Consider the following 57,671-nt stretch of genomic DNA (forward strand, 5'->3'; position numbering starts at 1 on the left):
TACCTGGGCTTTGCTGTATATATTCGATGCTTGCTGACGCACGGTTTTTTCTTTGGTGTCGCGCACGGCGCTGATCTCGCGAAAACTCAACCCTTTTAAAAGTAACATGGCGACCTGCTGCTCGCTTTGGCTAAGTTGCCAAGTGTGAAACTGCTGATAGATAAGTTCACTGTACTGGCTACGAGCCGCTTTCATTTGGCTCGATATATGCTCAAGCTCGGTATCGGTGCGAGCTAATTCCAGCTTTAGCTTTTCAATATGCTGAGTACGGCGCTTAATTTCAATAATTAAGAACACAACCCCCACCGCAGAGGCACACACCATTAAGCTTTCTTCAATGATGTGCCAGGTCGGCACCCCTAAAGAGATGTCGGTGATAACATCAAAGAAATTAAGCACCATGATGATGCCAAGTAAGATTGCAATAAAAATATCTTTCATTTTATTTCAATAGGTTAGTTTAAATTATGGGACATGTGTCTAAGCCGAAACACGCCTTTGTCCGATGCCACCTGCGATAAAACCTGCCATAGTTTAGCCTGATTTTGACCAGGTTGTCGCCACTTTGTCTCACCATGAATCTGGTTGCAATCATGGCGCAGGTAGGTTTGGCAAAGGTATTGCCAGCAGGCGTCATTTCAAGTGATGGTACCAAGTGTTGAGCTAGCGCAATTAAAAGCCAGCTTGGCAAGGTTATTATCAAACCAAAGGGTGAGGTATTGGTGTGTGGTAGTAAACGACACCGGTCACCTTAATAACGAGGAGATAGCTGATGAGCAATGAAAAAATAGCGGTGTATGTTTGGAGTAAAAAGATCCGAGTGTTTCATTGGCTTAACGTGATTGCTATAACACTGCTGCTTGTTATTGGCCTTATGATTCTGAATGCTAAGCTGCTTGGTGTCAGCAGTGACGGAAAAGTATTACTGAAGACAGTGCATGTGCTGGTGGGCTATGTGTTTGTGGCCAACCTGTTAGTCAGGCTGTTATTTGGCTTAATTGGTAAAGGGTTTGAGCGCTTTAGTAAAACCTTGCCTTTTTATCCAGGGTTTACCGCCAAGTTACACGCCTTTAAAAAAGACCCTGAGCGGGCGTATCAAGGTCATAATCCTTTGGGCAAACTCATGGTGGGGGCACTGTTTTTATTGCTGACCGTCCAAGCCACATCAGGATTAGTATTGGCGGGGACGGATATTTATTACCCGCCTTTTGGTGATTACTTTGCTCACAGTGTGGCGCTAGATAAAACGCAGGTTGACTTGATTAAGCCCTATTCTAAGGACAATGTTGATCCTGAGGGATATCAAGCAATGCGAGCGTTCCGAAGTCCTTTTATCACTTTGCATGTGTACACTTTCTATGCCTTAATAGTGTTGATCCCCTTGCATATCATTGGCGTGGTGGTCGCGGAGAAACGCCAACGCAGTGCCTTAGTATCGGCAATGATCAATGGCGTTAAGTATTTGCCGAAAGACCATCATCGCCACTAGCTATGCCGGCAATAATGGCTTGGCATTGCGATACGTTCATAAACTTCGGAACCGGGTAGTCGGGATGAGCTTCGTTCAAAGCATGCTGCGCCAGCAGGGGAACGTCTTGCGGCTGTATCTCTGGCAGGGTTCGAACGATTTTAAGCTCAGTTAACAAGGTGTCGATGTGCGCTAGCAAAGCCTCAGCTCGTTGGCGTTGGGGAGCATTGGCTGAGCCAATATGGCAATGATCTGCGATGGCAGCCAAGGAGGGGTGGATAGCATCCCCATACCAATGTAAAACTGGCAACAGCAACACCGCATTGGCTAAGCCATGAGGGGGGCCATACTGGGCACTGAGTTGGTGCGAAATAGCATGGACGTAACCCACCGAAGTACGAGTAAAAGCTTGGCCTGCATAATGTGACGCTAATAACAGCTCCTCTGCCGCGTGTTCATCTTGGCTATCTGTCATTGCTTTGGGTAGGTAAGTAAAGATGGCTTGGCATGCACTGAGCGCAAGAGCGCGACTAAAAGACAAGCAGTTGATGCTCAGCAAGGCTTCAATAGCATGGGTGAGGGCGTCTATTGCGGTGGTGGCTTTAATCTGCGCTGGCATACTGAGAGTCAGTTCTGGTAGCAGTACGGCATGGTGGGGTACTAGACAAAAATCAGTGGCAGCGTATTTTTCAGCAACAGCAGGGTCGTTAACCACAGCAGCGACGGTGGTTTCGGAGCCCGTTCCTGCGGTGGTGGGAATGGCGATATTAGCAGGAAGGCGCTTTAACACTTTAAACAACCCTTTAAGCTGTTTTACGGATTTGTTGGGCTTTACTACTCGTGCGCCTATGAGCTTTGCGCAATCCATCACCGAACCGCCGCCTAAGGCAATAATGGCACGGCAGTGGTGTTGCTGGTATACACTCAGGCCAGACTCGACGTTATCTATGGTTGGGTTTGGCAGCACTTGATTGAAGTAAACGGCGTTAAGGTTGGCGTGTTGCAGTGCTTCATCCACGACTTGGTGCAAGGCTAAACGCATTAATACCTCATCGGTAACCACTAATACCTTATCGCCACGATTAAGCCCTAAGTTGGCAATGGCCACAGCTAAGCCCTTACGGCCGCGATAAAGCTGGGGGTTGGGGATCCCCACCACAATCACAATCATTTTTAAGAGCCAATGGTAAATACGGTAAAGCCAAGTCATAGTCTATATTCTATTATTATAATCAGCAGCAACCTACTTTCCTGCAAAACTCTACTGTAGCCAGCTTTTTGTTGATTTAGCAAACCTTTATTACTGTAATGGACCGAGTTATTGGCAATCCAACACATGTTCTTGCTGCGGTAAGACACGCTGGGCCGCTTGCCTTAGGTGTTTAACATAGTCTTCAGGGGCACTGGGGTGAGCGGTTAAATATAAGGTTTTACTTAATGTTGGCGCCACCAGTACCTTGCGCCAAGAGTGGGTAACACCCATGCTGCTGGCAAGCTGCTCAACAAAGCGTTGCGCACCGAAAATAAAATCAATGCGTTGACGTTGCATAAGCTCGCCAGCTTGACTGAGACTGGAAACGCTCAGTAAGTTGTCATCGGGCTCAAAACCACGCTCAAGCAGAAACTGCTCAGAGGGTTGATTAGCGGCCACTGCCACCGTATGGCGCTTAATTTTATTGAGATGCCAGTCTTGTTCCTCAAGGTCGAGCTCAGGGCGAATAAAAAAAGCAATATGCATTTCACACAAGGGGGTAAGCCAAATATAGCTTTGCTCGCGAGCTTCGGTGCGGGCCAAGGAATAAAGTAAGGCATAGCGAGATTGCTCGGCAAATCGTTGTGCCCGTGACCAAGGTAACATAAAAATTTGGTAGTTGAGCTGGGCTTCCCACATGATCAAGCGCACTATATCGGTGGCGTAGCCAGCAATGGCGCCGTTTTGCTGTTTGGTTTGATAAGGGGGAAAATGCTCAGTGTAAATATCAACTTTGCTAGGCAATGCCGCAAAGGCGCTAAACACCGACAATATCCCTATTACGCACCCCATGAAGTAACGCATAACTCACTCCTAAGGTCGCTTTTATCAGTATAACCCAAATGTTCTGCGTTGGCTTATCGAGATAATCGTACTGGAGTGGCGCACAGTGACCATTAGCCGCTATGGTCGGTCAAGGCTTGATGTGGCAAGCCTTGGCAAGGCTTATTGGTCAGCGCTGTTTATTCCAATACCAGGGCTTGTAGCCCTTGCTCTGAGACCACAACTAAATAGGAGCGATCAAAAGAAGCTTGGCATAAGCTTAGTGGCTCACCCTCCAGTAAAATATCGCTATTGCAATCATCAATCCGGTACCAGCCACTTACCTGACCTTGATTAAAATGGTGGGTGTCACCGTTAATGCTTAGGGTCATGTCTGCGGCAGCTAAAATACGCAAACTAAAGACACTGTCTTGATCATTGCGCTGGCGTTCAACCACGGCAATATCAAGGGTGTTACGGTTATTTTGTTGCACCACAAAGTGGTAGTCCTGGTCATGACTGACTTTAAATTTACGCCGCTCAGATAATCCCAGCTGATTAACCGATTTGGCAAAAAAGCTGATTTCACGATTAACATTGTGCTCATGACTAATACGGCTGGGCTCCATTCCTGCAGCAAGCACTTTTACACGGTACTTGTCATTGGCAACGTTTCTTTCGTCACCATCGATCTCTGTATTGGCCATGTGAAATGCAATTTCATACTGGCTGGCATTCACCAAGTTGTATTGGTTGTTGTTGATGCTGGAGCCAAAGTTGGCGGTCTCAATGTCCTCGGAGGAGCAGGCGGTGAGTATCATTGCCAAGGGCAGGGCTAGGGCGTTACGGTAGGTCATGAAATTCTCCTTAAATCAATCTTACGGTGGTCAGGCATAGCGATAGACCTGCAAATACGGCCACTGCACGGTCTTATTGGTTGCAAGTTAGAATACAAGAGCAAGGTGTTTTTAAATGCACTGATATTGTGTGGATCTGTTTAAAACTGTAAGCACTTTGCAAAGCATCGACCGACTTAAACAAGCTCGGTTTAGCCTTTGGCTTATCTTACTGACGACCGCTGTGCTTTTTACCACGCCGGTGTATTTACTCACACCGCCAAGTCTGAGCCATTTCTGCCTTTTTTATTCCTACCGGTAATGATATTGGCAGCCTTAAAGAGCCCGCGACAGCTAGCCGTGGCATGGCTAAGTACCTTGGTGGTGTGCTATACCGTGCTGCTTAATCTGTAATGGCGGTATTGGGGAGCAGGGTTAACTTTTTAATGTCGCCCTCGACACTTTCCATTTTGGCTATTAATAGGTTACCCAATGGGTCAATATCATAATGCCAGATAAGGTGGCCTGTTTTCTGCAGTGTAGGGGCTTGGTTGCCGCTTAGCGCTAGCCGCCAAATATAATCTTGTTGCGACCAGGTCGACTGCCAATACACTTGGTTGCCACGGATCCTAAGATTACTAAACTGATTGGCTTGCTGTGGTGTCAGTGTGTGGCGGTTTAGTGTCGACTCCGCCGCACTCAGGACTGTGGTTGATTCCAGTAGTTGATTGTCTTGTAATAAAAACCAGGTTTGCCGCTGTGGGTGGTAAAATACTGACTGGGCATTAACGCTTTGACTGCTGATTAAGGCACCCGAGAGACTATATTGATTCAGTGTGTTGCCATCAAAGGCCCAGAGGGTTTGTTCGTCAATCCAGCCCATACTGACAACGGCATGTTCGAGCTGGCTATCAAACTGTTGCAGTGGCCGTTTTCTATTGTAAACCACAAGCTTGCTATCGCGATTTGAAGCGAGGTAATTCAGTGCCGGACTCCACTGTAAGAAATGGACGTACTCGTTGCCTTGATGAAATGACAACTGACTGATTTGGTCGTTGCGGTACAAATACACCTCACACACACCACTGCGCCGAGACATAAAGGCGGTCTCACCGAGTTTGTTGGTTAACGGTAAGTAGTCAATGCTCGAACTAGAAAACAGCGGTAGGTTGTCTCGGTCTTTAATATTCACTTGAAAACTTTCTAGAGCAGCGAAGATGTCGCCATTTTCATCGCTAGAGAAGCTGGTAAACAGTCCCAGCTCTGTGGTTTTCACACTTTGACTACTGCCATCAAGGTAATATCGTTGTAACTGCCCATGTTGGCTGGCCAATACACTTTGGTGGTGAGTGTCGAATGCCACTGAGGTCACCGGTTTTTGCCATTGCAAGGCAATGCTGCCGTCTAATTGCTGTAAACGACTCTGGCGCGACTGGGTTTGCACCAAATAATAGACTTTATTGCCCCAACCACGAATGGCCATTTTCAGCTGCTCACCACGCGCTAGCTGCAATGGCAGTTTTACCAGTTGTTGGCTATTAAGGCGATAAATATACGCTGTGCGGGCTTTATTTGGGCCATACACCAGTATTAGCTCTTCGTCGTTTTGCCACACCGGCTTTACCCCAAGCTCGCAGCGAAATAGGCGAGAGCTATGGTAAAACTGACCGGCTGCGGTCATCACGTGAAGCTGACAGCCATTGCCTTGATATTGCCAAAAGGCCAGTTTATCGGCGCTTGGGCTCCAGCTTGGAGCCGCCACACGAGTATCAAATTGGTGGCTGCGCAATTTATCGCCTTGTTTATTGGCAATGACGAGCTGAGTAAAGTCCTTAACATAAGCTAATAAGTTTTGCCTTTGGTGGGCATCAACATCAAACTCCAACCCCAACTCATGACTTAAGTTGCTGGTTTGGTATTGCAGCATTGGTTTCTCTGCAGGAGCAGTATTGAAATAGGCAATAGCACCAAAACACAGCAGTGCCATCATGGTGGTTGCCAATATCATAAGGCCATTCTTTTTGCTACTGGGTGGCGCTGAGGAGGAGCCGGTTTCCAGTGGTGCGGCTTGTGACTTAAGTGGGGCAATAAACTGATAGCCCTTTTTTGGAATAGTCTTGATGTACAGTGCTGAGCGAGGATTATCCTCAAGGACTTTGCGTAATTTAGTAATTAACTGATATAGGCTATTGGGATCAACAATGGTATCTGGCCAGATCTGCTCGCATAACCAGTACTTATTTAACACTTGCTGCGAGTGGCTTAGTAACAGCAGCAGTAGCCGAGCACTTTGCGGCTCTAGTTTTATTACCTTTCCACAGGTTGAAGTCAAGGTATCCTGATCACTGTCAAACTGCCACTGACCGAAGAAATAGTGTGATTGCTGCACTGCCATAATTGATTCAAGTTTCCCTTTAGTGCGTTTAAGTTAGCTTTTATTCAGATTAAGTCAATGTTTATAAAGGTTAAATCAGGTTTATTCAGAAAAAATTCAGATCTTTTCAGAGTATTTTTTGTTGCAATGGCTGACATCGATACAAAGGAAACAGCAAGATGAAAAATAGTCACATACTCTGGTTGGGTCTCAGCGGTGCGTTAATAAGCCAGGGCGCCCTTGCCAGTAACATTGTCATTGATGGTCAACTTACAGAGCCACAATGGCGCTTAGCAACACAGTTTGAGAACTTTTATCAAGTGGTGCCTGTCACCCTAAATAACGCGAACCATAAGGTTAAGGCTTGGGCTTTTGCCGGTAAAGATGGGGTGTATATTGGCATCAAAAATTTGCAAGCGAAAGGCCAGCGTAAGCGTCAGTTTAATATTCACGACCGCTTTATGCAGGCGGATTTTAATCGCGTGGTGGTGGATTTTTCCGGCGATGGCAGTAGTGCTTATCAGTTCTCGGTCACTCTAGGTGGCGGCTCGCAAGACGCGGTACTGACTTCTAACCTAAAAGTGGATTATGATTGGGATGGTGAGTGGCTGTTTGCTAACCACATTCGCGATGACCATTGGACCACCGAAATGATGATCCCTTGGCACACGGTTTCTTTTCAACCCGGAGATGATGAAGCGTTAGCAGAGCTGGCCATTTCAGTTCAGCTGTATGAATTAAAGAACAACTTTATTTATGCCAACCACCAAGACACTACCGCCGACAGTGACTTTTTCTTAACTATGCCAAGGATCTCAGCAGCCATTGGGCAGCAGTCGCAACTCACTTTTATCCCTTATTTTAGTCAGCAAGCACAATTTGCTCCGGTTTCGACGTCCAGTTCCCAGCAGCAGCATCAGTCTGACGTTGGCTTTGATTTGTTTTATAAGCCTTCGCATCAACAAAAGTTGAGTTTGGCTGTTAACCCTGACTTTGGCCAAGTGGATATTGATGATGTCGATGTTAATTACTCTGCGGTAGAAACATTAAGAACCGATAAGCGGCCATTTTTCACCCAAGATATTAGCCTATTCGAGATACCAGTATTAGAGCACACTAAACTTATCCACACCCGTAGGATTGGGGCTTCCAGTGACGACGGTGAGTTAGCCACTACTCCCATCGATGGCGCGTTACGGTTTGTCCACAAAGGAAAGTCGTTTCAGGCTGGTGGCTTTGCGGTCACAGAAAATAACTTTGCAGCAGACATTGGTAAGCGCTTTTTTGCTGGCAGAGCCAATTATCAAGCAAAGGCTTGGCAGGTAGGCGCACTGACGACCAAAACAGAGCGGCCATTTTTGCAGCGAGACGCCTTAAGTTATGCCCTTGACGGTCAATACCGCAGTAATTCTTGGTCCTTTGCGGGATCTTGGTTAAGAACGGATATAGATACGCCACAGAGACGTCAGCGTGGCAATGCCGTTTCGCTAGACTTAGCTTACCAGCTCTCGGATCAGACTAAGTTCGCGGCACGCTATTTTGATGTTGATGATGGCTTTGATAACCGTGATCTAGGTTATATGCAACGCAACAATTGGCGTGTCGAGGAGCTTTATGGCGAGTATGCCAGTCATGGCCAAGGCGCTTGGGTAACGCGTTTAAAGCAGTCATTAACGTGGCGCCGTGAGCAGAATCAGTCAGGTCTTACCCGGTTTAATAAGCAAGATTACTTAGCCCAGTTACTTTTGTATAACGGTGGTCAGCTGAATCTTCGGCTTGAGCATCATAGTCGCGGTATTGAGGATAATCTAGGCTGGCAAACTCAGGCCTTTGCCACCCCAGAGCGCTGGCAGTCGCGGGTGTTTTATCAAAGCCCATATATTGGCAGTTTTAGCTGGGCTGCCAGTGTGGAGTTTGACCAAGAAGGGCTATCGGGCCAAGCGCAACAATACGCTTTAGATTTAACGTGGATGCCACATTATAACTGGAACTTGAAACTCAGTAATTTTTATCGCGATGGCGATGGCTGGTTAGTGGCAAATCGCCACAACGTTATCAGTGAATATGATCGTCAAGAGTTTGCCAATAAATTGGAAATCAATGGCCGCATTACTGAACGACTTGAGCTGAGTGCCACCTTACAGTGGACCGTATTAGAAGCGCAAAGCCACTCAGTCTATGAGGTCACTGACGGCGGCTTAAACCCTATTGCCGCCGATACCAGCTTTGATGACCGCCGACTTGCCAGTCAGTTGAAGTTACGTTACCGCATGGGCGCTTATTCCGATATTTTCTTAGTATACCAACGAGGTGGCAAAGACATTGTTGCCACTGGACAACAACAAGTAGGAAATCGAGACTGGTTTGGAGGAGCCGTGGATCTCTGGCAGCAGCCGCTGCAAGACTTATTAACTTTTAAAGTACGCTATCAGTTTTAACCCCTGCATCATTTGCAGTCTGCCCAAAAGAAAAAAGGTCAGAGTAATCTGACCTTTATATCCACGCTGATACCATTATGACTTAATACTTGAACAATTTGAGGGATTAAATCTGACGCTAGCTGCGTTAAAAATTTTTTATTTAGAATAACTAAATAGCAAAATTTTTGTCTTGCTATCGACAAGATTTTCTCGCCTCAAAGTAGGCCACTTAATTAAGCACAATGGTATTATGCGCCAGTGACCGTTGGTCAGCTGGCTGCAAAACTGTTATGCCGCATCGGCTTTGCTTGACTCTTTGCTGCGAGCTTTGCCTGCGAGCAACTCTTCTGGGTCAAAGTCATCGACATTAATAACCGCTAAACGCTTAGCTTCAACCGCACTTAATTTCGCGGCTTCTTCATCACTAAGCACACCGGCTTCTAGCCCCATCGCAGCGACTTCATCAAGACGCATAAATGGCAGCTTTTTACCTGTACCACGGCAGACTTTTTCAAACAAAGGCTCCACCTCAAGAATGTCTTTCAGTGTTTGCTCTTGTTTACCAAGTAAGCAAAGCGGCTCATCTTTAAGATAGATATTGGCTGCTAAGCGCTCACGTGAGTCATTTGGTGTTTGTAGCATTTTGGCAATTTTATGCTCTAGCTTATCCGTAGGCTTACGTACTGGACGACCAAATGGGAACAGCAACACTTTTAACAGGCCGCGCAATGCTGCAGATGGCATATTGTTAATTAAGTCAGCCAGTGCACGTTGACATAGATACAAGTGCTCCTGACATGACCACTGCACAAACGGTAAGTCTTCTTTACGGCGACCTTCATCGTTATAGCGCTTCAGCGTTGCAGAAACCAAATACAAGTAGCTTAGTAAGTCACCAAGACGAGCAGAGATACGCTCTTTACGTTTTAGTGAACCACCAAATACCGCCATGCAAATATCTGACATCAGTGCTAATGAAGCACTGTAGCGTGCTGCATTACGATAGAAGACAGCTGTTTCGTCGTTGAATGGCACTTTGGTAAAGCGTGCACCCGTCAGTGCTAGCCACTTAGTTCTGACTAAGTTTGAAATGGTAAAGCCAATATGACCCATCAGCGACTTATCGAAGCTATCCAATGCTTCTTGCTTGTCGGCAATGGAACACGCCTCTAGCTCAGCCAGTACAAATGGGTGACAACGAATTGCACCTTGACCGTAAATAATCATATTACGGGTAAGGATGTTGGCACCTTCTACCGTGATGGCAATTGGTGCACCTTGGTAACCACGACCAACGTAGTTGTTAGGACCTAAACAAATACCTTTACCGCCGTGAATATCCATCGCATGAATGGTGGAAGAGCGCATTTGTTCAGTAAGGTGGTATTTCAAAATGGCAGACACCACCGAAGGTTTTTCACCTAAGTCCACGGCACCGGTAGACATAGTCACTGCAGCGTCTGAGCTGTAGGCATAACCACCCAGCTTAGAAAGCGCTTCTTCAACCCCTTCCATTTTACCAATCGGTAATTTGAACTGACGGCGAATACGGCTGTAGGCACCACTGGCAATGGCCAAAGACTTAATGCCACCGGCAGAGTTCGACGGTAAGGTAATAACACGGCCCACAGACAAACACTCAACCAGCATACGCCAGCCTTGACCCGCCATTTTTTCACCACCAATGATAAAGTCCAGTGGTACGAATACGTTTTCGCCTTGAGTTGGGCCATTTTGGAATGGCACGTTAAGCGGGAAGTGACGGCGGCCAATCTTAACCCCATCGGTGTCGGTAGGGATCAACGCACAGGTAATGCCGAGCTCTTCTTTATCACCTAAAAGGCCATCTGGATCGCGTAGCTTAAACGCCAAGCCAAGTACCGTAGCAACTGGGGCTAGAGTAATGTAGCGCTTGTTCCACGTTAGGTTAATACCTAACACTTCTTCGCCTTGCCACTGACCTTTACACACCACACCAAAATCAGGAATAGAGGACGCATCCGACCCAGCTTCTGGTGAAGTCAACGCAAAACAAGGAATTTCGTCACCATTCGCTAAGCGCGGCAGGTAATGATCTTTTTGTTCTTCAGTACCATAGTGCTGCAGTAATTCGCCTGGGCCTAACGAGTTTGGCACCCCAACGATAGAAGAAAGCAGGGTTGATTTACTGGTTAGCTTTTGCAGCACACACGATTGCGCGTAAGCTGAGAATTCCAGACCACCGTATTGCTTTTTAATGATCATGGCAAAGAACTTATTGTCTTTTAAGTATTGCCATACTTCTTGAGGCAAGTCAGTAAGCTCATGGGTCGCTTCCCAATCATCTAACATCGCACAGACTTCTTCTACTGGGCCATCAAGAAACGCTTGCTCTTCGACACTTAAGCGTGGCTTAGGGAATTGATGAAGCTTATCCCAGTTTGGGTTACCACAGAATAAATCGGCTTCCCACCAAGTGGTACCGGCATCGATGGCTGATTTCTCTGTTTCTGACATGGTTGGCGTTACTTTTTTAAACGCTTTGAATGCCGGCGCAACAATGTATTGCTGACGTATGTTAGTTACAGAAAGAGGAATGGCGATGACCAAAAAGATCAGCCAAGAGATAATGCCAAAAGCACCGGCGAAGGTGCCTACCAGCATGGTTGCGGCTGCAATACCAAGAGCAGTATTCCAGCTAGCGCGATGGTAGCTGGCTGCGCTGAGCAGAGCTATCAAAGCGAGGATGAATATTAGTGTCATGTTTTTCTTCCTTATAAGAGGTCTGACCACCTGGTTAGACTAGCTTGTTGACGCTGTTATTTCAAGCATCTTAATGCGTTTGAAGTAAATAATTTGCATTGTTTTATGACATAAAATTTACCTTTAAGCAGAGGTCAGAAATGTGCACAACGGCTTACTTATAATAAGTCTGGCTTATTAAGTCGGATCATATTCGTTGCTACTGACTAAATAACCAACAGAAGTTACCTATTAGTGTAGCTGGCAACTGGCTTTTTGAGTAACCAGGTCTTTAAGCAAAACGCGCAATAATCGACTCAGCGTCAAACTAAATTGCCACATTTTATGTGGCAAACCGCTTGCAAATAATGGCGCTGTTTCTATGCTTGAAAGTGTGTTTGAAAGACATAATACCAATCTGCCTTCGTTACTTGCCCAGACAGGCCAAGTAACCAAGTGAGTTGGTATAAGCGGTCTAGGCAAGGAGTGTCTGTATTACCGTATTCAGTTATGCTGGCTTACTGCCTAAGGCCACCGTTTAAGTTGCCTCAGTTTAAGGAGAAACAAGATGCAGCTAAGTATGATCTATGGTGTAATTTTTATTGCTTTTGTAGCCATGGTGGCGTGTTTTTATGCGTTGCCTGAGGCTGTGGTTATCAACCTCTTTTCCGGTCTAGTGGCGGCGGTATTGGGTTATCGTGCCTTTACCCGCACAGCGCTTCTTCTTTGTGCTATTAATGTCTTGGCGATGATGTTTTGTCCTTTGATGGATGCCAGTGGGTGGCTCAGTCTTAAAGGCGCTGCGGTGTTTGTTGCTTGTGTGATGTTTTTTGGTATCGCCTTTGGCTGTGAAAAATCTGCCAGTAGCAAACGCTTTTATTATTAGTCCTCTGCTTTGCCATGATAAACTTTATTTAGGTGAAGTGTTTAGGAACTAATATGCGTATTTTAGCAGATCAAAATATGCCTCTAGTGGAGGCATTTTTTGCCGACATGGGGGAAGTGGAGCGGTTTGATGGCCGTGCAATTAACGCTGCGGATGTGGCTGGAGCAGATGTCTTGCTTACCCGCTCAGTCACTCAGGTGAACTCAACCCTGCTCAGCCAAGCCAAGCAGTTGAAGTTTGTGGGTACCGCCACCATTGGCATGGATCATTTTGATACTGAATTTCTCCAGCAACAGGAGATTGCGTATAGTAACGCCCCAGGTTGCAATGCGATTGCCGTAGCAGAATACGTAATTAGTGGCCTGTTGGCGTACGCCCAACAAACCAATACTTGCTTACGCGGTAAAACCATCGCCATTGTTGGGGTTGGCAATATTGGCTCTCGATTACGCGATAAAGTAAGCGCATTGGGGCTGAACGTTGTGCTGTGTGACCCTGTGCGTCATAAAAATGGTAGCTTGGATAACCATGTCGAGTTAGATGAGGCTTTGGCACAAGCGGATATTGTCTCTTTTCATGTGCCATTGGTGAAAAACGGCGATTGCAAAACCATTCATCTATTAAATGCCGAGCGTATTGCCGCGCTGAAGCCGGGCATGGTGATCATCAATGCCAGTCGCGGTGATGTGATTGACAATAACGCGCTATTACAGGCGATGGAGTCTGGGCAACAACTCGAGCTTATTCTCGATGTGTGGGAAAACGAACCACATATTTTAGAGCCGCTACTGCAATACACCCGCTTTGCCTCGGTGCATATTGCCGGCCACACTCTAGAAGGCAAGGCACGTGGCACCCAGATGCTCTATGAAGCGCTGTGTAATACCCTAGGACTGGCCGCGCACAAGTCGATCACGGACTTTTTACCTAAACCCAGTATTAGCCGCTGCCAGCTAGAACAAACCGCCAACGAGCAAGACATCACAAATCTAGTGCACATGGTTTACGATATTCGCCGCGATGATGGCATTATGAAAGCCAATTTGGCTCAAGATGGCTTCGATAAGCTTCGTAAAACGTATCCAGTGCGACGAGAATTTAGTACCATAACGATCAACAGTGACTCACCGATTAGCCAAGCATTGGCTGACTTAGGATTTTCTAAGTAACAAGGTTGGCAGAGTCAAGAAAGTAACCAAGAATGGGGAAACAGAATGTCGCAAAAGTTTAATGTGGCGGTGCTCGGCGCAACGGGTTTAGTTGGCAAGCAAATTATTGAGTTATTAGCTGAACGAAAGTTCCCGGTCGATAACCTTTATCCATTAGCAAGTAGCCGCAGTGCCGGTGAAGAAATTGACTATATGGGTGAAAAAGTAACGGTACTCGATGTGGCAGAGTTTGACTTTGCTAATGCCCACATTGGCCTGTTTTCTGCGGGCGGTTCGGTGTCTGAAAAGTACGCGCCAATTGCTGCTGAAGCTGGTTGTGTGGTGATTGATAACACTTCCCACTTTAGATACGACTTTGACGTGCCGTTAGTGGTGCCTGAAGTGAATGAGTCAAGCTTGGCTGATTTTAGAAACCGTAACATTATTGCCAACCCAAACTGCTCTACGATTCAAATGATGGTGGCGCTTAAGCCGATTTATGATGCCTATGGCATTGACCGCATCAATGTTTCTACTTATCAAGCGGTATCGGGTGCCGGTAAAGAAGCGGTGGATGAGCTGGCTAAGCAAACCGCAAATTTAATGAACGCCAGACCGATGGAAAATGACATTTTTGCTAAGCAGATCGCCTTCAATGTGATCCCGCAAATCGATGCCTTTCAAGACAATGGCTATACCAAAGAAGAAATGAAAATGGTGTGGGAAACGCAAAAAATCTTAGGTGATTCGAGCGTGATGGTTAACCCAACCGCGGTTAGAGTGCCGGTGTTCTTTGGTCATGCGGAAGCCATTCACCTAGAAACACGGATGCCATTTGATTTAGAGCACGTCAAGCAGCTGCTTGCAGATGCCCCTGGGGTTGAGCTGATTGCGGATGACACTGACTTTCCAACGCCGGTAACGGACGCCAGCGGTAACGATACCGTTTATGTGGGGCGCGTAAGACAAGATATCTCACACCCTATGGGACTGAATCTTTGGGTGGTGTCGGATAACACTAGAAAAGGCGCAGCAACCAATAGCGTGCAAATTGCAGAAGCATTAATTGCGCAATATTTATAACGTTCGCGACCATTAAAACCACAAAACGGCAAATTTCTGCCAAGAACTTTGCCGTTTTGTCAATTACTTGACTCGACAATGACTTATCTCGTTTTACCCTCTCAGCATAAAGCATTATAACAATCTTAACTTTCAATACGTTGCAATGGATATTCCGGCATATCTGGTTTATAGTTTGCATTTGGAATAGAGCTTGCTTCAGAGCCATAATAATAAATGTCGTTTAACGAGTGTTGAACATATGAGTAAAGGATCGGCATGCGCGGTTTAGCCTTATTTAGTATCTTTGTCTTTGCATTGGTTGCCACACCACTTCACTCTGAAGAGGGGACGGTGTTAAAGGGCCCGAAAGGGGTTGATTATGGCGCGCAGGGTCGCTCTATCGGTCCAATAAAACCAACCGACACCTTATGGCGCATTGCCCAAAAAGTTCGCCCCGATGGCTCATCCGTTACTATTTACCAGGTGATGAAGGCGCTGTACGATAAAAACCCCACCGCCTTTTTAGACAAAAACCTAAACCACATGCGCGATGGCGCTTATCTACAAATTCCGACGCTGGCAGAAATTCGTAGCGTTAACCCTGAGCTGGCTAAACAAAAATCCGATCAAGACGACAAGTTATGGGAGATGAAACGCAACGGCCAACTCCAAACCAGTGATATAAATGCCGCAGAAAAGCGTGTCACTCAGGCTCGTAAAGTGGATGTTGAGCAAGCCCGTGAAGATTTAACCAACCAGTTACGCTCGCTCAAAATGGAGCAAGACATGCGTTTGCTGGACTTGCAGAAACAGTTTAAGTCATCCGTACGCAATGTCGAAGAGATCCTATCCGAAAACACGAAACTGAAGCAGCAACTGGGGGATATTACCAACGAGTTGCAGTCTGTGCGTACGCAGCTTGGCCGAGACAGTGAAATACAACAACAACTGAAGTCTGTCATTGACCTACAAAATGAAATGATTGCCCAGCAGCAGGCGGCTAAAGCCGAGGCAGAGCAAGAAGGCAGCTTATCCGCGTTTTTCACATCCCCGCTTGGAATTGCACTGCTGGCAACCTTACCCGCCTTGCTGGCCATCGCTGGCCTAGTGATGTTTTTACGGAGAAAAAACACCGCCAAAGCAGATAGCGATGATGACGACGACTTCTTACCGCAATCACCTGCAGCCCCTGCTGCCGCCGCTGCCACTGCAGGTGCAGCCGCTGCAACTGAGCCTGATCCGCTGGATATCAGCGATGGCAACGATGAAGATCCGCTTGGTGGCAGCGTCCAGCTGGATGACGACATCTTGCCTGAGGACGATGACATCACCTTTGATTCATTGGATGACGATTTTGAAGAAGGCAATGACTCGCTGGATCAAGATGAGCTCGACAGCCTGCTCAACGAAGACATCTCGTTTGATGATGACAACGACGATGACGACTTTATGCAACAAAACTTCGACGATGATTCAAGCGATGAAGTGGCATTGGATGTTGATAGCGAAGAAAAAGATGATGGCGATATACTCAGCGATGACGATCTCGATGATTTATTTAATGAATCGCAGGATGAAGAGATTGATGTTAGCGACGATGCCCTCGCTGCGTTAAGTGAAGAGTTAGCCGACGAGCAAGAAGGGGGGGATGATACTGCCTCCAATGATGATATCGATGATATTCTCGAAGGTAACCTCGATGATGAGCCAGAATTTGACGGCAATTTCGATAGCGAAAATCTAGTTGATGCCGATGACATTGATTCTTTGCTAGATGAAGCTCAAGACGATACGCCTGAGCTGGAAGAACAAAGCGATGAGCTTGCAGGCGATGACATTGATGCGCTGCTCGATGAAGCCCAAGACGATACGCCGGAGCAGGAAGAAGAAAGTGATGAGCTGGCAGGCGATGACATTGATGCGCTGCTCGATGAAGCCCAAGACGATACGCCGGAGCTGGAAGAAGAAAGTGATGAGCTGGCAGGCGACGATATTGATGCGCTGCTCGATGAAGCCCAAGACGACACGCCGGAGCTGGAAGACGAAAGTGATGAGCTGGCAGGCGACGACATTGATGCGCTGCTCGATGAAGCCCAAGACGATACGCCGGAGCTGGAAGAAGAAAGTGATGAGCTGGCAGGCGACGACATTGATGCGCTGCTCGATGAAGCCCAAGACGATACGCCGGAGCTGGAAGACGAAAGCGATGAGCTGGCAGGCGACGACATTGATGCGCTGCTCGATGAAGCCCAAGACGACACGCCGGAGCTGGAAGAAGAAAGTGATGAGCTGGCAGGCGACGACATTGATGAGCTGCTCGATGAAGCCCAAGACGATACGCCGGAGCTGGAAGAACAAAGCGATGAGCTGGCAGGCGATGACATTGATGCGCTGCTAGATGAAGAAGCGGATCCTGAGTCTGAGACGCCAAAAGAGAGTGACGACCTAGCAGGGGATGACCTTGATGACTTGCTAGAGGAAGAAACGGATGCTGAGTCTGAGTCACAAGAAGAGAGTGACGACCTAGCAGGGGATGACCTTGATGACTTGCTTGAAGAAGAAACGGATGCTGAGTCTGAGACGCCAGAAAAAAGTGACGACCTAGCAGGGGATGACCTTGATGACTTGCTAGAGGAAGAAACCGATGCCGCGCCTGAGTCTGAGTCACAAGAAGAGAGTGACGATCTAGCAGGGGATGACATTGACGATTTGCTAGAGGAAGAAACGGATGCCACGCCTGAGTCTGAGTCACAAGAAGAGAGTGACGACCTAGCAGGGGATGACCTTGATGACTTGCTAGAGGAAGAAACGGATGCTGAGCCTGAGTCACCAGAAGAAAGTGACGACCTTGCAGGCGACGACATTGATGATTTGCTTGAAGAAGAAACGGATGCTGAGCCTGAGTCTGAGTTACAAGAAGAGAGTGACGACCTAGCAGGGGATGACCTTGATGACTTGCTAGAGGAAGAAACCGATGCCGCGCCTGAGTCTGAGTCACAAGAAGAGAGTGACGATCTAGCAGGGGATGACATTGACGACTTGCTAGAGGAAGAAACGGATGCTGAGCCTGAGTCACCAGAAGAAAGTGACGACCTTGCAGGCGACGACATTGATGATTTGCTTGAAGAAGAAACGGATGCTGAGCCTGAGTCACCAGAAGAAAGTGACGACCTAGCAGGCGACGACATTGATGATCTGCTTGAAGAAGAAACCGAAGCGGAACCTGAGCAAGACAGTGACGAGTCTGCTGAAAATGAGAGCCCTGCAGAGCAAGATAGTGAGCCAGAGCCATCGTCTCTAGACAGTGACCATTTGTCGGGCATGTTGGAAGACGAAGAGCAGTTCAATGATGAAAACGTTCAAGCCGATGAAACTGAAGAATTTGAAGACCCAGATCTTAAAAGCGTGGATGAACTGCTGGCAGAACTTCAGGCTGAGGAAGAGCTAGAGTCTTCGGATTTAGAGGACGATTTTGCTGAAGAGGAAGTCGAAATTGAGCTAGGCGACGATCCTCTCAGTGAAGACATTGATCTACTTGAAGAAGAACAACTTCCTGAAGAAGACGATATCGAACCCAGTGCCGAACTGGATAGCTATCCTGAGTTAGACATTAGTGATGAGGATAATCTAGACAGTGAAGCCAGTGGTACGGAAAAAGCGTTATCAGACGCACTCGCCAGTGACAACGACTTTGATATTGAAGGCGATTTCGATGACGAACTGGGAGACTTAGAGCTTGAAGACGAGCTAGATGATGATCTCACTGAGTTTACGGAAGAAGACGCCGCCGACGACACCGAAGCGACTCTAGAGGAACCAACAGCCGAGGAAGAGCCAACCCTTGACGACGAGGCTGAGCTTGGCGATGACTTCCCTGAATTCACAGAAGAAGACGCTGCTGACGACAGCGAAGCGACTCTAGAGGAACCGACAGCCGAGCAAGAACCAACCCTTGATGACGGGGCTGAATTCGGCGAAGACATCCCAGAATTCACAGAAGACGCCGCTGACGACAGCGAAGCGACTGCAGCAGAGCCGACAGCCGAGGAAGAACCAACCCTTGACGACGAGGCTGAGCTCGGCGATGACTTCCCAGAATTCACAGAAGAAGACGCCGCCGACGAAAGCGAAGCGACTCTAGAGGAACCAGCTGCAGAGGAAGAACCAAGCCTTGATGACGAGGTTGAGCTCGGCGATGACTTCCCAGAATTTACCGAAGAAGACGCCGCTGCTGACGAAGACGAGGCGACTGTAGCAGAGCCGGCTGCAGAGGAAGAACCAACTCTTGATGACGAGGCAGAGCTCGGCGATGACTTCCCAGAATTTACCGAAGAAGACGCCGCAACTGACGAAGACGAAGCGACTCTAGAGGAACCAGCTGCAGAGGAAGAACCAAGCCTTGATGACGAGGTTGAGCTCGGCGATGACTTCCCAGAATTTACCGAAGAAGACGCCGCTGCTGACGAAGACGAGGCGACTGTAGCAGAGCCGGCTGCAGAGGAAGAACCAACTCTTGATGACGAGGCAGAGCTCGGCGATGACTTCCCAGAATTCACAGAAGAAGACGCTGCTGACGACAGCGAAGTAGCTCCAGAAGAGCCGACTGCAGAGGAAGAGCCAAGCCTCGACGATGAGGCTGAGCTTGAAGTAGACGAACTGGCTGATTCCATTGCAGAAGATAATGAGCTTCTTGATGCTGAGCAAGCACCCGATGATGTGCCGGAGGTGGATGAAGCCGAAGTCGAACGTGAGTTTATGGCCGAGTTTAGCAAAGAAGACTTTGATTCTTTGCTGAGCGAGTTGGAGGAGCCTGAAGACTTTGAGCAGCCAGAAGCCCAAGATTTCGAGGTTGACTTTGATAGCTTATTGCAAGACGAAGTGGCTGAGCCTGATGAGGGAGCTGCGGATAGCGATGCTGCGACCGCAGACGAAGACTTCTTAGAAATTGAAGAGTTACTCGAACAAAGCGATGACGAGGAACCGGAAGTTGAACCTTACACTGGCGCTAATATGGATGTCGGTTTGGGGGATTTTGATGAACTGTTGGCGGGTGAAAACACCACCGATGTTGATCTCGAAGATGAAGGCTTTGCCGCCAAGCTCGACCTAGCCAAAGCTTACATGGAAATTCAAGACTATGATGCGGCCATGAGTACCCTTAATGATGTGATTGATAACGGCCCCGACTCGGTGCAAGCAGAAGCACAATCGCTGAAAGAAAAGCTCAGTACTTCTTAGTACGTCGTAATCGCAAACAGCTAAAAGCAGTGATCTCATCCTAGATCACTGCTTTTTTATTGGTATAAATCAAAGAGTATTCTGTCGCTTGCCGTGAACGATTGGCGGCAGCAATGCGGATTATCTCAGCTTGTGCTTTTATTCACGCAGGCAATCGCATAAAATGGCGCTTTTACTCAGGGTGCGACAGAACAATTATGCGAGTAGCGTTAGGCATTGAATATAATGGTGCAAATTACAGTGGTTGGCAAAGACAAAGCCACGTTAGCAGTGTGCAAGAAAAAATAGAGCGCGCTCTGTCGAATATTTGTAATCACCACGTTGATATTACCTGTGCTGGTCGCACCGATGCCGGGGTTCACGCTACCGGACAAATTATTCATTTTGATACTCATGCCGAGCGCGATATGAGTGCGTTTACGCTAGGCATGAACTCGCAGCTACCAGATGACATTGCTGTGCGTTTTGCCAAACAAGTGGACCCTGAATTTCATGCGCGCTTTTCTGCAACGGCGAGGCGCTATCGCTACGTCATTTATAATCATCCATATCGGCCTGGTATTTTACGTAGTGGCGTAACCCATTTCCATCATGAATTAGACGTAGAGCGCATGAAAGCAGCCTGTCCGGTGATGATTGGAGAGCAAGACTTTACCTCATTCCGTGCGGTTCACTGCCAATCGAACACGCCATTTCGCAACATATTGCACCTCGAGGTAGAGCGCATTGGCAAATACATTGTGATTGATATTAAAGCCAATGCCTTTTTGCATCATATGGTACGCAATATCACCGGGTGTTTGTTGGACATTGGTATGGGCAAACAAGAGCCAGGCTGGATGGCGGAGTTACTGGCCGCCAAAGACCGCACACTGGCTAGTGCCACCGCTAAGCCCAACGGCTTGTACTTGGTGGATGTTGATTATCCTGAGCAGTGGCAAATTGATAAAATGCCATTAGGGCCATTATTTTTACCCGATGAGTTATTTTAACAGGTCATACAAAAGCCTTAGGCGTTACTCTTAAGACCAGTTTTTTATATCGTAGATAACTAAATCATGATTTAATTGGGAAAAGTTGTCTGTCTTTGCTGACGGAACAGAATAAAGCACGATAGAGAGTTGCAAATGAGTTGGTTAGAAAAGATCTTACCTAAAACCACTAAGTCTTCTGGTAAGAAAGAGATCCCAGAAGGGGTTTGGGCAAAGTGTACAGATTGTGATTCAATCCTATACAAGGCAGAGTTAGAAAAGTCACTGAACGTCTGCCCTAAGTGTGATCATCATATGCGTATTACGGCGCGCAAGCGCTTAGAAAGCTTTTTAGATGATGCCGATCGCCAAGAGCTGGGTGTAGAACACGAGCCGCAAGATGTGCTGAAGTTTAAAGATTCGAAAAAATACTCGGATCGTATCGCTCAGGCGCAAAAGTCAAGCGGTGAAAAAGACGCACTAGTAGCCATGAAAGGCCGTGTGAAAGGCATTCCAGTTGCTGCTGTGGCGTTTGAATTTTCCTTTATGGGTGGCTCAATGGCCTCGGTAGTGGGTGCCCGTTTTGTTGATGCTGTAAATGAGTGTTTAGAGCACGACATGCCACTGGTTTGTTTCTCGGCTTCTGGTGGTGCGCGCATGCAAGAAGCCTTGATGTCGTTAATGCAGATGGCAAAAACCAGTGCTGCATTGGCAAAAATGAGTGAACGTGGCTTGCCATTTATCTCAGTACTGACCGACCCAACCATGGGTGGGGTATCGGCGTCACTAGCGATGCTTGGTGACATCAACGTTGCAGAGCCAAAAGCACTGATTGGTTTTGCAGGCCCGCGCGTTATTGAGCAAACGGTACGTGAAACCTTACCAGAAGGTTTCCAACGCAGTGAGTTCTTGTTAGAGCACGGCGCCATTGACATGATTGTCGACCGCCGCGAAATGCGCGATACCTTAGCGCGTATTTTGGCTAAGTTTATGGACTTGCCATCCACCGAACAAGAGCATAGAGTAGCGTAAAATTTTTTAATTGAGCTACTCATCCTATGACAGTTAAACAGCCTAGCCAATCATCGAGCCTTGATGATTGGCTTTGTTATTTAGAAGCCATTCATCCTGCGGCCATTGAAATGGGCCTTGAGCGTGTTGCTGCGGTGGCCAAACAAGCCGGCTTGCTTGATGATTTTAGTAAAATCATTCTCGTTGGTGGCACCAATGGTAAGGGCACCACTGCCCGTTGCCTTGAAGCATTATTATTAGCACAAGGTTATAGCGTAGGCACCTATGCATCGCCTCACCTTATCCGTTATAACGAGCGAGTGCGCGTCGATGGCGCAGAGCTTGATGATAACTACCATATTGATGCTTTTAAATTTCTCGATGACGCCAGAAAAGACACCGAACTGACCTATTTTGAGTTTGGTACCCTTGGCGCGTTACATATTTTTAAACGCTGCCAGGTTGATTTTGTGCTGCTTGAGGTGGGACTTGGCGGACGTTATGACGCCACTAACATCGTCACCCCCTATGCTTCCGTGATCACCACCATCGATCTCGACCATAAAGAGTACTTAGGCGATACCCGCGAATTGGTAGGCTACGACAAAGCCGGTATCTTTAGAGCGAATACTCCCGCGATTGTCGGAGACTTAGCCATACCACATACGGTCACCGACTATGGCGAGGAAATTGGCGCCGATATGGTGCTGTCTAAACGTGACTTTCATTTTAGTGCCACAGATGAGCACTTCCGCTGGCAATATCAAGACCATGACTGGCAATTACTGAAGCCTACGATCCCAGCGCAAAACGCCGCCACTGCGCTAACTGTGTTGGCAAAGCTTAGGCTGTTACCAAGCAAAGAGGTGGTAATAGAAAAACTGGCCCAGCTGCAAGTAGAAGGGCGGTTTCAACAATTAAGTGATGAGCCGTTAGTGTACACCGATGTTGCACACAACCCTGAGTCGGCCCGCTATTTGGCAACTAAGTTGCAACAACTGCAGCAAAAAGGCTTTAAAGTTCATGCCTTAGTCGCTATGCTTGCGGATAAGGACAAGGCCAGCGTATTGGATGCCGTTTCCCCTTATATTGATAAGTGGAGTCTTGCCTCGCTGTCGGGCCCACGGGGAGAGCGTGCCGAACACTTATTACCTTTGCTTGATACCAAGCAGCCTGTGGCACAATACAGTGACGTTGAGACCGCACTAGAGAGTGAACTTGCGCAGTTAAGTAACGACCAAGCATTGATTGTATTTGGCTCATTTTTTACGGTGGCAGCAGCCATCCAATACTGGCAAAATAAATAACCGCAACAGCAACCACTCTTAATTAGGGCGGTTGCTATCATTATTAGTAGAGAGTAACGCAGTGAACTCAGTATTTATTAATCGACTTGTTGGAACCAGTATCGTGGTGGTGGCAGCGGTGATATTTATTCCAAATATCCTCGACGGTGAAAAGGTCCATTATAAAGAAGGGTTTCAAGCTATTCCTGAGCGTCCTGAGTTCAAAACCATCGATTTGCAAAGCAAAGTGGATGCTAAAGCCGAAGCCGCTCCTGAGTTGCCGCAACCGGTTATTGAAGAGGCAACGCCAGATGACGATAAGCTTGCAGCGACCACGACTGAAAATGCTGAGGGCTCTGAGACAGATACCGCCCAGTCAGAATCGGTGAGCAGTAATGACACGGTGGAAGTGGCCAAGCTGACTCGTCCTGCGGACTCTAATTTCAGCCAAATGGCGTATGTGGTTCAATTGGGAAGCTTTTCTCATAAATCGAACGTTGCGGCACTGACCAAAAAACTCAAAGACAACGGTTTTAAAACCTTTACCAAGCCAATACAAACCGCCAATGGCACCCTCACCAAAGTGTTTGTTGGGCCAGATTTAAATAAAGCCGAACTGGAAGCTAAGTTACCAGCACTAAAGAAGTTAACTAAGTTGCAAGGGCGTTTAACCCAGTTTGAAGTGACAAAATGATCTGGCATTTAGCCGCCAAACCTTTTAGAATGCGCCCCACATTAACGACTTATTGGTTACTATGATCTGGGTTGATTACGCCATTGCTGGTATTATTGGTTTGTCGACACTCTTTGGCTTACTGCGTGGTTTTGTCAAAGAAGCGATGTCTCTCGTCGTATGGATCGGCGCCTTTTTTATCTCCAGTATCTTCTACCAATATCTTGCAACCTTCCTTACATTCATTTCAGAACCCCTTTTAAGAAATGCAGCCGCAATAGCCATACTCTTTATTGCGACCTTGATGTTAGGTGGGCTTGTTAATTATGTCCTGAGCGAGCTGGTTCAACGAACTGGGCTCTCAGGCACCGATAGGATCTTTGGCATTGTCTTCGGTGGACTTCGAGGTGTGTTGGTCGTGAGCGCCTTACTCTTTTTCCTTGATGCCTTTACCAGTGCCCCGAGCACGCAGTGGTGGAAGTCATCAAATTTAATACCTGAATTTGGCTTTGTGATAGAATGGTTTTTTTCCTACCTAGAACATAACTCCAGCTTTTTAAATTCAGTAAACCGTTAATCGGCGAGGAAATTTTTAATGTGTGGTATCGTTGGGATAGTCGGAACTTCTCCTGTAAATCAGGCGATTTATGACGGCTTAACTGTTTTGCAACACCGCGGTCAAGATGCGGCGGGTATCATTACCATTGACAACAATACGTTTAGCCTAAGAAAGGCCAATGGTTTGGTGAAGGATGTATTCCACACCAGACACATGAAGCGGTTGCAAGGTAACATTGGTATTGGTCACGTGCGTTATCCGACAGCAGGCTCATCGAGCTCGGCTGAAGCGCAACCTTTTTACGTTAACTCCCCATTTGGTATTGCTCTGGCACACAATGGTAACTTGACCAATGCCGAGCACCTAAAAGAGCGCCTGTTCTCACAAGCTCGCCGCCACGTGAACACCACTTCTGACTCAGAAATTTTATTGAATATTCTAGCGCACGAGCTGGGCAAAACCGATAAGATGAAGTTAGACGCTGAAGACATGTTCCGTGCGGTAACCGACGTAATTGCAATGGTGTCTGGTGGCTACGCCAGTATTGCGATGATCATTGGCCACGGCATTTTAGCGTTTCGTGACCCACACGGTATTCGTCCTTTGGTGTTCGGTAAAAAAGAAACTGAACGTGGCACTGAGTACATGTTTGCCTCGGAAAGCGTGGCACTAGCGATTGATGGCTTCGAATTTGTCCGTGACGTTGCCCCTGGCGAAGCCATTTACGTCACCGAAGATGGCCAATTTTACTCACAAGTATGCGCTGAAAAAACCATGTTGGCGCCATGTATCTTTGAGTTTGTGTACTTTGCTCGTCCAGACTCCAACATCGATAACATGTCGGTGTACGCAACCCGCGTAAACATGGGGACTAAGTTAGGTGAGAAAATCGCCCGCGAATGGTCAGACAAAGACATCGATGTAGTGATCCCAATTCCTGAAACGTCCTGTGATATTGCCCTAGAAATCGCTTCAGTACTGGGTTTACCGTACCGCCAAGGTTTTGTAAAGAACCGCTACATTGGCCGTACCTTCATCATGCCAGGGCAAGAGATGCGTAAAAAGTCAGTGCGTCGTAAGCTTAACGCCATTGACCGTGAGTTTGCGGGTAAAAACGTACTGTTAGTGGACGACTCCATTGTACGTGGTACCACGTCGGCACAAATCGTTGAAATGGCCCGTGAAGCCGGCGCTAAAAACGTCTACTTCGCCTCAGCGGCGCCAGAAGTGCGCTTCCCCAATGTTTATGGTATTGATATGCCGTCGGCGTCTGAGCTGATCGCCCATGGTCGTGAAGTGGAAGACATTAACGCCAGTATTGGCTCAGATGGTTTAATTTACCAATCGATCACCGACTTAGTGGCAGCAGTGGGTCAAGAAAACCCTGAGATCAAGTGCTTTGAGACCTCGGTATTCGATGGCCAATACATTACTGGCGATGTTGATCAAGAATACTTGAACTACGTTGATGAGCTGCGTAATGACTCGGCGAAATCAACCCGTGAACAAGCCATGTCTTCAAGCCTAGAGCTACATAATCAAGAAACGGAAAACGCCGACAACGATTAACGTTTGAGTGCGTTGTAGATGTAAAAAACCCAAGCTTGGCTTGGGTTTTTTGTTATTGCGACCCGGGTAGAGTGCCTAAATAGTGGCTGACGATTTCCTGGTACTGCTTACCTTGCTTGAAGCGCCTTAACTCGCGGTTAAAGTCATTACGTAGCTGTTTATCTTTAAACGCCACACTGGCATCCACAGGAGCAATTAACGGGTGCTCTTGAAAGCGCTCCAATGAACGCTTTTTGTCGTGTTGGCGATAAAAGTAATAAAAGATGTACTTATCTAACACGGCAAAATCAAATCTATCCATGCTCAGCATGCGTGGAATGATCGCCATTCGCGGCGACTCAACGTAGTCAGCCTGCTCTGCCATTGCCGCAAATTCTTCGCCAAAATAGCCAGGTGCTCCTTGAAAGGTGATCACGGCGTAATCACTTAAGTCGCTAATGGTTTGAGGTGCTAGCTGCGCCTTTTTGAGCGAAAACACCATAGGCTTATAGGAAACAATAGGCTCGCTAATGTAAAAGTTATCTTCATCTTGTGACTGAAAAATCGGCGCCATTAAATCCACTGCTGCCGTTTTTACCAATACTTCAGCGCGGCCCAGTGGCACAAATACCAGTTTTACCTCGTGACCCATGCGTTTTAGCACCGCCTTTACCACGTCCAAATCGATGCCGCTATAGGTGGGGTGGTTTATGGTATGGGGCGGGCCTTCGCTACTGACCAAAGTCAGCTGCTGGGCATGGGATACTTGTGTCCACAGGAGTAAGCTGGCAACTAAGCTGAACTTTAATAAATGGGTTAGGGTTTTCAGTAACATGTTTGTGGTGAATAACCGGTTTCCTTGTTGTTGTGTGATTAGCATACAATGACTGTGGGAAAATGCCTAATTGGACTTTTTCGTGACGGGTTTCGGTGTTCGTCCATAAAGGTCAATGGACTCATCGATGCTTGAGTATAGTGAGTAAGAGAAAGGGCAATCTCAGCATCACACTCACTATAAAAAGGCAGCTTTAGTGTATTGGATTTGGTTGTCCTCGTGACGGGTTTCGGCGCCCGTCCATGGGCGTCGACTGACTTTTCTTTGCTTGCCCAAAGAAAAGTAAGCAAAAGAAAGGGCGCTCCCAGCATCACACTAATACCAGTTTGCTTAATTAAAGGGGCGATTCTGAGGCAAGTAAATCTAGTCAATAACAAGGCAAAAATTTTGCAATTTGGTGGTGCCAAATAAAAAACTTTTAACGCAGTTAGTGGCAGATTTACTCCCTCAGAATTGAGCATGTATTAAGCCAAGCTGGTATCGTCCTCAAGTCAGCAGCCAATTTTAACGTTACCAGCATGTAAGGGCCGTCCATGGCCCTGACATGCTTTTCCGCGCTTCCCTGCGCGAAATAAGTTAATTGGCTGCTGACTTGAGGGTGTGATGAGGGAGGAGGGCGTCGCTGCTGGCTGTTGCTTTATTTCTGATAGAGCTGAAAATGCTGTCCTTGTGACGGTTTTTAGCGCTAGCCCATGTGGCCGACTGACTTATCGATGTTTATCCGAAGCAAAGACGCTCAAGATCACTAGCCATACCTCTCGCTTTAATCATTTTTTTTGTCTCGAATATCTATGGTCTCGCTTTCTCCAGCTGACTAATACTTGAGCACTGAGAGGCTTGATGGTAAATTACTGTTATTATTGAGAATAAACTGCTTTGGTGTGAAACTATCCAGTATTTCATACATAGAGATATTTCTGCGTTCACGCCAATACACTGTTAGGCATTTAATGCTATTCCAATCCCGTGCAATTATGTTAATATCAGCTAAACTAACCATTATGGTTACATGGAGAGTGTGTGGCTGAATACGATTTAGGACAGGTAAAGGCAGCAGCTCAAAATCTAGATATTGAATATAGAGGGCGAAAAGTTAGTAGAGATATAGCTAACTTAGGATATGGCATACAAGATGTTTCTGCATGTATATGTCAACTCAGTTCAAGTGACTTTCGTAAAACTCATTCTTATGAAAGTCAACCACCAGATGATGAGTATATTTGCCGCTATAAGAAAGATCCTGAGGAAGATGAATATGACGAATTATACGTTAAGTTCTGTCTTCTCGAAGGTTATTTAGTTATTGATTTAGCTTCTTTCCATTTACCTCAGTATTAGCTTGAGGAGAGTTGATATGACCAATTGCAAATTATGTAAATCTGAAAATATAGTTCAATTAGATGATGTGGAAACTATCACCTATAAAGGTACGGATTTATCTGTATCAATGGAGTATTCCATCTGTAATGATTGTGGAAGAGAATTTGTGTCGAAACAACAAATTTTGAACAATGATTATCGAGTTAGGGATGCTAAAAAAAGTGTAGATGGTCTTTTGACCTCTTCAGAAATTTATCATGCAAGAACTTCATTAGGATTAACTCAAGAACAAGCTTCTCTTGTTTTTGGTGGTGGGAAAAATGCTTTCTCAAAATATGAAAGAGCTGAAGTTTCACAAAGCGCAGCCATGGATAAGTTAATCCGTGTTTGCTTAAAGCATCAATCTGTTTTAAACGAACTATTAGAAGAAGCTGGAATTAAAACGACTTCAATTCAATTAAGCTATGAAAATAATGTAATTCCTTATCCAAAACATAAGGCTGCTAATCAACCTATGTTTAGAACGGTAAAATCTGTAGAAGTATCAAAGGACGTCTCTTATGGATAAAGAATTAATTAGTCAGGCAATTAAATCACTTGAATTAATTGATATACATTTGTATTCCACTTCTATTACTCGCTTTGAAGAGATCAGCGCTGATAGTTACCCTGATGAAATGGCTCAACAAAACAAAATATCCATTAAAGCTGAGTTTCTCGAAAAAGCTGATGAATCAGATGATTCAAAATTAATCCACGCCAAGGTTGAGTTTGGTTTAAGGTTCATTGAAGAAGAGGAAGGAAGTGAAATTAAAACTCTTGCCGAAATAGAGGCGTGTTTTATTGCGAAATACCATCAATTAGCCGACATATCAGAAGAAGCAATTAGTGAGTTTATGCAATTTAATGTAGTTCATAATGTATGGCCATTTTGGCGTGAACATGCATTCAGATCTGCAGCACAAGCGAAGCTACCAACCCCAATGATCTCTCTATTTAAACCGGCATCTGAATAAATGCCTAACAAGTTGCTAAATAAGGAAAATTACTACGGTCACGCTTTTTGCAAAAACACGCAAAAATAGCACCCTTGTAATTTCCTATTAGCAAAGCGTTAGAATCCAAAAGGAAGTTACATGGCAACCCCAAAAGTATTCGTTAGCTCTACCTGTTTCGATCTGGGTGAAATACGAGAGCAACTAAGACGCTTTATTCAATCATTCGGATTTGAAGCTGTACTCAGTGAGAATGGAGATGTGTTCTATCACCCGGAATTACATACTCATGAATCATGTATACACGAGATATCGAATTGTCAGCTTTTTATTCTAGTAATTGGAGGGCGATTTGGGGGCGAGTACGTTGCGGATAGAAAAAAATCCATTACTAATGCTGAGTACTTGGCAGCAAGGGAAAGTGGAATTCCGGTTTTTACATATGTAAGAAAAGGTGTTCTTTCAAATCATCATATTTATCAACAAAATAAGAAAAAAGAATTTGCTTCTGACATTGAGTATCCTGCTATCGAGAAACAAGAGTATGCCTTGAATATTTTCTCTTTTATAGATGACGTTCGAAGGTCACCAACCAACAATGCCTTTGAGGGTTTTGAAAGTTTTTCAGAAATAGAAAGCCATTTGAGGAAGCAATGGGCGGGTATGTTCTTTGATTTGCTGAAGTCGAGAGAAGTGAAATCACAAATTGACGCGACAAATCATCTAATTGAAGGGCTGAGTTCTTCTGGCAAAAAGCTAGAAAACTTAGTTAAAAGCCTCTATCTATCTTCAAATGAACCCGAGGCACAAAAAGAAATTGATTCAATTGACACGTACAGTGACGTATTGAAGTTTTTCGACAGGTCGATTAGACCTCACTGGACTTTAAAAGAACCATATCCGTTAGACACGACCAAAATGGATGTGGAGAGAATGGCCGCAGTCCCAGTTGAAGATCACACCTGGTATTCGTACCTTGTCGCATTAGGATTGTTTGAATATGACTTTTTTCCTGACGATGCAGACGAGAAAGAGGCTTTAAGTTTCTGCGCTGGGACTCATAGCCATCGAACATTTTCTCAATCGCTAGAAAACAAGGAGCTACAAAATCTATTTGAGAGCGGTATAAAAAAATCTACACAGGAACAAAGGTTGTCTGCTTTAAAAGAAATAGATGAAAAGTATGGGGAAATTGAATTCTAACAAGCGGCTTAAATTCGCTCCGTTTCACTCCGCCGGACGCTCACTACGTTCGCGCCGTTTAGCCGAGCGGTATAAATTCCATGGTCAATTTAAGCACATTGCTCCTTGCCTACCTTATTTAAGCCATAATTATTTGCTCTGAGTAACTTCAGCCGCACTCTTTTCTTAAAAACAGACATACTTCTATAAACAACTGTATGTCTGATAAACAACTGTATGTCTGATAAACAACTGTATGTCTGTTGGTTTGAGGTTACAGTTTCACTTTTCCTTTAATTATCCACCACAATGCCACTGGGCTTGATAGTTGCGCCAGTAACCGATGGATTTGCTATTGAGCGGTTGGCGAATTTGCAGCTTGCTGGCGGTGGCGCAGGCATGGGGCGTGTTGTAAAACTCCAAGCTGTTTTCTTGCCATGGCAGGTCACAAAAATCGTATAGGGCTTTCACTTCGGGGGCTTTGCGGCTCACCAGTTGTTCGTAGTGCTGTAATTTGACCTGTGCTGGGTATTTGTTGGCAAAGTGGGGGGCGAGCATGGCGTAGTCGTCGTAAAAGGCTTTGATATTGTCCAGTGAGAACGCGTAATGATGAAATGGGCTTTGCACTTGGTACGCTTGGCGGTAGTTGGCGATACAGCAGTCTTCTTTACCACGCAGCATTAAGATGATTTTGGCGCTCGGGAAGCAGGCTAAAATAAAGTCGATGTAGTAAAAGTTAAATGGCTGTTTATCGCAGCCTCGCGCATGCTGCCCTTTAAGTGATTGATATCTTTGAGCGTAACGCTCATAAAGGCCGTTGAGCGGCGCTTTTGCGGCGGCGGCCATAATACCTGGGCTTAGCACGGCTGGGTCTTGATTGCCGGCAATATGCTTGACGGCCAATGGCAAGTCATTGAGTTCTCCAAGCGAAGCCACCTCAGGGCTTTGTTGCAGTAGTTTATCCACCAAGGTGGTGCCAGAGCGCGGCATACCCATAACAAAAATCGGCGCTTGCTCCGAGTGTGCTAACTGGTTTAGCTCGGGCGCTTGAGTAATTAACGAGTGGCAAAAGGCTCGGTGCTTATCTGCCGCAAAGTGAATGTTGCTAGCGACGGCGTTTTTGCTTTGTTTGAAGCATTGAAAAGCCTGCTGGTACTGCTTTAACTTTTCATACTGTAATGCCATGGCATGGTACACAAGCTGTTGCTCGGTAGCCGGTCTTGGGGTGTCGAGTAGCGCTTGTAATTGCTCTATATGATCACCGGCTGCACTGGCGGGGCTTTGTTCGGCGAACATTAAATGCGCTTTAACATGATCGGGCGCCACGCTTAAAGCTTGCTGTAACAGGTGTTCGGCTTGTTCAGGTTGCGCCATAACGGTGTGACTAATGGCACCATTGAGCAAAATGTCTGGGTTGTTGTTAGCAAGTGCTGTGGCGCGAGTATAGAGCTCATGGGCCTGTGGGTAGTTGCCTAAGCGAGTATGTAAATTGCCTAAGGTATCGAGCACCACTGCATCATCAAGATCATTGTATTGCAGCTGCTCTAGGGTTTGCTGGCACTCATCCAGCGCGCCAAGCTGATAGTAACATTTGGCCAGCTCTGTAAGGTATAAAGGCAGAGGTGCCAAGGCGGCGGCTTTTTGCAGTATTTGCCGTGCTTTTGCCAGATCACCAGCTGTTTTATTAATTTCAGCCAGCAAATACCAACTGTGGTGATCGTCGCCATTGCGCTGCAAGTTTTCCACCACAAGCTGATGAGCTTGGCTTATCTGCTGCTTTTGTAACAGCTGCTGTACGTGTTGTGTGTATGAATTCATAAAATAAAGGGCAGTTTACACTGCCCTGAGGATATCAAAGTTCAAAGTTGTAGGTAAACTTTACGCCCACAGTTCGTGGGGTGGTGATGTAATGACCGTATACGCGTTGCAGTTCTGGTAAGTTTCGGTTCTTATCTTCAAAGCGCGCCATTCCGGCCCACGACTTATCACGGCGGGTCGAAGTAAAGGCGTACTTATCAAATAAGTTATTAACATAGAAAGTGGCAGACCACATATCGCCAGCGACTTTCGCAGATAGGTTACTGAGGGCATAGCCTGGTAAAATCTCGCCATCGGCTTTTAAGCCTACTTTGGTGTAAACATCACTTTGTGCCGTTAAACCATAGTTGATATTCAGTAGCTTATCGCCAAACACTTCGGTTTCATAACTCACTCCCATGGAGGCTTGGTGCTCTGGAGCGCCAGGGAGGCGGTCGCCATCGCTGCCATCATAGTAAGGCTGCATCAAGGCAATTTCAGCAGCGCTGTAGTCTTCTGCTTTAAAGACATCAAATAGCGCTGGCGCGTCTTCAGTTAGTTCCGCTTTGGCGTAAGAGTAAGTGGCGTAAAGGGTCCAGTTATCATTGATAATGGCACGTGTAGATAACTCAACCCCTTGTGAGCGCGCCGTACCAGCATTGGCGGTAATGATCTCTTGGCCATTTACTGTGGTGGCTTGAATTTGCGCGTCCTGCCAATCGACGTTAAAAATAGCGGCATTGAAGTGCAACTTGTTTTTAAACCACGTTGATTTCAGGCCCAGCTCATAGTTGGTGGTGGTGTCTGGTTCATAAGCCAACTCATTGGGTAGTGCACAGACAATTTGTTGCTCAGGCAGTTGCTCCGGACAAGATTCAAGGCCGTTACTGCCACCAATACGGAACCCTTCGCTGACGGTAAAGTAGCTAACGATGCCATTGTCGAAGGTGTAGCTGGCATTAAACTTAAATAGGCTGCCATTGTCACTGGCTGACGTGGCCTCCAGTGGTACATCGTCAACCGATGAGTAAAGGATATCGCTCCAGACATCGTAAAGCGGGATAGCCGAGCCTGATTGCGACTCAATGTCGTACTCATAAAAACGCGCACCGAAGGTCACGTTAAACTGCTCTGTAAAGGCATAACCCACCTCACCAAATAACGCTTTTTCAGTGGTTTCTGACTCGGAAAGGGCGATGTATTCTAGATCGGGCTCAATATTGGGAATATCACTGCCATAGTCGAAATTATCAAACCCAGGTGCGTATTCGCGGTCATCCGATTTGGTCTCGAATTTATTGTAGTAGCCACCCACAATCCAATTCCAAGGGCCTGAGTGAGTAGATACTAAGCGCAGCTCTTGGGTGAAGCTATCTTGATCGCTGGTGTCTTTGGTGTAGCCCACAAACGCTGGGAAGTTGGCGTACCCACTCCAAATATCATAAAGCAAATCAGTTTGGTCTCGTTGACCTACTTGGTCGTAGCTAGACCAACCCGAGGCAGAAACTAGCTCGGCAAAGTCCAAGTCGGCTTTCAGCTCTAGGCTTAACAAGGTATCTTCTTGCTCGTTTGGCTCTTCCACTCGGTAAGCCGATTCGTATTTGCCAATTTGATCATGCAATGGGTTTTGTTCACTGATGCTACCGTACTGGGTGATCGAGTTACCGCCATGCTCTTGCTTTTGATAAAAGTAGTTTAACGTCCCTTCAAACGCAGAAGTTGGGGCCCAGCGCAGTGATATTCTTGCTGTGGTGATGTCTTCATCGTTGGCGTCTTTCACCTGTTTTAAATTGCTCGATACTTGCTCCGAGTCGCTCCAATCGGGATCGGGTAAAGACACGCCAGGTTCGCGCACCACATAGTTATAATCTAAGTATCCAGGGTTGCTGTAATGATTAATGCTGGCGCGTACGGCCAATTCATCTTGGATCAACGGAGTGTTAAACACCAATCCAGCCTCACCGCCAGTGCCATCGCTTTCTGAAAGAGTAAATACGTCACCGGTAATTTGCCCTTCAGTAATATCAAGTACTGGCTGCTTTAACATGTAGCGGATAGCACCGCCAAGTGTACCGGCACCGTACAGCGTGCCTTGTGGGCCAATAAGTACTTCAACGCGCTGAATGTCGGTTAAGCGTAAATTGATGTTAAGAGGGATCTCACCGAGGTAAGTCGCAACCGTGCCACTATCTGAGGCGCGCTCTGAGGAGTTGGTGTTAAGACCGCGCACAATAATGGGCGAACCTTCACGGCCGCCTTGATCGGTAATAGTAAGACCTGGCACCCAGCGTGCAACGTCTTCGAGCTGAGCAATGTTCTGATCTTTCATGACATCGGCGTCCATAGCGGTAATGTTCAATGGCGCCTCTTGCGCCGAGCCGCTTCGACGGGTCGCGGTTACTTCAATCACTTCAATTGATTTTTCTGCCTTTGGCGCCGACTCGGCATAGGCACTGATTGGACTGATTAAAAACGTGCTGGCGATAGCGCTTGCCAACAGACTAGGTTTAAATCGAGACATTATTATTATTCCCATTTTGATGATAAAGCAAAGCTAGAGTAGTAATACAAAAGCATGTTAGGAATTGATTAACAAGAGGTTGAAATCGGGACGGAAATGTTTATGCGGCTAATGCGTTTAACTATCCGGTTAAAACCCAAAGTAAGTGAATGCTCTTGCAAAAAAAAATTATAAAAAAGTGTTGGTTATTTAAAAGTCTTGGGGATTTTGTACTCTATTGCATAAAAAATTCACTTTGAGGTGTGTGAATAAACATCGTTTTGCTGTTTTAAACAGCTGGATTGTTAAGTTTGTTAATTTCATAACTGGGTCTCACCGTGATCACTACGCTGGTCATAGAAAAGCAAAAAGTATGCTTTTGCTAGTTTTGTTTACAAATTCAAATTACCTGCTTATTAGTTGCAGTTAATTGCTCAAGTTAAGACCTAAAAATGAGTACATAAAAAGGTAAATTGGCTAATGCGCTTATTTTTAAACCCGTTCCGCAGTTTGCTTTGTTGACTTTTTATGCGTAAAAAGAGCTTTATTATCTATATATATTCACTAGAGGTGAATATATATTCCTGTTTGGCGGGATTCTACCTTAAGTTTTTCTTGGTGTGTAGTCGTGAGTGAAGAAAATGTCGATTTTAAGCGGTTTATCAGTGAAGTCGGGTAGTACTGAGCTTTTATGGTGTATAGATGTAGCCTCAGCACTTGCCTGTGAGGCTAGGTTATAGAGAGCATGCCATTTAACATGCTCAACGCTTGGGGAGAAATTGCGAGCTTATGTGGCGAATGTTGCTCACTAAGCAGGTTTAATCATAGCTTGATATAGCATGCCCATTTCAAAGGCGATACCACCTTGTGGCTGCCAGCCGGCTTCAAGGTAATTATTAACAGCTTTTTCTAAAGCGTTTGGGGTTTCTCCATAAAGTAGTTTGTATTGCATATACTTCCTTAGTTCTTATCATTAAATAAATGCGACGCTCATTAGCGCGTATAAGATCAGCTAATCCACTGAAAGTTTTAGGCTTCTCATTATCGAAAAACGATACTATCAAGAGGCTTCGGCAGTAGACTAAGGTAAAAAATACCAGATTTCTATATTTTTGTAAGTAAGTTGTTCTACGTAAAATTGAGCAAGTATTAATGCGGGTTAGTATTTCGCAGAGCGAAAAAGATACAACGGTTACTCCTATCGTCATAACCCTGACTAAGTAATGGAGATGAAAAAGCACAAAGTAGAAAAGAAATTGTTTAGCCTTTCAAAGCGTATCGTTTTTATTCGAATAGGGCTTATGTAAACGCAGTAGCGGCAAACTATATATTAACCCCAGCGGCAGGTTACTCATCGTTGGTCCAGTAAAACATTAGCAGTGTAAGGAGTAGACTTTCGGTTTGACATTACCTTGCTATAGCTTGTTGTTAAGCATAGGGCTGCGAATCTTCTTGCAAGCGCTCCAGACCATCAATTAAATCAAATAGCTCAGGCTCAATATCGCTAATGGGCCTATTTTGCTTTAAGGCAGTTTCAATGATCTCGGCTAACTTTTTCAATGTTGGCACGCCAGTATAGCAACAGGCACCATGGAATTTATGGATCACCTTGAGCAGTGTTTGCACATCGCTTTGTTCATGGGCGGTTTCAATTTGCTCTAAGGTTTCTGCAGCGCTGGTAAGCAGCATATTCAACATTTCTAGCGCTAAATCGGGTTTATTTCCGGCACGTTGTAGCGCCAGCGGCCAGTCGAGCATATGGCTTTCGAATGGTGGCACGCTGTGCTGTGTTTTAGCATTGCTTTTGTGCCGGGCAATGGGGGAAGACTCACTGTGATCGCAAATAATTTGCTTGAGCATATCTTCGTCGATGGGCTTGGTCATATAATTACTAAAACCATCTTTTAATAATTGCTCTTTCTCCCCGGCCAGAGCATGAGCCGTCACGGCGATAATAGGGGTATCTTCGTTAAGTGACGACTCGCGAATACTTTTACAGGCGCTGATCCCGTCCATGATCGGCATTTGAATATCCATAAAAATTAAGTCGTAATTTCGCGACTTACATAAGCCCACGGCTTGGGCACCATTGTGGGCTGTATCAATGGCCTCTACTTGCTCATCGAGCAAAGTACAAATCAGTTTCAGGTTGGCGTCATTATCATCGGTCACCAATACCTTAAGGGGCAGGCTGGTGGCTTCTACTTCATTAGCACTCATGTCTGGGTGATCAAGACGGTAAGGAGCCGCCAGCATTTCACACAACTTGCGGTGGTTAAGTGGTTTACTTAAGCAAGCATCAGCACCACTGCCAATTAATGCTTCGCGCATGTTATGTGACACCGTATTGACCATTAAATAGAGGTAATCAGCACTGCTGCGTGCCTGCTTAATGTAGCTTTTTACGGTTTGCATTTGGTCGACACTGGCCATCGAGCCAATTAAACAAATATCATAATTAAAATCCTTGCTTAGCGCGCTGAAAAACTCCTCTTCACTTAAACAACGGCTAACTTGCATATCCCACTGCTGTAACTGCGCGAGCACGGCAAAATGGGTGTGCTCTTGTGGCTCAAAATACAGTACGCGTTTGTTTTCCAGTGGTTTGATGGGCAAATCATCGTTGTATAAACGGTTAGGTAAGGCAAATACCGCGTTAAACGAAAAGCAGGTGCCGTTGCCCGGCGCTGAGTTGAGTGTGATACGCCCTTGCATGGCTTCAACAATGTGCTTGGTGATTATCAGACCCAGGCCTGTGCCGCCAAATTTGCGGGTAATGCTGGTATCGGCTTGAGCAAATGGGGTGAACAAGGTGTCTTGTTTGTCTTGGGCAATACCCACCCCAGTATCACTGATAGACACCAACAATGACGATTGGGTTTCGTCCACTAGGCGGTGATTGATGTCGACCTTGACGGAACCTTTTTCGGTAAATTTAATCGCGTTACTAATGAGGTTGGTAAGTACTTGCTTAAAACGCGTGGGGTCACCAATCAAGTTATCTGGTACATGAGGGTTAACCGAGATAGAAAACTCCAGCTGCTTATCATGGGCGGTAGGCGCCAGTAGGGTCATCACCTCATTGACGGCATCACGCAGCTCAAACTGAATGTTTTCCAGTTCCATGGCGCCGGCCTCTAACTTCGAGAAATCAAGAATATCACTGATAATCGTCAATAAGCTGTTGGCCGACAGCTCAATGGTATCGAGGTAGTCTTTTTGGTGCTTGTTCAATGGGGTTTTGTAGAGCTGTCGGGTAAAGCCAATAACGCCATTAAGAGGCGTTCGCAGCTCATGACTCATTTTAGCCAAGAAATCCGATTTTACGCGGTTGGCGTCTTGTGCTTCTTTTTTAGCAATGTTGAGCTGAATATTTTGGGTTTCGTACTGCTCTAAGGTTTCACGGTAATCGCTGGTGGCCTGATCAATGTGTTTTTGCATTTCATCTTTTTGGCTCGCCATTTTTTTGCCAATCACAATTAATCCCTGACGCAGTAGCTCAAACTCGCCATGCATGGGTTCACTGATGGCGGTATCTTGTTTGCCTTCGTTGAGCTTGTCGGTGGCGAGGATTAATCGCGCAATGGGTTTGGTAAGCATGCGCGAGAGGCGCATGGCCAAGAAAATGCTTAAAACAAAGGCGCAGAAGATCACAATGGCACTAAAAATAAGCGCTCGCTGTTGTGAGATAAGCGCTTGGTCTTTACTTATTTCAACCACTAACACCGCTAACGTTTCTGGCTCTGCACTGTGCCAGTCGCTTTTTTCTGCTAAATGGTTTTTAACTGGTGTATAAAAGACAAACGTGTCTTTTAAGCTCGCCACTTGCGTAGCATGCAGCTCGGCAACCTCGCCAAAATAATGCAATTTATCAAATTGATTATGGAAGTTACTGGTGAGCAATAGCTGATTTTCGGTGTCGAAAAGGGCAATACTTCTTACTAAAGGCGCATGTTTATTATGCGCTTGGCTTAAAATGCGATGTAAATGGGCTTTGTCCTGTTTCTCAATGGGGTATTCTGCTGACATTGCCAATGATTCCGCAATTCGATTTCCTTGGCTGACGAGAATTTCCTCAAGCTCTACGTAACGATTTATAGTAAAATAACCGCCTAGTAGCAAACCAACCAGCAAGGTTGGTAATAATGTCAGTAATAAAATACTGTCGCGCAGGTTTAATTTCGTCATAAAGTTAAAAAGTGCAGAAAAATCTGTCACTAAGATTATCTTTTACTCGCGTGATAAGCAAACATATGGGGAGTCCAATGGCACAGATTTTTCGTGCTAAGCGCGCCACGAAGCCAGCTAAACACCTTGAGCTCACAATCGATTCGATGGATCACCAAGGCCGCGGTGTAGGCCGGGTCAATGGCAAAGTCTGTTTTGTCACTGGCGCATTGACCTCGGAGCGCGTTAAGGCTGAGGTGACGCAGGCTAAAGCGAAGTTAATGGAGGCGCGTTTAACCAAGGTGGTGCAAGCGGCTCCCGAGCGCGTTGAGCCATTTTGTCAACACTACCAACAGTGTGGTGGTTGTGGCTTACAACACCAAGAGGTGGCGGCGCAACTTAACAGCAAACAATTGGCGGTCAGTAAATTATTTCAGCGCTTCGCTGGCATTGAGTCGTTACCATGGCAAGAGCCCATCACCTCACCGCCTAAGCATTATCGTCGCAGTGCTCGGATTGCCTGTATTTACGATAAACAGAGCAAGCAAGTGAAATTGGGTTTTCGTGCCAAACAATCAAAACACATTGTTGCCATTGACCACTGCCCGGTATTAGTTGCTCCGTTTGATAGCTTGTTCGAAGTACTACAGCAATTGGCGGCCAATGAGCGCGAATTTAGCGCCATCAGCCACATTCAACTATGCCAAGCAGACAACCATAATTATGTGCTGTTTCGTCATACCAAAACACTGTCAGCTTCGTTTATTGCCGTTTTGCAGCAACAGCTAGTCGATTACCAGCTATTGTTTGATAACGGCTCAGATGCGCCCGAGTATGCCGTATTACCGCAATATCGCTTGCCTGAATTTGAACTAAGCTTAGAGTTCAAACTCTCTAACTTTATTCAGGTGAACCCGGGCGTGAATAACGCCATGTTGTCACAAAGCCTTGACTGGTTAGCGCTTGGCGAACACGACAAGGTGTTAGACCTCTTTTGTGGGGTGGGCAACTTCTCTTTGGTGCTGGCAAAACAGGCAAACAGCGTGGTCGGGGTCGAAGGGGAAGCGCAATCGGTTGCAATGGCTCAGCAAAATGCGCACACTAATCAAATCGACAATGCTAGCTTTCATTGCTTTGATTTAACTCAGTCGCTCAGTGACGCGCCATGGTTTGCTCCTGACTTAGACGTACTGGTGCTCGACCCATCCAGACCAGGGGCATTAGAGGTTTTACAGCAGCTGCCATTAACGCAGTTTAAGCGCATCTTGTATGTTTCTTGCGATCCTGTCACCTTAGCCAGAGACAGCCGCATCATTGCTGAGGCTGGGTTTACATTGGATAAAATTGGCTTGATGAATATGTTTGTTCATACCGGCCATATTGAAACCATGGCATTGTTTGTAAGGCAATAAACACACGGCATTGCACAGGACAGAATCCCGAAGGAGGTATTACAACATGGTTGCTACTAGGCAGTCGCATCAGACCACATTACCCATGGAGTTTGATGCGCGGTTAGCGATTTTAAACTTGTCTCAAGACCAGCGTGAATGGTTACAGCGAGCCTATACCCTGTGTCCTGCTGAGGATTCTACTGAACATCTCAACCAAGCGATTGAGATGGTTGAGATTTTGGCCGAGCTTAATTTTGACAGTGAGTCTCTGGCAACGGCCTTTCTCACTCCTTATTTTGTTGCTGAATTATTGAGTATGGAGCAAGTGGAAGCTGAGCTTGGCAACAATATTGCTTTGTTGTTGCAAGGGGTGGAAAAGATGGAAACCATCAGCACCTTGGCCCATCAGGGCTCTGGCAAAGTGCAAGTCGACAACGTGCGGCGCATGCTGCTGGCCATGGTCGAAGATGTCCGGGCGGTGGTGATTAAGCTGGCCGAGCAAATTTGCCACTTACGTGCGGTAAAAAAAGCCTCAGAAGAGGAGCGGGTGGTAGCGGCCAAAGCCGCTGCGAATATTTTTGCTCCACTTGCCAACCGGTTAGGGATCGGGCAACTGAAGTGGGAACTGGAAGATCTGTCATTTCGTTATTTGCACCCAGACACCTATAAATCCATTGCCAAAAAGCTCGCTGATAAGCGTCTAGACCGCGAAGCCTACATGGAAAATATGGTTAACTTGGTATCGCAAAAACTAGCCGATGCTGGGATCAATGCACAAGTGTATGGCCGTCCCAAGCATATTTTCAGTATTTACAAAAAGATGGTGCAAAAGCGCTACGAATTTGAACAGCTCTTTGATATTCGTGCCATGCGCGTGGTGGTGGATGAAATTCAAGATTGTTATGCCGCCCTTGGCATCGTCCACACCAGCTGGCGCCACCTGAACAAGGAGTTTGATGACTACATTGCTACACCAAAGCAAAACGGCTATCAGTCTATCCATACGGTGGTGTTTGGGCCCGAAGGTAAAACGGTAGAGATCCAGATCCGCACCGAAGCCATGCATCAAGATGCCGAGCTTGGGGTGGCAGCACACTGGATGTACAAAGAAGGCGCTTTACCTGGCCGGAACTCGGGGTATGAACAAAAGATCAGCTGGCTGCGCAAACTGTTGCAGTGGCAAGAAGAAGTGGTTGATGGCAGTGAAATCGCTGACGAATTAAAGAACCAAGTGGTGGAAGACCGCGTTTATGTGTTTACCCCGAAAGGCGATATTTTTGATTTGCCCATGGGCTCCACACCACTGGACTTTGCCTATTATATTCACTCCAATGTTGGCCATCGCTGCATTGGCGCTAAGGTGTTTGGCAAAATTGTGCCCTTCACCTACAACCTGCGCACTGGCGATCAAGTGGAAATATTAACCCAGAAAAATGCCTCGCCGAGCCGAGATTGGTTAAACCCGTCATTGGGGTATATTCACTCATCCCGTGCGCGCAGCAAAATACACCATTGGTTTAAACAACAAGACCGCGACAAAAACCTCCAAGCTGGTAAAGAGATCTTGGATGGCCATATTCAAAAACTGGATATTACTTACAAAGATCTTGAACCGGCCATTGCGCGTTTTAATTTTAAAGAATTGGACGACTTGATGGTGGCCATTGGCGCAGGCGATGTCCGTATTAATCAGTTTTTGAACTATGTTCAAGATAAGCCAGAAGAAACGCCTAAGCTTAAAATTGCCACGCCAAAACGAAACCGTGCAGATAAAAACGCGGTCATCGTGGATGGTGTTGGCAGTCTAATGAGCCATATGGCAAAGTGCTGTCAGCCAGTGCCTGGCGATGACATTTGTGGTTACATCACCCAGGGTCGAGGAATTGCGGTGCACCGCGCCGACTGTGACGCTTTTGCTCACATTACAGAAAAGCACCCTGAGCGTGAAATCGCGGTGAGTTGGTCTGACGATGTTAAAGCCTCTTATGCCATCACCTTAAAGATTGAAGCCCATGATCGTCAAGGGCTTATCCGCGACATTAGCTCGGTGTTGGCCAATGAAAAGGTCAATGTTCTCAACATGAATGTGCAAACCCAAGATGATAAAAACGTGGCGGTGTTTACCATGAAAGTGGAGGTGGATGACTTATCGGCCATGAACCGGCTAGTGACTAAGCTGATGCAAATTGATGGGGTGTTTGATGCCAAACGACAATAATGCAGAGCGTCAAGGGGTTACGCAGCTGTTGGCGATTATGGCACAACTGCGCGACCCAGAGCGTGGCTGTGATTGGGATAAAAAGCAGACCTTTCAGTCGATTGTGCCTCATACTCTAGAAGAAGCCCACGAAGTGGCAGACACCATAGAAAAGCAGGATTACAACCACTTAAAAGAAGAGCTTGGCGATTTGCTGTTTCAGGTGGTGTTTTATGCCCAGCTGGGCAAAGAGCAGGGGCTGTTTGACTTTGACGACATTGTCGCCACATTAAATGACAAGTTGGTCCGCCGCCATCCTCATGTATTCGAGCAGCAACAACAGCTTAGTGAAGCTGAGCTTGAAGCGCAGTGGCAAGCCATTAAGGCACAGGAGAAACGCGGTCAAGCCGCTGCTGGCTTTGCCGCAAACATACCTAAGTCATTGCCGGCATTATCGAAAGCCTATAAGACCCAAAAAGAAGCCGCGAAACTGGGTTTTGATTGGCCCAGTTATCACGGAGCCTTGGCAAAGGTGCAGGAGGAAGTGACAGAAGTAACTGAGGCCTTGGCTGAAGACCCTCACTCTGAGCACAGTGCCGAAGAGGTGGGGGATTTGCTGTTTGCCACGGTGAACGTCGCGCGGCATATTAAACGCGACCCAGAGCAATTGTTGCGCCAAGCCAACGACAAATTTAAGGGCCGTTTTGTTGAGATTGCCGCCATACTAAGTGAATCATCACTCACTCTAGAAGAGGCATCGTTAGAACAAATGGATGCCGCGTGGGAAGAGGTTAAGCGACGACAGCGGGCATAACTGCCAACGTCTGGTGAACAGGGTAGGATGAAATTGACGCGGATAATCGGTCACGGTGGCTATTTTTATCTGGAATGGCACGCTGTGCTTTGCTATACTATCGCCCCGTCTTGATTCTTATTTAAATTCCAATTTTCCTGATATTTCTAGGGTTCGCATGAGTACAAAATTTATCTTCGTAACGGGCGGAGTCGTATCCTCCTTGGGTAAAGGTATTGCAGCTGCTTCTTTAGCCGCTATTTTAGAAGCACGTGGCTTAAAGGTAACCATTTTAAAGCTGGATCCTTACATCAATGTTGACCCTGGGACCATGAGCCCTATCCAGCACGGTGAAGTATTTGTTACCGAAGACGGCGCAGAAACCGATCTAGACTTAGGTCACTATGAGCGCTTTATTCGTACCAAAATGACCAAGCGTAACAACTTTACGCAAGGTCGAGTGTTTGAAGATGTATTACGCAAAGAGCGTAAGGGCGAGTACTTAGGCGCGACCATTCAGGTGATCCCGCATATTACCAACGACATTAAGCGCCGCGTACTAGATGGTGCGGAAGGTCATGATGTGGCCATCGTTGAAATCGGCGGCACTGTCGGTGATATCGAATCGCAACCTTTCCTAGAAGCCATTCGTCAGTTAGGTACAGAGCTTGGCCGTGAAGCCGCCTTGTTTATGCACTTAACGCTAGTGCCATTCTTAGGCCCAGCCGGTGAAGTGAAAACCAAGCCAACGCAACACTCAGTAAAAGAGTTGCGCTCAATTGGTATTCAGCCTGACATTTTGATTTGCCGCTCTGATCGCAAATTACCAGCCAACGAGCGCGCTAAAATTGCGTTGTTCACCAACGTAGAAGAAAAAGCAGTTATTTCGCTGCAAGACGTTGACAGTATCTACAAGATCCCAGCGCTACTGAAATCACAAGAATTAGACAACATTATTTGTCGTCGTTTCTACTTAGAGTGTCCAGAAGCGGACTTGTCTGAGTGGGAGCAGGTATTATATCAAGAGTCGAACCCTACTGGTGAAGTGACTATTGGTATGGTTGGTAAATACATTGAATTGCCAGACGCGTACAAGTCAGTCAACGAGGCGTTAAAGCATGCCGGCCTTAAAAACCGTGTAACGGTGAACATTGAGTACGTTGACTCGCAAGATATTGAAAGCAAGGGCACGGAATTATTAGAGCACCTTGATGCTATCTTAGTGCCAGGTGGCTTTGGTAACCGTGGTGTTGAAGGTAAAATTCTAGCGGCCAAATATGCTCGTGAAAACAAGATCCCTTACCTAGGTATTTGTTTAGGCATGCAGGTAGCACTCATTGAATACGCTCGTAATGTGGCTGGCTTAACTGATGCTAACTCAACCGAGTTTGACTTAGAAAGTCCAAACCCAGTAGTAGGCTTAATTACCGAGTGGTTGGATGCTGACGGCAAAATTGAAGTGCGTGATCATGACTCTGACCTGGGTGGCACTATGCGTTTAGGCGCACAACTTTGCCATCTGAAAGAAGGCTCAAAAGTACGTGAAGTGTACGGCAGTGCCGAAATTGTTGAGCGTCACCGTCACCGTTATGAAGTGAATAACAACTTTGTTCCAGAGCTAGAGAAAGCAGGACTGGCTTTCACTGGTTTATCTGAAGATAAGAAGTTGGTTGAAATCATTGAAAACAAAGATCATCCTTGGTTTATTGCAGCTCAGTTCCACCCTGAGTTCACTTCAACACCAAGAGATGGACATCCGCTATTTGAAGGCTTTGTAGCAGCGGCTTACAGCCACCAAAAAGCGTCTTCATAAGCGAAAAAGCCGTGCTCTTGCACGGCTTTTTTGTGGCTTATTATACCAAGTCGCTTAATTAAGTGGTCTATTTGAGGTAAGAAAATTCTGTCGATAACAAGGCAAAAATTTTGCTATTTAGTTGTTCTAAATGAGAAATTTTTAACGCAGTTAGCGTCGAATTAGCTCCCTCAAATTGAACAAGTATTAATGCGGATTGGTATTAGGCCATTTAGCAATAGGCATTCACTCTCGGGTTAAGCCAGTGTTTATTGCTAAGTTGAGTACTGACCAAGTTAATAAGGCAGTGTGACGTGTAAATTCTTCACTTTGCCAGATGCCTAAGATAGGGCAAACTTTAGCGCAATTGTAAAACGCAATTGCTATTAAATCGTTTCGCCTGCAACAACGCAGCGCAATACACACCACTTTGGGAATAAGAGGAATCAAGATGTCAAAAATCGTTAAAGTGATTGGCCGTGAAGTTATGGACTCACGCGGTAACCCAACTGTAGAAGCGGATGTTCACCTAGAGTCAGGTGCATGGGGCCGCGCATGTGCGCCATCAGGTGCCTCTACGGGAACCCGTGAAGCGCTTGAGTTACGTGATGGTGATAAGTCTCGTTACTTAGGAAAAGGTGTTTTAACTGCGGTAAACTTCATTAATAACGAAATCGCGGCAGCACTTGAAGGCCAAAACGCACTTGAGCAGCGTGCGGTAGATAATGTCATGCTAGACCTTGATGGCACAGAAAACAAAGAAAAACTAGGTGCCAATGCCATTTTAGCCGTGTCTCTTGCTACGGCAAAAGCTGCTGCACAAGACAAAGGCGTTGCTTTGTATGAGCACATTGCAGACATCAATGGCACTGCGGGTAACTACTCTATGCCAGTACCCATGATGAATATCCTAAATGGTGGTGAGCACGCGGATAACAACGTCGATATTCAAGAGTTCATGGTACAGCCTGTGGGCGCGTCAAGCTTCCGCGAAGCCCTGCGCATGGGCGCAGAAATTTTCCACAGCTTGAAAAAAGTACTTAAAGCACGTGGCCTAAATACTGCTGTAGGTGATGAAGGTGGTTTTGCCCCTGATCTTAAATCAAATGAAGAAGCCCTAGAGGTGATCGTTGAAGCGGTTTCTGCAGCAGGGTATGAAATGAATAAAGACGTGACGCTCGCGCTTGACTGTGCTGCGTCTGAATTCTACGTGGATGGCAAATACGACCTCAAAGGTGAAGGTAAAGCATTTGATTCTGAAGGTTTTGCAGGCTTCCTTGCTGACCTAGCTGCGCGCTACCCAATCGTCTCTATTGAAGACGGCTTAGACGAAAGTGACTGGGACGGCTGGAAGATCTTAACCGATAAAATTGGTGACAAAGTACAGTTAGTAGGTGACGACTTGTTTGTGACCAACACCAAGATCTTAACTCGTGGTATCGAAGAAAAAATCGGCAACTCTATCTTAATTAAGTTTAACCAGATCGGTTCTTTGTCTGAGACATTAGATGCCATCAAGATGGCGCAAGACGCAGGTTTTACAGCCGTTATCTCACACCGTTCAGGTGAAACGGAAGACGCCACCATTGCGGATCTTGCTGTAGGTACTGCAGCTGGCCAGATCAAAACCGGCTCACTGTGCCGCTCTGACCGTGTGGCTAAGTACAACCAGCTACTGCGCATCGAAGAAGCACTGGGTGAAAAGGCTGTGTACAAAGGTCGTAGCGAAATTAAAGGTCAGTAATGACCATTTGTTGAGAAATATGAACAGCCAGTGTTAACGCACTGGCTTTTTTTTGCCTGCAATTTTCGCGATCCTCACAGCGATAATCTACACTTTGATATTCTAATACACAGCATTTATTAACAAGGAAACGTGAGTAACATCATTATGGATAATGTCAATGCAATGGCCATTGTCGAGGCCTTAGCACGCGGCGTAGACCCTATTACTGGCGAAGTCATGGCACCAGACTCACCCTACAACCACCCCGAAATCATTGGTTAGTGGCAGACCTTTAGTGAGAAAACTCTTGAGCTAAAATAGCTTGGGTAAAGTTGGTTTTGAGATAAAAGCCCCGTGGCAGGGTTTGGATAATCTTACCATTGGGGCCAATGGCATCGGTGAGAGCTTTGCTATTGGCCGCTTTTGGTCGAATTTGCATCACTTCGCCGAGATGCCCGCTGATGCTCTCAACCTGGCCTGTGGCGATCAGCTCTATTTGCTCTTCCCAATCGCGTTGTAACATCTGCGCTTGCAATGGCGAGGGCTGCCACAAAAAGCCTTGACCAATGGTTCTATCGATAACGGCTATCTCGCGCTCTGCCAGAATAGGCAGCCAGAGTACATGGGCGAGCTTTTTTTTAACGCTGGAGTCTTGCCAGCGCAGGCCCGTCAGGCCCGTGAGGGGCACCACTGAGACATAAGTGGTTTCAAGGGGTTTGCCTTGATAACTGATTGGCAAGGTTTTTAGCTCGACACCAATATGCTCAAAGTCAGGGACGGGTTTTGAGCCTGCGCTTGCTCCAAGGGCCACCTCAAGCAGTTGTCCTACCCAGCCTTTTTCCTTTTGTAAGTGCTCCGGCGTCTTAAAAGCCAACTCGCTTGCCAATTCGCCTAACGTTAAGCCAGCAATACGATTAACCCGTTGCATTAACTCGCTGATGGTTTTGGGTGGCGATGGCGGTAACAAGGCAAGCTCCTATGGCGATATTGAGTTAAGTGGCCATTATAAGGCATAAATTAGTCTGGTGTAAGGTGGTTGATTTGTGCGCATTTTGTGTTTGGTCTCAAGTTATTACTTACTAACCGTTACTGGGTTTTTCTTATCTGGTTGAAATTAAAGAGCTTATTTCTTTTTTTGATGGCGTTATATCGGGCTGGAAATTATTGCCCTTTGGATAAATACAAGACTATAAACATAATTACCCACAGAATCTGTGGAGAAATTGGCTTTTATTTTCTCCCATTGTGGATTTGTTCGTAAAATATACGCATATTTCTAACTTTATGCACAAGCTGTGAGTAAGTTGCGGATAGCCGACGAATATTTGGGCATAGAATGGAATTAAATTTGCCGTGTCGCTGGAGTTGTGGAACAATCATTAAAAATCGACTTACAAATGAGGCACTAAGGTGATTGATGCCGAAGGGTTTCGTGCCAATGTCGGAATAGTGATTTGTAATAATCAGGGGCAGGTATTTTGGGCCCGTCGTTACGGACAACACTCTTGGCAATTTCCTCAAGGCGGAATAGATCAAGGGGAAACACCTGAGCAGACGATGTATCGTGAACTTCATGAAGAAGTGGGTCTTAGGCCAGAAGATGTTGAAATTGTAGCAAGTTCCAAGCATTGGTTGCGTTATAAACTACCAAAAAGGTTGATCCGACGTGATTCCAGTCCCGTCTGTATTGGCCAAAAACAAAAATGGTTTTTGTTGAAACTTAGGTGTAAAGATGAAGATGTAGATTTATTACATACCCACCACCCTGAGTTTGATGATTGGCGTTGGGTGAGTTATTGGTATCCCGTGCGCCAAGTAGTGTCGTTTAAACGCGATGTTTATCGCCGCGTGATGAAAGAGTTTGCGCCATTTGCCATGCCATTTGGTAAGCGTGAACATCATCAAGGTCAGCGGGAGCATTGGCGCAATAGACGATAATACCAATCCACTTAATTAAGCGAATTGGTATAACTTCAAGGAGCAGCATGTGTTAGCAACGTTAAGAGCAATCGCCGAATCGGTGGCGCAGCAAAGTGATTTGCAAAGTGCGCTAGATTGCTTTGTCACTATGGTGAAAGACGCGATGCACACCGAGTGCTGCTCAGTTTACTTTGCGGACTACAGCCAAGATAACTTTATACTAATGGCCACCAATGGCCTCAACCGCGATGCCATTGGTCAGTTTCGCATCGGTTTTACGGAAGGCCTGGTGGGCTTGGTGGCCCAGCGCGAAGAGCCAATCAACATTGCCCATGCCCAATCCCACCCCAGATTTAAACTATCCCCAGAAGTGAATGAAGAAGGGTTTAACGCGTTTTTATCAGTGCCCGTAGTGCATCAGCGTAAAGTGCTTGGTGTTATTGTGGTACAGCAAAAGGTGGCGCGCGTTTTCAGTCATGACGAAGAATCGTTCTTAATTACCTTATCAGCGCAATTGGCATCGCAGTTGGCCAATACCGAAATACAAACGTTATTACAAGAAGATGCTAGCAGCCATCGCACCTCGGTATTAAAGGGGGTGGCCAGTGCCCCGGGGATTGCGCTGGGGCAGGGCTATGTGGTGCTGCCTAATATCAGTTTTGCCAGTATTGAGCCCGAGCGTTCCGAGCAAACGCAACAGCAGTTGCAGTTATTCCATCAAGCCGTGGCTGCCACGCGACAAGAGTTTCATATTTTAGCCAAAACCCTCAGTGATGATATACCTAAAGAAGCCATTGCGGTATTTGAGGTTTACCAGCAGTTACTCGATGCCAAAAGCTTAGGGCAACAGGTGGAAAGTGAAATTAAACAGGGGTGGAATGCCAAAACCGCGTTAAAGCGAGTGATTGATAACCTAGTGGCACAGTTCAATGCCATGAACGACCCTTATATCAAAGAGCGTGCTGTGGATGTCAATGACATCGGTTTGCGCGTTCTGCATCATTTAGTATCGACTGAGCAAGCGGTAAAACAGTACCCTGAAGACACCATTTTAATTGCCCATACATTAACCCCGACCATGTTAGCCCAAGTGCCCAAAGACAAATTAAAAGGGGTGGTGAGCGTGCATGGCTCGGCAAACTCCCATGCTTCTATTTTAACTCGAGCGATGGGCGTCCCGGCGATTTGGGGCATTGAAAATATTCCCTTGTTACAGTTTGATGGCAAAGAAGTCATTTTAGACGCCTACGCCGGACGCTTATATATTTCTCCCTCGCAAGTGCTGGTGAATGAATACATTGAAATTAAACACAAAGACAATATTCTTCATGATAAATTTGAAGCCGAGCACGACCTGCCACCAGTAACGCTTGATGGTGAACGGATAAAACTGCTGCTCAATGCCGGCCTTGATTTATCCACTGAGACCATCGGCGCGAAATATTTTGATGGTGTGGGATTATATCGTACTGAATCTTGGTTTATGCAAAAAGGCCAATTTCCTACTCAAGCCGAGCAAGAGCAATGGTATCGCGAAGTGCTAACTCGCTACCACCCTGAGCCGGTGATCATGCGTACCTTAGACATCGGTGGCGATAAGGTGCTGGATTATTTTGATATCAAAGAAGAGAATCCGTTTTTAGGCTGGCGAGGGATCCGGGTGTCGTTAGATCATCCTGAGCTGTTTCTCGACCAGGTTAAAGCCATGATCAAAGCCAATGCGGGGTTGGGGAATCTGCGCGTTATGCTGCCCATGGTCGGTCACAGTGAAGAAATCGATGAAGCGTTGGCCTTGGTTGATCAAGCCTGCTTTGAGCTGCAAGATGAGTGGGCAGACCCTTTTTACACCATAGACCGTCCAGAGGTTGGGGTAATGCTAGAAGTGCCATCCAGCGTGTACTTGCTGCCTGAGTGGTCTAAGAAAGTCGATTTTTGCTCGGTGGGCAGTAACGATTTAACGCAATACCTGCTGGCGGTGGATAGAACCAACGCCCAAGTTGCCGACTTATTCGATCCTTACCACCCCAGTGTACTTAGAGTGTTAAACGACATTGCGCGGCAATGTGAAAAGCATGAGCTTCCCTTTAGCCTCTGTGGTGAGCTCGGTGGTGAGCCTGAAGGGGCAATTCTACTAATTGCCATGGGCTATCGCCGCTTAAGTATGAATATTTCTTCGCTAAATAAAGTCAAGTGGGTGCTGAGGCGGCTACGAGTGACGGACATGGAAGCCTTACTTGAACAGTGTTTAGCTCAACCGTCCACAAAGCAAGTACGAAGGGTGATAAAAGAGTTTATGATAGCGCATCAATTCGGTGAGCTGCTTTACACCAGTCATCAAGCAAAGGGTGCGTCTTAGCGACATTTGCGCTACCATAGCGGCGCTATAAAAAGAAGAGCTTGTGATGGAAACCATTTTACTCATCGTTGTACTTTGCGCGTTATTAGGTTGCGCGGTTGGCTTTTTGGCTGGCTTATTGGGCATAGGTGGTGGACTGTTAATTGTCCCTATTTTGTCGGTTATTTTAACGCAGTTTGAAATCATCCCACCAGAAAAGGTGGTGATCGTCGCAGTGGCCACCTCGTTGGCTTCAATCATCTTTACGTCCACGTCCTCGGCAAAAGCCCACCATAAAAACAGTAATGTGCCTTGGCAAGTAGCGCCTTGGGTGATGCTTGGCGTTGCTGTTGGTGCCCTTGGCAGTGGGTTTGCGGCAGTCTTGTTACCGGAAAAACTTGTGCGCCTCATCTTTGTGATTAGTGTCATTGGCATAGCGCTTAAAATGGCATGGAGCTCACGTCGCCCGCCTAAAACCACTCGAGTAATGCCATCTGGACCTGTGCTTGCCATCTTAACCTCAGTGACAGGGGCATTATCGGCGATGATTGGCATTGGTGGTGGGGCGCTGATAGTGCCTTTATTAACCTTTTTCTCATTAGATATGAAAAAAGCCATTGGCTGCGCTTCGGCAAGCGGAATTATCATCGCCATTTTTGGCTCGATTGGCTATATTGCTTCAGGCAGTCGCCACGTTGATATTGAGCATGGTTTTTTAGGTTTTGTTTACCTACCAGCGCTGGTAGGGATTGTGGCAACTTCATGGTTTATGGCGCCAGTTGGTGCAAAAGCAACGCACCATTTGCCGGTTGCAACGATAAAAAAAGTATTTGCCGCGCTATTGGTCGTGATTGCCGGCAACATGTTAATTAATTAAGGAAAGGCTATGGCTTTGCAGTTTCCACAGATAGATCCTGTGATTTTTTCTATCGGGCCACTGAGCGTGCGTTGGTACGGCTTGATGTATTTAATTGGCTTTGTGTTTGCCATGTGGTGGGCAGGTAAAGAAGCGAAAAAAACCAACTCAGGTTGGAATAAAGACCAAGTCGGCGATTTGGTGTTCTACTGCATGCTAGGGGTTATCCTTGGCGGCCGTATTGGTTACGTGTTGTTTTATCAATTTTCCCACTTCTTAGAAAATCCACTTTACCTATTTAGAGTGGATCAGGGCGGTATGTCTTTCCATGGTGGTGCGTTAGGGGTGATTGCTGCCATTGTGTTTTATGCCCTAAAAAATAAGCGTTCGATTTTAGCGGTAGGCGATTTTGTTGTCCCTATGGTGCCGGTTGGTTTATTTGCCGGACGCATTGGCAACTTTATTAATGGTGAGTTATGGGGCCGAGTGACGGACGTGCCGTGGGCCTTTGTCTTTCCAAGTGGTGGCCCGTTGCCGCGTCACCCATCACAGCTTTACGAAGCGTTTTTTGAAGGCCTAGTGCTATTTATTATGCTGGTGTGGTTCCGCAACAAGCCTCGTCCAGCTGGCAGTGTGGCTGGGCTATTTTTGGCAGGCTACGGTGTTTTCCGCTTTGCTATTGAGTACTTCCGTGAGCCGGATGCCCATATTGGCTTGTATGGTGGCGTTATTTCCCAAGGCCAGATTTTATCCCTGCCGATGGTGATTGCCGGAATTATGTTGATGGTGTGGGCCTACAAACGCGAAGCGACTCAGGGCAATGCAGGGCAAGTTAAGAATTAAAGAGTAACGATTATGAAGCAATATTTAGAGTTAATGCGCTATGTGCGAGATCATGGCACGAAAAAAGAAGACCGCACAGGCACCGGGACGATTAGCGTGTTTGGCTACCAAATGCGCTTTAATCTGCAACAAGGTTTCCCGCTGGTCACCACCAAAAAATGCCACTTACGCTCAATTATTCATGAGCTGCTGTGGTTTTTAAAAGGTGACACTAATATCCAGTACTTAAAAGACAATGGCGTGAGTATTTGGGATGGTTGGGCCACGGAAGAAGGCGATTTAGGGCCAGTATATGGCAGTCAGTGGCGCTCTTGGGAAGGACCAAACGGTGAAGTCATTGATCAAATCAAAGACGTGGTGGAGCAAATTAAAACCAATCCTGACTCACGGCGTTTAATTGTCAGTGCTTGGAACCCAGCATTACTGCCAGATACCCAGTATTCACCCAAAGAAAATGCCGCCATGGGCAAGCAAGCCTTGCCGCCGTGCCATACTTTGTTTCAGTTTTATGTGTTAGATGGCAAGCTTTCTTGTCAGTTGTATCAACGCAGTGCTGATATTTTCCTTGGGGTGCCATTTAACATTGCCAGCTACGCACTATTGACTATGATGATTGCGCAGGTGTGTGATTTAGAGCTAGGTGACTTTGTGCATACTTTTGGTGATGCTCACCTTTATCTTAACCACATGGAGCAGGTTGAGGAGCAGCTATCACGAGAGCCCTTTGCTAAGCCGACCATGAAGATTAATCCTGAGGTAAAAGACATCTTTGGCTTTACCTTTGACGACTTCGAGTTAGTGGACTATCAGTGTCACCCACATATTAAAGCGCCAGTGGCGATTTAATTTGCTGTAATTAAATTGGCAAATAACACATTTCTACAAATTTATTAAAGGCCAACTTAAGTTGGCCTCATAACATTGCCGTCACAACCAACCGCTGGGTGTTAGCTTTATTGGCGCTGATTATCAATAGAGTAACTACTCACCACCTGACTGTTTTTATATCAAAGTATAATTGTCACCCTGACAGCGTCACTAACACATTGAGAATAATAGAATAATTTCATCGCAAATAATTTGAAATTCAATGCGCCGTGTGTAAAATATTGAATAAATTAGGGATTAAGATTATTACAGTGAGTGTTTATCCGAGCTTTTTGTGCCATTGTGTTGAGTTTGCTTTTAGCTGCCTGTAGTGGTACACCAAAACAACCCGTGTTGAGTCAAAAGCAACTAACCGACTTAGAGAAGTTAAGCGAGTTAGAACAAGACTTAACGCAACTATTGGCTTTACTAGAACAGCAAGTGGATGTTAAAGATATCCATCAATTGCCTCAGCAAAATAAAAAAGTACGCGTTCATAAAGCCTTTAATAGAGAAAACGAAATTGTCTCAGGTTTGCAGGTAAAGCTGTTTCCCATGACAACCAGCTTAGCGTCTCAGCGGCGCTTCGATAAGCATAAAAAGCTTTTAAATGCGCTCAAGCGCAGATTCCCTAGTGTTTTCACTGACTCTTATATTCAAATACAAGAGGTTAGAAATATTCAGTGGGTAGTTTTGAATGGACTCAACTCAGTTAAAGAAGCGGCAATATACTGTCAGTTTTTCTCCATTCAAAGCGTTGATTGTAAAAAACTTTTACTAAAAAAGACTTAAAGTTTCAGGCGCCGAGGCCGATAACTTAATTGTCAATACTAAATGGTATTTTTCGACGGTATATTTATAAAGGAACTTCAATGAAATTATTTTTAAAACCTCTCCTGGCTACTTCCGTACTTGCAGCAATGTTAACTTCTCCCGCTGTTGATGCTAAAGACGCGCAATTTAAAGCAATGGTGAAAGTAAAAAATCTGTTCTCAGTAACCAGTTCTGCTCCACTTGATTTTGGCATGATTAGAGCACAAAGCCACGATACAGATACAGCCTCCCTTGTGGTTTCACCAGATCCAGAAGCTGGGCCTCAAGCACCAACCAATCCAACTGGTGGTACCGCTACTATTAACGTTATAACAGCTGGGTCGCCTGCGAGCTTTGATGTTTCTGAGGCTGCACCCAATCAAGAACTGACGATAACTAATCCAACCAACGTAGACGTGAAACCAATTGCAGGCAGTGGTCCAAGCTTTACGTTAAGTGATTTTTCCTATCATGTAACCAGCGGTGGAACCGTAGGGAGAGTGACTGACAACAAGTTTAAGGTGGACAATGAAGGCAATGCCAGCTTCAATATGGGGGCTACCTTATCGACCAACGCCGCTACAGAAAACTATGAAGATGGTGAATATGAAGCGGATTTAGAAATCACTCTAGATTATTAATTGGCTCTATGCGAAATCTAACTTGGCTGCTGCTTCTGCCTGCTATGGTATCAGCGGCCAATATTGTGATCGACCCAGAGTTAAGCTTTGGTACTATCGCGATTTCGGATTATTACCAAAACGGTTCGCTTATTGTCAGTCAGTCCACAGGAGTAAAAGCCTCTGGTAGCATATTGGTTGTTTCTCCAGGGCACCCGGCCGAGGTATATTTATCTGATTTTCCTGCGTCTACTCAGTTGGCAATTGACTTCGTGTCTGCGCCCGTAGAGTTTCGTGGTGACAATGGCATTGCTCAGCAGGCTCTGTGGCTAAGGCAACTTGAGCACCCTGACACCATATATACAGACAGTGTAGGAAGTGCCGCTTTTAAGGTAGGTGGCACCTTGTACTTCGAAGGCCAAGGAAGCACTATCACGGATGGAACTAATACCGTCACAATTTCAATCAACATAAACTATTAACAATGAAAATTATTGCCGTTTGTTTGCTACTGCTTGTTTGTTTCCAAAGTCACGCCAGTCTACTTATTACGCCAACACGAATTGCGTTTGATGATAGGCAGCGGGTCACCAAAGTAACCTTGATAAATAATAGTGATGAAAGCAAAACCTATCGAATGTCATTTCAGGAAAAGCTAGCGTTAAAAACGGGTGGATACAGTAACTTTGCTAACCCAAAAAGCAACCTCATGGCTGCAAGCTCTTATCTTAGAATGTCACCCAAGCAGGTAATCTTAGGGCCTGGGGAGCGGCAAGTGGTCAAGCTGGCATTACGAAAAAGAGCAAACATGGCTGAAGGTGAGTATCGTTCACACTTACTGTTTAGCGCTCTACCTTCGGCAAGTAAAAAGCAAGCTTCAGCAAGCTCAGAGGGTGGGATAAAGATCAACCTTATTATGAGTTATTCCATTCCAGTGCTGTTTCGAGTGGGCTCTGAGAAGCCGACAGTGTCACTGGAAAACGTTGACCTTGTTAACACCGAGCAAGGTGGCCAGCGTATCGAGTTGGTGTTAAACCGACTAGGCAAGTATAGTAGCTTTGGCCGCTTAGAAGCGTTTTGGCAAGCTGATGGGTCTGTTACAGCACAACTTGTCAGTACGTTGAGTAAGTTTTCAGTGTACCCAGAACTTAATCAGCGAGCTGTGGCTTTGGATATTCCTAAACACCTTGCGATAGAACCTCCTGGTACGCTGACCATCAAATACCTCGGCGATGAAGAGTATCAAGGTCAGACTTTTATAAATGACACGGTAAAACTATCTAAATAGTGGACGCGAAACGAACTATTATTTTGGCGCTGATCATATTGCTCTGTGCCATGCCAAGTGAAGCAACATCACAACCGTCGCTGCAAGAGCTCTTGCAGCGTATTCAAAGAGTAAAAGAAAAACTGCAAATGCGCCATTCTGGTCCTCAACAACAGCGGATCAGAGTGGGAACAGAGTTATTTCTATCCGCATATAAGGATCGTTTGTATCTTGGCGAAATAATAGCCTTAAGTGCTGAAAGAGGCGTTAAAGTAGAGCTCAAAAGCTTATTTTCAGCGCTGGGGTTTGCTATTCATCAGCAAGCAGAACATCGCTATGAGGGTTGGTTTTTTAAGCCTGAAAATACCTTCTCACTTGATCTAGCAACAAAAACTGTTGAGGTGAAAGGCATAGAAGCCACACTTACTTCAGATGAATTGCAAATAAAAGGTGATGAAGCGTATATCTCTGATGTCTTGGTGAACACCTTATTTGATGTGCGACTACTGAGTAATACACAAGACCTATCGGTTAATGTTGTAAGCAAAACTCCCTTAGCTATAGAAAAGCAACAACAACGTCAAGCAAGAGAAGTGATTAACTCACAACGACAGTCAGAAGCAACTTTGCCCTGGAAGCCGAGTCCATATAAAACGTTAGGCCGTCCGGTATTAGATGCTCAGCTTCGTGTTTCAGCTGACAACCATGATAATGATGTTTCCTATTCTGTTCTGGGTACTCAAGATGTACTTAACTGGCAAGCTAGTTACTTTCTTTCTGGCCGCAAAGAAGCGCTACTTGAGCACACCAAAATCACCTTAGATCAAGCCTATCCGGATGGTAAAAAGTTACCTTTTGGCACCGTCACACAGGTTTCATTAGGAGACGTTCAAGCTACACAAGTCGGTGCCAATGTATTTGCACAGCAAGGCCGTGGTGTCAGGATCACCGACAAACCGCTTACCCGCCCCAGTAATCAGCAACGGATATTGATTTCAGGCCCCGTACAAGTGGGCTGGGATGTCGAGTTATATCGTAATGGCTTGTTAATCGCGCAACAAAACAACATTGAAGTAGGGCGGTATGAGTTTGAAAACATTGATCTATTATATGGAGAGAATGTTTTTGAGCTGGTCATGTACGGAGGTCAAGGTCAGGTTGTCAAAGAGACAAAAACTTACTACGCGCAAAAAAATGCGATAAGAAAAGGCCAAGGGTTCTATGAGGTATCTGT

The 57,671-nt window shown here is 46.1% G+C and carries 45 protein-coding genes (1 of these 45 running past the window's edge); 33 read left to right on the forward strand and 12 right to left on the reverse strand.

From position 1 onward, the window contains the following. On the reverse strand, positions 1 to 441 hold a 441-nt coding region (locus tag R3P39_RS03330; protein WP_336565618.1), incomplete at its 3' end, for a helix-turn-helix transcriptional regulator. A gap of 331 nt (positions 442 to 772) precedes the next feature. Between R3P39_RS03330 and R3P39_RS03335 the strand changes: the two genes are divergently transcribed. Continuing rightward, positions 773 to 1,489 carry a cytochrome b/b6 domain-containing protein gene (locus R3P39_RS03335; protein ID WP_336565620.1) on the forward strand — a complete coding sequence of 239 codons (717 nt, stop codon included), beginning with the start codon at positions 773 to 775 and terminating at the stop codon, positions 1,487 to 1,489. Here the strand turns inward: R3P39_RS03335 and R3P39_RS03340 are convergent. The 3 genes from R3P39_RS03340 to R3P39_RS03350 all read right to left on the reverse strand — a co-directional run bounded on the left by R3P39_RS03340 (position 1,455) and on the right by R3P39_RS03350 (position 4,339). Then, positions 1,455 to 2,678 carry an iron-containing alcohol dehydrogenase gene (locus R3P39_RS03340; protein ID WP_336565621.1) on the reverse strand — a complete coding sequence of 408 codons (1,224 nt, stop codon included), beginning with the start codon at positions 2,676 to 2,678 and terminating at the stop codon, positions 1,455 to 1,457. The two genes, R3P39_RS03335 and R3P39_RS03340, sit on opposite strands and share 35 nt — an antisense overlap. Positions 2,679 to 2,786: 108 nt before the next feature. Continuing rightward, positions 2,787 to 3,524, reverse strand: a complete 738-nt coding sequence (locus R3P39_RS03345; protein WP_336565622.1) for a transporter substrate-binding domain-containing protein — start codon at positions 3,522 to 3,524, stop codon at positions 2,787 to 2,789. A gap of 158 nt (positions 3,525 to 3,682) precedes the next feature. Beyond that, a complete protein-coding gene (locus R3P39_RS03350) occupies positions 3,683 to 4,339 on the reverse strand; it encodes a hypothetical protein (RefSeq protein WP_336565624.1) in 657 nt (218 codons plus the stop codon). Positions 4,340 to 4,537: 198 nt separating this feature from the next. Between R3P39_RS03350 and R3P39_RS03355 the strand changes: the two genes are divergently transcribed. Further along, positions 4,538 to 4,732, forward strand: coding sequence for a hypothetical protein (locus tag R3P39_RS03355; protein WP_336565626.1), 195 nt, complete (start codon positions 4,538 to 4,540; stop codon positions 4,730 to 4,732). Here R3P39_RS03355 and R3P39_RS03360 read toward each other — a convergent pair. After that, on the reverse strand, positions 4,722 to 6,713 hold the full coding sequence (locus R3P39_RS03360; RefSeq protein ID WP_336565628.1) for a winged helix-turn-helix domain-containing protein: 1,992 nt from the start codon (positions 6,711 to 6,713) through the stop codon (positions 4,722 to 4,724). The genes R3P39_RS03355 and R3P39_RS03360 overlap by 11 nt on opposite strands. A 158-nt stretch (positions 6,714 to 6,871) precedes the next feature. On the opposite strand from R3P39_RS03360, the gene R3P39_RS03365 reads away from it, so the two are divergent. Beyond that, positions 6,872 to 9,130 carry a porin gene (locus R3P39_RS03365; protein WP_336565630.1) on the forward strand — a complete coding sequence of 753 codons (2,259 nt, stop codon included), beginning with the start codon at positions 6,872 to 6,874 and terminating at the stop codon, positions 9,128 to 9,130. 270 nt (positions 9,131 to 9,400) lie between these two features. On the opposite strand, the gene fadE is transcribed toward R3P39_RS03365, so the two are convergent. Further along, entirely contained in the window at positions 9,401 to 11,854 is a 2,454-nt protein-coding gene (fadE, locus tag R3P39_RS03370; RefSeq protein ID WP_336565631.1) for an acyl-CoA dehydrogenase FadE, read from the reverse strand. A gap of 547 nt (positions 11,855 to 12,401) precedes the next feature. On the opposite strand from fadE, the gene R3P39_RS03375 reads away from it, so the two are divergent. The 10 genes from R3P39_RS03375 (at position 12,402) to purF (ending at position 26,239) form a co-directional block, all read left to right on the forward strand. Beyond that, positions 12,402 to 12,719, forward strand: coding sequence for a DUF6419 family natural product biosynthesis protein (locus R3P39_RS03375; protein WP_336565632.1), 318 nt, complete (start codon positions 12,402 to 12,404; stop codon positions 12,717 to 12,719). Between the two features lie 53 nt (positions 12,720 to 12,772). Next, complete coding sequence (locus R3P39_RS03380; RefSeq protein WP_336565633.1) at positions 12,773 to 13,888, forward strand: 4-phosphoerythronate dehydrogenase; 1,116 nt, start codon at positions 12,773 to 12,775, stop codon at positions 13,886 to 13,888. Positions 13,889 to 13,933: 45 nt separating this feature from the next. Further along, entirely contained in the window at positions 13,934 to 14,950 is a 1,017-nt protein-coding gene (locus R3P39_RS03385; RefSeq protein ID WP_336565635.1) for an aspartate-semialdehyde dehydrogenase, read from the forward strand. 258 nt (positions 14,951 to 15,208) lie between these two features. Further along, a complete protein-coding gene (locus tag R3P39_RS03390; RefSeq protein ID WP_336565636.1) occupies positions 15,209 to 20,170 on the forward strand; it encodes a FimV/HubP family polar landmark protein in 4,962 nt (1,653 codons plus the stop codon). Positions 20,171 to 20,367: 197 nt separating this feature from the next. Next, positions 20,368 to 21,162: a tRNA pseudouridine(38-40) synthase TruA gene (truA, locus tag R3P39_RS03395; protein ID WP_336565637.1), complete on the forward strand. Its 795-nt coding sequence runs from the start codon at positions 20,368 to 20,370 to the stop codon at positions 21,160 to 21,162. A gap of 135 nt (positions 21,163 to 21,297) precedes the next feature. Then, positions 21,298 to 22,173, forward strand: a complete 876-nt coding sequence (gene accD / locus R3P39_RS03400) for an acetyl-CoA carboxylase, carboxyltransferase subunit beta (RefSeq protein ID WP_336565638.1) — start codon at positions 21,298 to 21,300, stop codon at positions 22,171 to 22,173. Positions 22,174 to 22,199: 26 nt separating this feature from the next. Then, on the forward strand, positions 22,200 to 23,459 hold the full coding sequence (gene folC, locus R3P39_RS03405; RefSeq protein ID WP_336565640.1) for a bifunctional tetrahydrofolate synthase/dihydrofolate synthase: 1,260 nt from the start codon (positions 22,200 to 22,202) through the stop codon (positions 23,457 to 23,459). A 61-nt stretch (positions 23,460 to 23,520) separates the two neighbouring features. Further along, the gene (locus R3P39_RS03410) at positions 23,521 to 24,132 is read left to right on the forward strand and encodes an SPOR domain-containing protein (RefSeq protein WP_336565642.1); all 612 of its coding nucleotides are present in this window, start codon (positions 23,521 to 23,523) and stop codon (positions 24,130 to 24,132) included. Positions 24,133 to 24,193: 61 nt separating this feature from the next. Continuing rightward, positions 24,194 to 24,688 carry a CvpA family protein gene (locus tag R3P39_RS03415; RefSeq protein ID WP_336565643.1) on the forward strand — a complete coding sequence of 165 codons (495 nt, stop codon included), beginning with the start codon at positions 24,194 to 24,196 and terminating at the stop codon, positions 24,686 to 24,688. 18 nt (positions 24,689 to 24,706) lie between these two features. Continuing rightward, a complete protein-coding gene (gene purF / locus R3P39_RS03420) occupies positions 24,707 to 26,239 on the forward strand; it encodes an amidophosphoribosyltransferase (RefSeq protein WP_336565645.1) in 1,533 nt (510 codons plus the stop codon). Between the two features lie 52 nt (positions 26,240 to 26,291). On the opposite strand, the gene R3P39_RS03425 is transcribed toward purF, so the two are convergent. Beyond that, positions 26,292 to 27,098 (reverse strand): substrate-binding periplasmic protein, encoded by an 807-nt coding sequence (locus tag R3P39_RS03425; RefSeq protein WP_336565647.1) that lies wholly within the window; start codon positions 27,096 to 27,098, stop codon positions 26,292 to 26,294. 975 nt (positions 27,099 to 28,073) lie between these two features. Between R3P39_RS03425 and R3P39_RS03430 the strand changes: the two genes are divergently transcribed. The 4 genes from R3P39_RS03430 (at position 28,074) to R3P39_RS03445 (ending at position 30,571) form a co-directional block, all read left to right on the forward strand. Then, a complete protein-coding gene (locus R3P39_RS03430; protein WP_336565648.1) occupies positions 28,074 to 28,391 on the forward strand; it encodes a type II toxin-antitoxin system MqsR family toxin in 318 nt (105 codons plus the stop codon). A 16-nt stretch (positions 28,392 to 28,407) separates the two neighbouring features. After that, positions 28,408 to 28,941 carry a type II toxin-antitoxin system MqsA family antitoxin gene (locus tag R3P39_RS03435; RefSeq protein ID WP_336565650.1) on the forward strand — a complete coding sequence of 178 codons (534 nt, stop codon included), beginning with the start codon at positions 28,408 to 28,410 and terminating at the stop codon, positions 28,939 to 28,941. Then, a complete protein-coding gene (locus R3P39_RS03440; protein WP_336565651.1) occupies positions 28,934 to 29,389 on the forward strand; it encodes a hypothetical protein in 456 nt (151 codons plus the stop codon). The genes R3P39_RS03435 and R3P39_RS03440 overlap by 8 nt, the downstream gene beginning before the upstream one ends. Positions 29,390 to 29,509: 120 nt before the next feature. Then, positions 29,510 to 30,571, forward strand: coding sequence for a DUF4062 domain-containing protein (locus R3P39_RS03445; RefSeq protein WP_336565654.1), 1,062 nt, complete (start codon positions 29,510 to 29,512; stop codon positions 30,569 to 30,571). 276 nt (positions 30,572 to 30,847) lie between these two features. Here R3P39_RS03445 and R3P39_RS03450 read toward each other — a convergent pair whose 3' ends face one another. From R3P39_RS03450 to barA, 4 genes are all read right to left on the reverse strand, one after another. Next, complete coding sequence (locus tag R3P39_RS03450; RefSeq protein ID WP_336565655.1) at positions 30,848 to 32,368, reverse strand: tetratricopeptide repeat-containing sulfotransferase family protein; 1,521 nt, start codon at positions 32,366 to 32,368, stop codon at positions 30,848 to 30,850. A 34-nt stretch (positions 32,369 to 32,402) separates the two neighbouring features. Beyond that, entirely contained in the window at positions 32,403 to 34,868 is a 2,466-nt protein-coding gene (locus tag R3P39_RS03455) for a TonB-dependent receptor (RefSeq protein ID WP_336565656.1), read from the reverse strand. Positions 34,869 to 35,655: 787 nt separating this feature from the next. After that, entirely contained in the window at positions 35,656 to 35,799 is a 144-nt protein-coding gene (locus R3P39_RS03460) for a hypothetical protein (RefSeq protein ID WP_336565658.1), read from the reverse strand. A gap of 476 nt (positions 35,800 to 36,275) precedes the next feature. Next, positions 36,276 to 39,035, reverse strand: a complete 2,760-nt coding sequence (gene barA, locus R3P39_RS03465; RefSeq protein ID WP_336569226.1) for a two-component sensor histidine kinase BarA — start codon at positions 39,033 to 39,035, stop codon at positions 36,276 to 36,278. A 77-nt stretch (positions 39,036 to 39,112) separates the two neighbouring features. Between barA and rlmD the strand changes: the two genes are divergently transcribed. From rlmD to R3P39_RS03495, 6 genes are all read left to right on the forward strand, one after another. Continuing rightward, positions 39,113 to 40,426, forward strand: coding sequence for a 23S rRNA (uracil(1939)-C(5))-methyltransferase RlmD (gene rlmD, locus R3P39_RS03470; RefSeq protein ID WP_336565660.1), 1,314 nt, complete (start codon positions 39,113 to 39,115; stop codon positions 40,424 to 40,426). 46 nt (positions 40,427 to 40,472) lie between these two features. After that, positions 40,473 to 42,626, forward strand: a complete 2,154-nt coding sequence (gene relA / locus R3P39_RS03475; protein ID WP_336565662.1) for a GTP diphosphokinase — start codon at positions 40,473 to 40,475, stop codon at positions 42,624 to 42,626. Next, the gene (gene mazG, locus R3P39_RS03480) at positions 42,610 to 43,419 is read left to right on the forward strand and encodes a nucleoside triphosphate pyrophosphohydrolase (protein ID WP_336565663.1); all 810 of its coding nucleotides are present in this window, start codon (positions 42,610 to 42,612) and stop codon (positions 43,417 to 43,419) included. The genes relA and mazG overlap by 17 nt, the downstream gene beginning before the upstream one ends. A gap of 157 nt (positions 43,420 to 43,576) precedes the next feature. Continuing rightward, the gene (locus R3P39_RS03485; RefSeq protein ID WP_336565665.1) at positions 43,577 to 45,211 is read left to right on the forward strand and encodes a CTP synthase; all 1,635 of its coding nucleotides are present in this window, start codon (positions 43,577 to 43,579) and stop codon (positions 45,209 to 45,211) included. Between the two features lie 430 nt (positions 45,212 to 45,641). Then, entirely contained in the window at positions 45,642 to 46,934 is a 1,293-nt protein-coding gene (eno, locus tag R3P39_RS03490) for a phosphopyruvate hydratase (RefSeq protein WP_336565667.1), read from the forward strand. 132 nt (positions 46,935 to 47,066) lie between these two features. After that, on the forward strand, positions 47,067 to 47,198 hold the full coding sequence (locus R3P39_RS03495; protein WP_336565669.1) for a hypothetical protein: 132 nt from the start codon (positions 47,067 to 47,069) through the stop codon (positions 47,196 to 47,198). Between the two features lie 10 nt (positions 47,199 to 47,208). On the opposite strand, the gene mutH is transcribed toward R3P39_RS03495, so the two are convergent. Further along, a complete protein-coding gene (gene mutH / locus R3P39_RS03500) occupies positions 47,209 to 47,883 on the reverse strand; it encodes a DNA mismatch repair endonuclease MutH (RefSeq protein WP_336565670.1) in 675 nt (224 codons plus the stop codon). A gap of 443 nt (positions 47,884 to 48,326) precedes the next feature. Here mutH and rppH point away from each other — a divergent pair, with 443 nt between their 5' ends. The 10 genes from rppH to R3P39_RS03550 all read left to right on the forward strand — a co-directional run. Further along, positions 48,327 to 48,854 carry an RNA pyrophosphohydrolase gene (gene rppH, locus R3P39_RS03505; protein WP_336565672.1) on the forward strand — a complete coding sequence of 176 codons (528 nt, stop codon included), beginning with the start codon at positions 48,327 to 48,329 and terminating at the stop codon, positions 48,852 to 48,854. 49 nt (positions 48,855 to 48,903) lie between these two features. Then, complete coding sequence (gene ptsP / locus R3P39_RS03510; protein ID WP_336565673.1) at positions 48,904 to 51,192, forward strand: phosphoenolpyruvate--protein phosphotransferase; 2,289 nt, start codon at positions 48,904 to 48,906, stop codon at positions 51,190 to 51,192. Between the two features lie 46 nt (positions 51,193 to 51,238). Continuing rightward, positions 51,239 to 52,048: a sulfite exporter TauE/SafE family protein gene (locus R3P39_RS03515; protein WP_336565674.1), complete on the forward strand. Its 810-nt coding sequence runs from the start codon at positions 51,239 to 51,241 to the stop codon at positions 52,046 to 52,048. A 9-nt stretch (positions 52,049 to 52,057) separates the two neighbouring features. Next, complete coding sequence (lgt, locus tag R3P39_RS03520; RefSeq protein ID WP_336565675.1) at positions 52,058 to 52,870, forward strand: prolipoprotein diacylglyceryl transferase; 813 nt, start codon at positions 52,058 to 52,060, stop codon at positions 52,868 to 52,870. A 12-nt stretch (positions 52,871 to 52,882) separates the two neighbouring features. Then, positions 52,883 to 53,716: a thymidylate synthase gene (locus R3P39_RS03525; protein ID WP_336565676.1), complete on the forward strand. Its 834-nt coding sequence runs from the start codon at positions 52,883 to 52,885 to the stop codon at positions 53,714 to 53,716. 441 nt (positions 53,717 to 54,157) lie between these two features. After that, positions 54,158 to 54,529, forward strand: coding sequence for a hypothetical protein (locus tag R3P39_RS03530; protein WP_336565677.1), 372 nt, complete (start codon positions 54,158 to 54,160; stop codon positions 54,527 to 54,529). 80 nt (positions 54,530 to 54,609) lie between these two features. Next, entirely contained in the window at positions 54,610 to 55,191 is a 582-nt protein-coding gene (locus R3P39_RS03535) for a DUF4402 domain-containing protein (protein ID WP_336565678.1), read from the forward strand. A gap of 8 nt (positions 55,192 to 55,199) precedes the next feature. Continuing rightward, positions 55,200 to 55,652: a DUF4402 domain-containing protein gene (locus R3P39_RS03540; RefSeq protein WP_336565679.1), complete on the forward strand. Its 453-nt coding sequence runs from the start codon at positions 55,200 to 55,202 to the stop codon at positions 55,650 to 55,652. Between the two features lie 2 nt (positions 55,653 to 55,654). Next, positions 55,655 to 56,458, forward strand: a complete 804-nt coding sequence (locus tag R3P39_RS03545) for a fimbrial biogenesis chaperone (protein ID WP_336565680.1) — start codon at positions 55,655 to 55,657, stop codon at positions 56,456 to 56,458. Positions 56,459 to 56,481: 23 nt separating this feature from the next. After that, positions 56,482 to 57,671 carry the 5' portion of a hypothetical protein gene (locus R3P39_RS03550; protein ID WP_336565681.1) on the forward strand. 1,729 nt of this gene lie beyond the right edge of the window, so only the first 1,190 of its 2,919 coding nucleotides appear in the window; its start codon is at positions 56,482 to 56,484; its stop codon lies beyond the right edge, outside the window.

It is taken from the genome of Pseudoalteromonas sp. UG3-2, from assembly GCF_037120705.1.
GTDB lineage: Bacteria > Pseudomonadota > Gammaproteobacteria > Enterobacterales > Alteromonadaceae > Pseudoalteromonas.

What these genes read in the sequence shown, in the direction of transcription:
- R3P39_RS03535 (WP_336565678.1), top strand. Translation starts at nt 54,610, where the DNA reads ATGAAATTATTTTTAAAACCTCTCCTGGCTACTTCCGTACTTGCAGCA.
- R3P39_RS03365 (WP_336565630.1), top strand. Translation starts at nt 6,872, where the DNA reads ATGAAAAATAGTCACATACTCTGGTTGGGTCTCAGCGGTGCGTTAATA.
- R3P39_RS03335 (WP_336565620.1), top strand. Translation starts at nt 773, where the DNA reads ATGAGCAATGAAAAAATAGCGGTGTATGTTTGGAGTAAAAAGATCCGA.
- R3P39_RS03380 (WP_336565633.1), top strand. Translation starts at nt 12,773, where the DNA reads ATGCGTATTTTAGCAGATCAAAATATGCCTCTAGTGGAGGCATTTTTT.
- R3P39_RS03440 (WP_336565651.1), top strand. Translation starts at nt 28,934, where the DNA reads ATGGATAAAGAATTAATTAGTCAGGCAATTAAATCACTTGAATTAATT.
- R3P39_RS03360 (WP_336565628.1), bottom strand. Translation starts at nt 6,713, where the DNA reads ATGGCAGTGCAGCAATCACACTATTTCTTCGGTCAGTGGCAGTTTGAC.
- folC (WP_336565640.1), top strand. Translation starts at nt 22,200, where the DNA reads ATGACAGTTAAACAGCCTAGCCAATCATCGAGCCTTGATGATTGGCTT.
- accD (WP_336565638.1), top strand. Translation starts at nt 21,298, where the DNA reads ATGAGTTGGTTAGAAAAGATCTTACCTAAAACCACTAAGTCTTCTGGT.
- R3P39_RS03450 (WP_336565655.1), bottom strand. Translation starts at nt 32,368, where the DNA reads ATGAATTCATACACACAACACGTACAGCAGCTGTTACAAAAGCAGCAG.
- eno (WP_336565667.1), top strand. Translation starts at nt 45,642, where the DNA reads ATGTCAAAAATCGTTAAAGTGATTGGCCGTGAAGTTATGGACTCACGC.
- relA (WP_336565662.1), top strand. Translation starts at nt 40,473, where the DNA reads ATGGTTGCTACTAGGCAGTCGCATCAGACCACATTACCCATGGAGTTT.
- R3P39_RS03340 (WP_336565621.1), bottom strand. Translation starts at nt 2,678, where the DNA reads ATGACTTGGCTTTACCGTATTTACCATTGGCTCTTAAAAATGATTGTG.
- R3P39_RS03435 (WP_336565650.1), top strand. Translation starts at nt 28,408, where the DNA reads ATGACCAATTGCAAATTATGTAAATCTGAAAATATAGTTCAATTAGAT.
- truA (WP_336565637.1), top strand. Translation starts at nt 20,368, where the DNA reads ATGCGAGTAGCGTTAGGCATTGAATATAATGGTGCAAATTACAGTGGT.
- R3P39_RS03485 (WP_336565665.1), top strand. Translation starts at nt 43,577, where the DNA reads ATGAGTACAAAATTTATCTTCGTAACGGGCGGAGTCGTATCCTCCTTG.
- barA (WP_336569226.1), bottom strand. Translation starts at nt 39,035, where the DNA reads ATGACGAAATTAAACCTGCGCGACAGTATTTTATTACTGACATTATTA.
- R3P39_RS03545 (WP_336565680.1), top strand. Translation starts at nt 55,655, where the DNA reads ATGAAAATTATTGCCGTTTGTTTGCTACTGCTTGTTTGTTTCCAAAGT.
- R3P39_RS03425 (WP_336565647.1), bottom strand. Translation starts at nt 27,098, where the DNA reads ATGCTAATCACACAACAACAAGGAAACCGGTTATTCACCACAAACATG.
- R3P39_RS03455 (WP_336565656.1), bottom strand. Translation starts at nt 34,868, where the DNA reads ATGTCTCGATTTAAACCTAGTCTGTTGGCAAGCGCTATCGCCAGCACG.
- fadE (WP_336565631.1), bottom strand. Translation starts at nt 11,854, where the DNA reads ATGACACTAATATTCATCCTCGCTTTGATAGCTCTGCTCAGCGCAGCC.
- R3P39_RS03390 (WP_336565636.1), top strand. Translation starts at nt 15,209, where the DNA reads ATGCGCGGTTTAGCCTTATTTAGTATCTTTGTCTTTGCATTGGTTGCC.
- R3P39_RS03415 (WP_336565643.1), top strand. Translation starts at nt 24,194, where the DNA reads ATGATCTGGGTTGATTACGCCATTGCTGGTATTATTGGTTTGTCGACA.
- purF (WP_336565645.1), top strand. Translation starts at nt 24,707, where the DNA reads ATGTGTGGTATCGTTGGGATAGTCGGAACTTCTCCTGTAAATCAGGCG.
- R3P39_RS03460 (WP_336565658.1), bottom strand. Translation starts at nt 35,799, where the DNA reads ATGCAATACAAACTACTTTATGGAGAAACCCCAAACGCTTTAGAAAAA.
- R3P39_RS03540 (WP_336565679.1), top strand. Translation starts at nt 55,200, where the DNA reads ATGCGAAATCTAACTTGGCTGCTGCTTCTGCCTGCTATGGTATCAGCG.
- R3P39_RS03385 (WP_336565635.1), top strand. Translation starts at nt 13,934, where the DNA reads ATGTCGCAAAAGTTTAATGTGGCGGTGCTCGGCGCAACGGGTTTAGTT.
- R3P39_RS03375 (WP_336565632.1), top strand. Translation starts at nt 12,402, where the DNA reads ATGCAGCTAAGTATGATCTATGGTGTAATTTTTATTGCTTTTGTAGCC.
- rlmD (WP_336565660.1), top strand. Translation starts at nt 39,113, where the DNA reads ATGGCACAGATTTTTCGTGCTAAGCGCGCCACGAAGCCAGCTAAACAC.
- mazG (WP_336565663.1), top strand. Translation starts at nt 42,610, where the DNA reads ATGCCAAACGACAATAATGCAGAGCGTCAAGGGGTTACGCAGCTGTTG.
- R3P39_RS03525 (WP_336565676.1), top strand. Translation starts at nt 52,883, where the DNA reads ATGAAGCAATATTTAGAGTTAATGCGCTATGTGCGAGATCATGGCACG.
- R3P39_RS03515 (WP_336565674.1), top strand. Translation starts at nt 51,239, where the DNA reads ATGGAAACCATTTTACTCATCGTTGTACTTTGCGCGTTATTAGGTTGC.
- lgt (WP_336565675.1), top strand. Translation starts at nt 52,058, where the DNA reads ATGGCTTTGCAGTTTCCACAGATAGATCCTGTGATTTTTTCTATCGGG.
- R3P39_RS03345 (WP_336565622.1), bottom strand. Translation starts at nt 3,524, where the DNA reads ATGCGTTACTTCATGGGGTGCGTAATAGGGATATTGTCGGTGTTTAGC.
- R3P39_RS03350 (WP_336565624.1), bottom strand. Translation starts at nt 4,339, where the DNA reads ATGACCTACCGTAACGCCCTAGCCCTGCCCTTGGCAATGATACTCACC.
- R3P39_RS03445 (WP_336565654.1), top strand. Translation starts at nt 29,510, where the DNA reads ATGGCAACCCCAAAAGTATTCGTTAGCTCTACCTGTTTCGATCTGGGT.